Origin of the sequence: Siccirubricoccus deserti, from assembly GCF_014283215.1 — a bacterium.
In the GTDB taxonomy this organism is placed as follows: Bacteria; Pseudomonadota; Alphaproteobacteria; order Acetobacterales; family Acetobacteraceae; genus Siccirubricoccus; species Siccirubricoccus deserti.
Map to the genome: position 1 here is coordinate 166052 of NZ_JACOMF010000003.1, position 55970 is coordinate 222021.

Sequence of the window (55970 nt, forward strand, 5' to 3'; positions counted from 1 at the left end):
CTACCGCAAGCTCGACGATTTCACCGTGGCGATGACCACGACGCGGGTCGCCAGCTACTTCCCCTACATGGCGGTCTACATCCTGTTCACCAGCCCGCAGAGCTTCGAGCGGGCCGGCCGCGACTGGGCCAAGGTGGCGGAGCTGCCGGCGGCCGGCACCGGGCCCTTCCGCCTCGGGCGCTTCACCCCGCGGGTCTCGGCCGAACTGTTGAAGCACGCCGGCTACTGGGACCAGGCGCGGGTGCCGAAGCTCGACCGGGTGCTGTTGCTGCCGATCCCGGAGGCGAATTCGCGCCTCGCCGCGCTGCGTTCCGGCCAGGTGGACTGGATCGAGGTACCGCCGCCGGATGCCATCCCGAGCCTGCGGCAGGCGAATTTCAACGTGGTGACCAACTCATACCCGCATGTCTGGCCCTGGCTGTACCAGATGGGCGGCACCACCTCGCCGTTCCGCGACGTAAGGGTGCGGCAGGCGCTGAACTACTGCGTCGACCGCGCCGGCCTGGTGCAGCTGCTGAACGACACGGCCGAGCCGAGCGTCGGCTGGCTGAAGCCCTCCGACCCGCATTTCGGCGCGCCGCAGCACCGCTACGGCTTCGACCCGGCGCGCGGCAAGGCGCTGCTGGCCGAGGCCGGCTACACCGCGCAGCGGCCGCTGTCCTTCAAGGTGATGATCTCGGCCAGCGGCTCCGGCCAGATGCTGCCGTTGCCGATGAACGAGTACATGCAGCAGAACCTGAAGGAGGCCTGCGGGGTCAACGTCGCCTTCGAGGTGACGGAATGGAACACGTTGCTGACGGCGATCCGGCAGGGGCCGGATGCGCCGATCCTCAACGGCTCGACGGCGACCAACCCCTCCTCGCCCTCCTCCGACCCGGCGGTGGCGGCGCGCTACTTCCTGCAGGCCTTCGTGCCACCGAACGGCTTCAACTGGGGCCAGTACAACGACCCGGAATTCGAGGAAGCCTTTGCCGCGCTGGAGAATGCCCGCGACGAGGCGGCCTATGACGCCGCCTACGCCAGGGCGCATGCGCGGCTGGTGGACAACCCGCCCTGGCTCTACATCGTCCACGACCTCAACCCGCGCGCCATGTCGCGCCGGGTGCGGGGGTTCGTCTCGGCGCAATCCTGGTTCCAGGATCTGGTGACGGTGGATTTGCAGTAGGGGCGTTGGTGCCGGGGGCTAGCCTCGGGCCCTGCTGGGGTGGCGGGCGCCACCCCAGACCCCGGTCTGGGTTCGCGGGGTCTTGTAGGTCGAGCTTGAATCTCAATAAATCAATAACTTGAGAAGTTACCGCTAGGCTGGTCAACGCTTCGGGCCGCCCTGTACCCGAACTCACGCCGGGGCGTGGGCCGGGGCGTGGGGAAGGCTTGTCCCCCCAGCGAGGACACGGGGGCAGCGCTTCCGCCTGTCTGCATCCATAGGTTGTCCACAGAAATTCGCGCTCTGGTTCCGGCCAGAACTTGTGGCAGGTGCCCGCGTTGTCCTACCGTATCTAGTAGGCGGCTAGATCTGGTATTGCCAGGCAGGGGAGCACCACATGGACTGGACGTCTGAGGCGATCGACCAGCTGCGCGCATTCTGGGACGAAGGCCATTCGACCGCCGAAATCGGCCGCCGGATGGGCATTTCGAAGAATGCGGTGGTTGGCAAGGCGCATCGCTTGAACCTGCCGGCCCGGCCGAGCCCGATCCGGCGCGAGGCGGAGCCCAGCCTGCGGATGCCGGCCCAGCCGCGCCAGGCGCCGCCGACGCTGCCAGCACCGACCCACGCCCCGGCCCCGCCGCAGCGCCGGCTGGAGGAGCGGCCGCCGGCCGCCCCGCCCCGCCCCGCCCCGGTCGCGCCGCCTGCCCCCCTGGCGATGGTGCGGCCCTTCCCGCGCGCCGCCTCCCGCACCTGCTGCTGGCCCATCGGCGAGCCCGGGACGAGTGGCTTCCGCTTCTGCAGCGGCGATGCGACGCCCGGGAAGCCCTATTGCGCCGAGCATGCGGCGCTTGCCTATGTGAAGGTGCGCGACCGCCGCGAGGACGCGGCCTGAGCCGAGCCGGATGGGGTGGTCACCCGCCGGTTGCCGCATGCCCCGCCGCCACCCGCGAGGGGTTGCGGCGCGAGCCGCGGCCGATGAAGTTGTGCCATGCCTGATCACCTGCTCGGCCGATGAATGGCCGGCTTGCCGGGGCCGCCCTGATCCTGGCGGCCCTGCTGCTTTTCGTCTGCATGGATACGCTGCTGAAGCTGCTGACGGCGCAATTCGCCGTGCCGCAGCTGATGTGGGCGCGCTTCCTGTTCAGCCTGCTGGCGGTCGCGTTGCTGTTCCGGCTGACGATGGGCCGGCTGCCCTGGCGGACCCGGGCACCCTGGACGCAGATGATCCGCAGCCTGCTGCTGGCCGGCGGGAATTTCCTGTTTTCCTCGGCGCTCGTGCACATTCCCTTGACCGATGCGACGGCCATCGGCTTCGCCTCGCCGCTGCTGACGGTGGCGCTGGCCGCGCTCTGGCTGCGGGAACAGGTGTCGGCGCGCCGCTGGATCGGCGTGTGCATCGGGCTGGCCGGAGTGCTGCTGGCGCTGCGCCCGCCCTTCCTGACCGGCGGCGAGCCGATCCATTGGGCGACCCTGCTGCCGCTCGGCACCGCCGCACTGTTCGCGGTCTACCAGATCCTGACCCGCCGGCTGGCGACGATCGACGACCCGCGCACCACCATCCTCTACACCGGCTTCGCCGCCTCCCTGGCCACCAGCCTGGCGCAGCCCTTCTTCTGGAGCTGGCCGGCACTGTCGGATTGGGCGCTGCTGGTGGCGCTCGGGGTGCTGGGGGCGGCCGGGCACGGGCTGCTGGTGCTGGCCTATGCCCGCGCCCCGGTCAGCCTGCTGGCGCCGCTGTCCTACACCCAGCTGGTCTGGGCAACCCTGGCCGGGGTGCTGGTCTTCGCCGATTGGCCGGATGGCTGGACCCTGGCGGGGGCGGCGGTCATCGCCATCGGCGGGGTGCTGGTGGCGCTGCCGGAACGGCGGCCTGCCGGCGCCGTTGGGCTGTGACGCTCTGCTTGCGTCGCAGCCCCCGTTGGTCTAGCGAGCCGCATTAAGAATTCAGGAGGGGGATCATTTCCCAGGCAAGGCTCCAGCTGGCCGAGCGCACCGGCCACCCGCGCGCCGCGCTGGATGCCGAGGCGGTGCGGGAAGCGTATCGCCGTTGGGCCGGCGTGTACGATGGCGTGTTCGGTGCGATCTCCGGCGCCGGCCGCCGCCGCGCGGTGGAGGCGGTGAACCGCCTGCCCGGCCAGCGGGTGCTGGAGGTCGGCGTCGGCACCGGCCTCGCCCTGCCGCTCTATGCGCCGCAGAAGCGGGTGGTCGGTATCGATTTGTCGCGCGACATGCTGCAACGGGCGCAGCAGCGGGTGCGTGAGGACCGGCTGCGCAACGTCGCCGGGCTGGTCGAGATGGATGCCGAATCCATGGCCTTCGCCGATGACAGCTTCGACATCGCGGTGGCAATGTTCACCGCCACGGTGGTGCCTGACGCCCGCCGGCTGTTCCGCGAGATGCGCCGGGTGGTGCGGCCGGGCGGCGAGCTGCTGTTCGTCAACCACTTCGCCGCCGAGGGCGGGCTGCGCTGGTGGGCCGAGCGCACCCTGGCGCCACTGTCCCGGGTGCTCGGCTGGCACCCCGATTTCGCCCTCGGCGATCTGCTGGACGACCCGCGCCAGGCGGCCGAGATCGATCCCTGCAGGCCCTTCGGCCTGTTCACCCTGGTGCGGGTGCCGAACCTGGAGTTGGCGCCGGCCTGAACCGGCCCGGAGCGGCTTCACGCATTTGACAGAGGGGTGCGTGGCATAACGGCACCGGACATCAGATCCGGCTGCGGCCGCGCTCTGAAAGGTGGTCCCTTGCAGGACCGCCATACTCCTGGAGCGCCATCGCGTCAGGCCAGGCACTCACCGCACGGCGAGGTTGTGCAAAACCAGGCCCGAGCGAGCCGGCGCTTGGCAGGGCAAGGGATGCGGGCTCCGGCACATCCACCACGGACAGGTGCCGCCACTGAAGAAGGATATGTGCGACCAGCCAGGATCCCCGGGAGGAGCGTGGTCAGATTGACCGAGAAGGAGTCGGTGGGGCTCGCATCGCAATAGAGGGCAAAGTCGTTCGTCTGGTTGATCGCGAAGGAATGCAGGACCGGGTCCCCGGGTGGCGCGCGCGTGGATGAAGCCGAACTCGTTGAAGCCCGGATCGTATTGGCGTCCGGCACCCTGAGCAGAGGTTTCCGGAGGTGTCCAGCTGCCCAATCCTCGCAGCCGACGTGTTCGACACAATCGGTGGGGAGCGAGCCTGTGGCTGAGGCTGGCCCGCAACCGACCTGCTGCCCGATCCCTCGGCCTACCGTGATGGCGTTCCTGGCCAGTCCCGCGGCGCCATGCGGAGCAGGGCGTAGCCCAGCAGGCCGGAGAGGAGGGAGCCGCCAAGGATGCCGATCTTCGCTTCCGCCTGAAGAAGCGGGTCACCGGGGAAGGCCAGAAGGGTGATGAAGAGGCTCATCGTGAAGCCGATGCCGCAGAGCAGCGCGGTCCCAGCCATCTGAAGTCGCCCGGCGTAGGCTGGCATGTCCGCCAGCCCGAGGCGGATGGCCAGCATGGAGAAGCCCAGCACGCCGACCACTTTGCCGACCAGCAGCCCCAGCCCGACGCCGAGCGTGACAGGCGCCGCCAAGGCTTCAGCGGGCATGCCGAGGAACGGCACCCCGGCGTTGGCCAGCCCGAAGATCGGCACGATCAGAAAGCCGACGGGCAGGTGCAGGACATGCTCCAGTCGGTGTAGGGGGCTGCTGTGTTCGTTGTCCGGTCGGCCGGGGGTGCCTTGTAAGGGAATCGTGAAGGCGAGGATCACCCCGGCGAGCGTGGCATGGACACCGGAGCGCAGCACCAGCACCCAGAGCACCAGCCCGAGGAGGAGGTAGGGCGTCAGGCGGCGCACACCGAGCCGGTTCATCCCGACCAGGACAGCAATCACTATGGCGGCGCCCGCCAGATCCGGCAGTGAGAGCCCGGCCGTGTAGAACAGGGCGATGATGACGACGGCGCCGAGGTCGTCGATGATGGCCAGCGCCGTCAGGAAGACTCGTAGCGAGGCGGGAACCCGCTTGCCAAGCAGGGAGATGACGCCAAGGGCGAAGGCGATGTCGGTGGCGGCCGGGATAGCCCAGCCATGGGCCGTGGGGCCGGAATTGAATGCCAGGTACACCAATGCGGGCACCGCCATGCCACCGGCGGCCGCGATTCCCGGCAAGGCGCGGCGCGACCAGGTGGAAAGCTGGCCATCCAGCGCCTCGCGTTTGATTTCGAGGCCAACGAGCAGGAAGAATACGGCCATCAGGCCGTCGTTGATCCAGTGTTCGACGGACAGTGGCCCGGCATAGGTGTGTAGGAGGGCTTCATAGCCCGGCCCGAGGGGCGAGTTGGCGATCACCAACGCCAGGACGGCCGTCCCCATCAACACCAATCCTGCGGAGGACTGGCCTGCAAGAAAACGGCGCAGGGCGCTCGGCTCGGCGTGGTGGTGCTGGGCCATGCGGGCGCCTCCGGGCACATGTTTCCACCGCTGGCGGCCCGACCAACGCTAACCCCTGCCCGGCCCATCCAGACACGAACACCCAAGGTCTCTATCGCATCAGATGAAATGGGTCGCAACCACACCCAGGGCTAAGTTATCGTTTCAAAATCTCCACTTTCAGATCAAGGATGACAGCGAGACGTGGGACGGTTCCCGTGCCTCGCACACCCGTCCCGCCAGGGAAGAACTCGCCTGGGGTGGCGGCAGCGACGGTTCGGTGGGCCCCGGGTATCGGTTTCATCCACTGGAACACCTCCAGGCTGGCCGGTACGGCCGTAATGAAGGTGTTCTGGAGGCGCTTGCTTCCAGGGCAGTTTTTCCGCGCCGGCTGTTTCCAGTCCGCGTGGAGCGGCCCTAGCGCCGTGCCGGTCGACAGGCCAGCCGCGGCCTTGGCGCGCCGCGCCGCATGACCAGCACCGGCTGCCGCCCGGCGGCGCAGAGCCCGGCCGCCGCGCGCAGCGGCACCGCTCCCCCGCCTGCGGCCCAGGCGGCGCCGAGCCGGGCCAGCACCACCTTGCGGTGATAGGCGGTGCCGCGCAGCCCGTCGGCCGAATGATAGTCGGCGATCGCCTGCCCCCAGGAGCCGCTGCGGGCGTGGAGGGATTTCAGAAAGCGGATGGCGTAGCGGACGCTGGCCGCCGGGTCGAAGCCTTCCTCCGGCCCGCTGAAGGCATCCGGGTGGTGCAGCAGGTTCACCTGCATGCAGCCGATGTCGACGGAGCGGCGCCCGGCGGCGAGCAGAGCCCGCACCTGCGCCACTGCCGCCTGCCGGGTCGGTGCATGGCCGGGCTCTCCCTCGACGTTCCAGGACCAGGGCCAGGGCTCGTAGCGGCCGGTGCGGGTGTCGCTGCGGCCGGTCTCGACCAGGGCGATCGCCAGCAGCAGGCCGGGCGGGATGCCGGAGCCGGGCTCGGCCGCGGCGATGGCGCGGCGGCAGGCGGTCCAGGCTTCCTCCTGCGCCGCGGCGGGGGTGGCGGCGAGGAGCAGGAGGGGGAGCAGGAACAGGCGGCGCATCCGCCCTAGATGGGGTGGCTCAGCCGGTCAGCACGTCCCACAGCAGCTTGAGGTTCAGCGCCACCACCACCGCCGTGGTCGCCCAGCCCGCGACGAGCTGCCAGCGCGGCGCCGTAAACGCGCCGAGCCGCCGGCGGTCGCTGGCGAAGAGCATCAGCGGCACCACCGCGAAGGGCAGCTGGAGGCAGAGCACCACCTGCGACAGGATCAGCAGCTGCGCCGTGCCCGAGGTGCCGTAGAGCGCGGTGACCACCACCGCCGGCACGATCGCCACCAACCGGGTCACCAGCCGCCGCACCACCGGCGGCAGACGGAGGCCGAGGAAGCCCTCCATCACCACCTGGCCGGCCATGGTGGCCGTCACCGTGGCGTTGATCCCGCAGAGCAGCAGCGCCACGGCGAACAGCGTCGCCGCCGCCGCCGTGCCGACCATGGGCGCCAGCAGCGCATGGGCGTCCTGGATCTCCGCCACCTCGGTTCGGCCGCCGGCGTGGAACACCGCCGCGGCGGTGATCAGGATGGCGGAGTTGATGAGCAGGGCGAGGCAGAGGGCGACGGTGCTGTCGACCGAGGCGAAACGGATCGCTTCCCGCTTCGCCGCCGTCCCGGCCCCATAGGCGCGGGACTGCACCACCGCGGTGTGCAGGTAGAGGTTGTGCGGCATCACCGTGGCGCCGAGGATGCCGATGGCGATGTAGAGCTGGTCCTGGTCGGTCAGGATCGAGGCGGCGGGGATATAGCCGTTCAGCACCGCAGCCCAATCCGGGTTCGCCCAGGCGAGCTGGACCGCGAAGCAGCCGAACACCATGAAGATCAGGCCGGCGACCAGCGCCTCCAGCCAGCGCACCCCGCGGTTCTGCAGCCAGAGGATCAGCAGCGCGTCCAGCGCGGTCAGCACCACTCCGGCCAGCAGGGGGATGCCGAACAGCAATTGCAGGGCGATGGCGGTGCCGATCAGCTCGGCCAGATCGGTGGCGCAGATCGCGATCTCCGCCAGCGCCCAGAGCCCGAGGTTCACCGGGCGGGGAAAGCGGTCGCGGCAGAGCTGGGCGAGGTCACGACCCGTGACGATGCCGATCCGGGCGCAGAGCGCCTGTAGCAGCATGGCCATCAGCGAGGAGACCAGCGCGACCGAGAGGAGGGTGTAGCCAAAGGCCGAGCCGCCGGCGAGCGCCGTCGCCCAGTTCCCCGGGTCCATGTAGCCGACCGCGACCAGATAGCCCGGCCCGACAAAGGCCAGCAGCCGGCGGAGCCAGCCGCCTGCATTGGGAATGCGGACGCTGCGGTGGATTTCCGGCAGGCTGACCGCCGGTTCTGGCGCGGCAGCCTCGGTCAGGTCCGGCCGCGTCAGCATGGCCGCACGCCGGAGGGGACGCGTGAACACGTCTTCAATTGTTCAGATGCCCCTTGTTTTTCAGTTGCTTAGAGTGGATGAGGAGGTGCGCTCGCGCTGCATCCGTGTCAAGCAGTGGGTCGCGGGCCTGGACGGTTGCGCGAGTCCGGGTTGCAAGCAGAAGGGCTGAGGGCATGCGTGGGCGCGTAAGGATCGGCGATGACCAGGTTGTCGAATTGGCCGAGATGTTCCGGTTGATGAGCGACCCGACGCGGCTGAAGATCATCCTCGCCTGTCTCGATGCCCCGGCGGCGGTCGGCGAGATGGCGGAGCGGCTGGGCATCTCGGCCTCCCTGGTCTCGCACCATCTGCGGCTGCTGCGCGCGGCGCGGCTGCTGCAGGCGGACCGCCGCGGTCGGCAGGTGTTCTACGCGGTGCAGGACGACCACGTCCGCTCCATGCTGTCGGACATGGTGGACCACGTCGCCGAGGTGGATGCAGAGACCGAGACCGGCGGCTGAAGCGCCGTATCGGAGGGCTGGCTTCACGGCATTCGCGCCGGGCCTCACTTGTGACCATGCTGCGGCGCGACTATGGTCCGCCCGCACCGCCAACCCCGGGCTCGCCGGGGCAACGCGGCGCGTCGGCCGACCGGTCAGGGATGGCGGGTCGCGGCGGCTGGGCAGGCATCAGGGCAACGCGCGCCGCGCGCGTGCGGGCGGGATACAGGATGCATCGGTTGATCGGTCGGTGGTTCGGTAAGGCATCGGGTCTGGCAGTCGCCGCCCTGATGAGCGTGGGTGAGGCCCTGGCCCAGAGTGCCCCAGACCCGGGCACTTCCGGCGGGATAGTCGGTGAGACGCATTCGAGCATCGGTGCGCCGACCCCCTGGGGGATTGGGCTGCAGCCTGCCGCCGGGCCGGTGAAGGAGGCGATCCACGACTTCAACACGCTGGTGCTGTGGATCATCATCGCCATCACCATCTTCGTGACGCTGCTGCTGGCCTATGCGGTGTGGCGGTTCCGCGAATCCGCCAACCCGACCCCGTCGCGCACCAGCCACCATACCATGCTCGAAGTCGCCTGGACGGTGGTGCCGGTGCTGATCCTGGTGATCATCGCCATCCCCTCGTTCCGGCTGATCTACTACGAGGACCGGGCACGCGAGGCGGATCTGACCATCAACGTCCAGGGCCGGCAGTGGTACTGGCACTACGCCTACCCCGACAGCGGCGATCTGGCCTTCGACAGCCGGCCGATCCCGACCGAAGAGCTGCGCGACGGCCAGCCGCGGAACCTCGCGGTCGACGAGCCGCTGGTGATCCCGGTGGGGGCCAATGTCCGGGTGCTGACGACCGGGCAGGACGTGATCCACAGCTTCTTCGTGCCGGCGCTCGGCGTGCAGAAGTACACCATCCCTGGCCGCACGCTGGAGACCTGGTTCCGCGCCGACCGGCCGGGCACCTTCTACGGCCAGTGCAACCAGATCTGCGGCACCAACCACTGGTTCATGCCGATCGAGGTGCGGGCTGTCCCGCAGGCCGAGTTCCAGGCTTGGCTGGAGCAGGCGAAGACCAAATACGCCGCAGCCCAGCCCGCGGCGCCGGATGCCGCCCGGCAGCTGGCGGCGCTGGCCCCGGCGGACCCGACGGCAGTGGCAACAAGCGAGACGAGGCGGGACTGATCCCATGGACACCGCAACCCACCACGGCGCCGCGCATGGCCACGGCGACCATCACGACCACGTGCCGGGCTTCGTGGACCGCTGGTTCTTCAGCACGAACCACAAGGACATCGGCACCCTCTACCTGATCTTCTCGGTCTTCGCGGCGGTGATCGGCGTCGCCCTGTCGGTGCTGATGCGCATGGAGCTGCAAAGCCCCGGCATGCAGATCTTCGCCGATGGCCAGGTGTGGAATTCCGTGGTCAGCGCGCATGGGCTGATCATGGTGTTCTTCGTGGTCATGCCGGCGCTGATCGGCGGCTTCGGCAACTGGTTCGTGCCGATCATGATCGGCGCGCCGGACATGGCCTTCCCGCGGCTGAACAACATCAGCTTCTGGCTGCTGGTGCCGGCCTTCATGATGATGGGCGCCGCGCTCTTCGTCGGCGAGGGGCCGGGCGCGGGCTGGACCATCTATACCCCGCTGTCGGATGCCCAGTACCACCCGGGGCCGGCGATGGACCTGGCGCTGTTCGGCCTGCACCTGGCCGGCGCCAGCTCGATCCTCAGCGCCTCGAACTTCATCGCCACCATCTTCAACATGCGCGCACCGGGCATGACCCTGCACAAGATGCCGCTGTTCGTGTGGTCGATGCTGGTCACCGCCTTCCTGCTGCTGCTGGCGGTGCCGGTGCTGGCCGGTGCCATCACCATGCTGATCACCGACCGCAACTTCGGCACGGCGTTCTTCCGGCCCGAGGGCGGCGGCGACCCGGTGCTGTTCCAGCACCTGTTCTGGTTCTTCGGCCACCCCGAAGTCTACATCATGATCCTGCCGGGCTTCGGCATCATCAGCCACATCATCTCGACCTTCAGCCGCAAGCCGGTGTTCGGCTACCTCGGCATGGCCTATGCGATGGTCGCCATCGGCGTGGTCGGCTTCATCGTCTGGGCCCACCACATGTTCACCTCGGGCATCGACGTGGACACCCGCGCCTACTTCATGGCGGCGACGATGGTCATTGCGGTGCCGACCGGCATCAAGATCTTTTCCTGGATCGCCACCATGTGGGGCGGCTCGATCAGCCTGAAGACGCCGATGCTTTGGGCGATCGGCTTCATCTTTCTATTCACCGTCGGCGGCGTCACCGGTGTGAAGCTGGCCAATGCCGGCGTCGACGTCATCCTGCACAACACCTACTACGTGGTGGCGCACTTCCACTACGTGCTCAGCCTGGGCGCCGTTTTCTCGATCTTCGCCGGCTTCTACTACTGGATCGGCAAGATGAGCGGCCGGCAGTACCCGGAGTTCTGGGGGAAGGTCCATTTCTGGATGCTGTTCGTCGGCGCCAACCTGATCTTCTTCCCGCAGCACTTCCTGGGCGCCCAGGGCATGCCGCGCCGCTACCCGGACTATCCGGATGCCTTCGCCGGCTGGAACCTGATCTCCTCGCTCGGCTCCTACATCGCCGCGGCGTCCATGCTGGTGTTCTTCTACGTCGTCTGGCGGACCTTCACCTCGAAGGAGCATGTCGCCGACAACTACTGGGGCGAGGGTGCGACCACCCTGGAATGGCAGGTCAGCTCGCCGCCGCCCTTCCACACCTTCGAGGAGCTGCCGCGGATCCGCTGATCCGCGCCGCTTCCGAAACCAAAGGAACGCCATGCCGAAAGGCATGGCGTTTCCGCTGTTGAGGGCCTAAATCCGCTGTCATGAGCGACGTCACCGCAGCCACGCAGCCCGACATCTCCGAAGTCGCCGACTGGGTCGCCCTGCTCAAGCCCCGGGTCATTTCGCTGGTCGTGCTGACCGGCCTTTGCGGGCTGCTGGTGGCGCCCGGGCATCTGCACCTCACCCTGGCGGTGGCGGCGGTGCTCTGCATCGCCCTCGGCGCCGGCGCCGCGGGTGCGATCAACATGTGGTACGACCGCGACATCGACGCGGTGATGCGCCGCACGCAGCGCCGGCCGATCCCGGCCGGGCGCATCACCCCGGGCGGCGCGCTCTCCTACGGTGTTGGCCTCGCCGTCGCCTCCGTCGCGATCATGGGGCTGGCGACCAATTGGGTGGCGGCCGGGGTGCTGGCGCTGTCCATCGCCTTCTACGTCGTCGTCTACACCGTTTGGCTGAAACGCCGGACGTCGCAGAACATCGTCATCGGCGGTGCCGCCGGCGCCTTCCCGCCGGTGATCGGCTGGGCCGCCGTCACCGGCAACGTGACCCTGGAGCCGCTGCTGCTCTTCGCCATCATCTTCTTCTGGACGCCCCCGCATTTCTGGGCGCTGAGCCTCTACGCCCATGCCGACTACGCCAAGGCCGGCGTGCCGATGCTGCCGGTGACCCATGGCGCGCGGGAAACCCGCCGGCAGGTGCTGCTCTACACCATCCTGCTGGTGCCGCTGACCCTGCTGCCCTGGGCCTTCGGCTTCTCCGGCCTGCCTTATGCCGGGGCGGCGGCGGTGCTTGGCGCAGGCTTCCTCTACCATGCGGTGCGGGTCTGGCGCGACCGGCAGGACGAGAGCGGCCGCAGCCTGACCAACGACGCGCCGGCGCGGAAGGCCTTCCGCTATTCGCTCGGCTACCTGGCGCTGCTGTTCCTCGCGCTGGTCGTCGACAAGCTGTTGCTTGGATGACCGCTATGGAAATCACCACCATGACGCCGGAGCAGCGGGCCGCCTTCGAGCGCCGCCGGCGGCAGAAGAACTGGGCGGTGCTCGGCGTGCTGATCGCGCTGGTGGTGCTGTTCTTCTTCATCAGCACCGCCCGCGTGCTGCGGGGCTGAACTTCCCCGCGCCCATCCTCACCTGGACCGAATGATGGAACCGTCCCGCAGCGCCGCCATCCGCCGTCGCAACCGCATGCTGGGGCTTGGCACTGCCGGCTTCGTCGCCGGCATGGTCGGTCTCGCCTTTGCCTCGGTCCCGCTCTACCGCATGTTCTGTCAGGTCACCGGCTACAACGGCACGGTGCAGGTCGGCGGCCCGGCGGCGCCCGGCGCTGGCGACCGGGTGATGACCATCCGCTTCAACGCCAATACCCAGCCCAACCTGCCCTGGCGCTTCGCCCCGGCGCAGGCCGCCACCTCCCTCCGGGTGGGGGAGGAGGGGGTGGGCTTCTACCGCGCCACCAATACCGCCGCGGTGCCGGTGACCGGTGTCGCCACCTACAACGTCACCCCGGAGGTGGTCGGGAAGTACTTCCACAAGACCGCCTGCTTCTGCTTCGAGCAGCAGACCCTGGCGCCGGGCCAGGAGGTGGACATGCCGCTGGCCTTCTGGGTCGATCCGAAGATCGCCGAGGACCCCAACACCCGCGACATCCGCACCATCACCATCAGCTACACCTTCTTCCGCAGCCTGGACGACGCCGAGCGTTCCGGCGCACTGGCCAGCGCCGGGCCGCATGTCGGCGGCGCGCGGCGTGGAACGCCTTGAAAATCGCCGCGTGGGCTTGATCACGGCGGGGTTTTCGGGATTGATGCGCCCCGACCGGCCTGCCCCGCCCGGGGTCGCGGCCGCATCATTCAGGACGTGAGATGGCCAGCACCACCGATCTGACGGCGAACGCGGAACCCGCACCGCTGCACAAGCACCCCTACCATCTGGTCGATCCCTCGCCCTGGCCGCTGGTGGGCGCCTTCGCCGGGGCCGCGCTGCTGCTCGGCATCATCCTGTACGCGCATTACAACATCCATTGGATGCTGGGGCTCGGCTTCGTCGCCACCCTGGCGACGATGTTCTTCTGGTGGCGCGACGTCCTGCGCGAGTCACGGACCCCCGGCCTGCACACCCCGGTGGTGCGGATCGGCCTGCGCTACGGCATGACGCTGTTCATCGCCTCCGAGGTGATGTTCTTCGTCGCCTTCTTCTGGGCCTATTTCCACTTCGCGCTTTACCCGGGCCATGTCTCGGGCGCCGAGGTCGCGGTCTGGCCGCCGCAGGGGACCCTGACCTTCGACCCCTTCGGCCTGCCTTTCCTCAACACCATGATCCTGCTGCTGTCCGGCTGCACCGTCACCTGGGCGCATCACGGCCTGCTGCACGGCGACCGCAAGGCGCTGGTCCAGGGCTTGGCGCTGACCGTGCTGCTCGGCGTCACCTTCACCTTCTTCCAGGTGGTCGAATACGCCGAGGCGCCCTTCGCCTTCACCGGCGGCGTCTATCCCTCCGTCTTCTTTCTCGCCACCGGCTTCCACGGTTTCCACGTGATGGTCGGCACCCTGTTCCTGCTGGTCTGCCTGATCCGCTCGATGCGCGGCGACTTCACGCCGCAGCGGCATTTCGGCTTCGAAGCGGCGGCCTGGTACTGGCACTTCGTCGACGTGGTCTGGCTGTTCCTGTTCATCTGCATCTACTGGTGGGGTGCCGGCGAGATCATGGAGCATTGATCAGGGGGTTCATGGGCCGTTGATCGGGGAGATCATGGGACCTTGACCGAGGCGTCTGCCAGGCCAGCCCCGCTGGTCCGGGCCGCCCTGCTGGGCCGCTGTCCGCGTTGCGGCAGCGGCCCGCTTTTCATCCGGGGGCTGGAGGTGCGGGAGGAATGCCCGCAGTGCGGCCTTGATCTCCGGGCGCATGACGCCGGGGACGGCCCAGCGGTCGCCGGCATCTTCCTGGTCGGCGCGATTGCGGTGATCGCCGCGCTGATGATCGATTCCCGCTTCCAGCCGCCGCTCTGGGTCCATGCGCTGCTCTGGCCGGCGCTGGTGCTGCCGCTCACCCTGCTGGTCATGCGGCTGGCCAAGGCGGCGCTGGTCGGGCTGCACTACCGCCAGCGCTCCGGCGCATGACCCGACGCACCCGCCTGCTGCTGCCGGTGCTGGCGGCGCTGCCGGTCCTCCTGGTCCTCCTCGGCCTCGGCACCTGGCAGGTCCAGCGCCTCACCTGGAAGACCGCGCTGCTGGAGCGCATCGCTGCGGCCGAGGCCGACCCGCCCGCCCTGCTCGGCGCGGCCGTGCCGGAGCCCTATACGAAGCTCCGCGCCACCGGCCGCTTCGACCACGAGCGGGAGGCGCTGCTCGGCATCGAGCTGCGCGGCACTACCCTCGGCGCCCATCTGCTGACGCCGCTGCTGCGGCCGAACGGGGTGCCGCCGCTGCTGGTGGACCGCGGCTGGGTGCCGCTGGAGCGCAGTGCCCCGATCGACCGGCCAGAGGGCGAGGTGGCGGTCACCGGCTATGCTCGCGCCGCCGACAGCCGCGACTGGAACAGCCCGCGTGACGATGCCGCCGGACGGCGCTTCTTCCTGTTCGATCCGGCGGCGATCGGCGCCGCGCTCGGCCTGCCGCCGCCGGCGCCCTTCGGCCTAGTGGCCCTGGCGGAGCCGGGGACGCCACCCGCTGCCCTGCCGGCCGCCGCCCGCAGCATGCCGCGGCCGACCAACCCGCATCTGGGATACGCCATCACCTGGTATGGGCTGGCCGTCGCCCTGCTGGGCGTGCTCATCGCCTTCCTTCGCCGCATCGCCCGGGAGCCCGCGCCATGAACGCCGCCTGCCAGCGCCTCACCGCGCGCTTCGCCCGCATCGCCACCCTGGGCGAGGCCAGCGCCATGCTCCACTGGGACGCCAGCGCCATGATGCCGCCGGGCGGCGGCCCGGCGCGCGGCGAGCAGCTGGCGACCCTCGCCGGCCTGCAGCATGAATTGCTGACCGCGCCGGAGGTGGCGGAGGACCTCGCCGCCGCCACTGCCGAGGGCGAGTGGGGGGTCGCCAACCTGACGCTGATGCGCCGCGCCCATGCCCGCGCCACCACCCTGCCGACCGCGCTGGTGGAGGCGACCGAGCGGGCCAATGCCGCCTGCGAGAAGGTATGGCGGGAGGCCAAGGCGCGTGCCGATTTCGCCCTGGTGCGGCCCTACCTGGCCGAGGTGGTGACGCTGCAGTGGGAAACCGCCCAGGCGCTGTCCGCCGCCCTCGGCCTCTCCCCCTATGATGCGCTGATGGATGGCTACCAGCCCGGCATTGCCGCCGCCGATGTCGAGCCGATCTTCGCTGCCTACGAAGCCTTCCTCGCCACCGCCCTGCCCGAAGCCGAGGCGCGGGAGGCACGCCTCCCGCCGCCGCTGCCGCTGGAAGGCCCCTTCCCGGCGGCGGTGCAGCGCGCCCTCTGCCGCAGCTTGTCGGAGCGCATCGGCCTCGACTACACCCATGCCCGGCTCGACGAGAGCCTGCACCCCTTCTGCGGCGGCACCTCCGCCGATGTGCGCATCACCACCTTCTATTCCGAGGCGGAGGTCGGCAAGGCGCTGCTCGGCGTGCTGCACGAGACCGGCCATGCGCTGTATGAGCGCGGGCTGCCGGCGGAGTGGGCGCGCCAGCCGGTGGGGCAGGCAGCCGGCATGGCAGCGCATGAATCCCAGTCGCTGATCATCGAGATGCAGGCCTGCCGGTCGGATGCCTTCCTCGGCTTCCTCGGCGGCGAACTGCATGCGGCCTTCGGTGGGGCCGCGGCGCCCTATGCGCGGGAGAATCTGGTGCGGCACTGGCGCCGGGTGTCGCGCAGCTTCATTCGCGTCGACGCCGATGAGCTGACCTATCCGGCGCATGTCATCCTGCGGTTCCGGCTGGAACGCGCGCTCATCGCCGGCGAGTTGGAGGTCGCCGATCTGCCTGGCGCCTGGGCGGAGGGGTTCCGGCGGCTGCTCGGCATCACCCCACCGGATGACGCGCAAGGCTGCCTGCAGGATATCCACTGGCACGACGGCGCCTTCGGCTATTTCCCCAGCTACACCCTGGGCGCCATGGCGGCGGCGCAGCTGATGAAGGCGGCGCGGCTGGCGCTGCCGGGGTTGGATTCGGCCATGGCGCGGGGCGATCTGCTGCCGCTGCTCGGATGGCTGCGGGAGAAGGTGCATGCCCAGGGCTCCCGCCTCGGCTTCCAGGAGCTGCTGCGCTTCGCCACCGGCAAGCCGCTCGACCCGCAGGATTTCCTCGATCACCTGCGTGGCCGCTACCTGGGGTGACAGCCACTCTTGCCTTGGCGCGGCGGTAGCGGGAGGCTGGCGGGAAACAGGGGAACGCCGCCATGACCTGGACCCACACGGTCACCGCCCGCAACCTCTCGGCGCAATCCGAGAATCGCATCCACGACGACACCATCGCCCGCCGCTTCGGCTTCCAGGGCGCGCTGGTGCCGGGGGTGGAGGTCTATGCCTATGCCGTCCATCCTGCTTTGGCACGCTGGGGCCAGGAGTGGCTCACCGGCGGCAGCGCCGGGATCCGCTTCCAGCAGCCGGTCTATGACGGCGATGCGGTCCAGGTGGCAGCCGAGGCGGCGGAGGATGGGTTGGCCGTCACCGTCCGGGTCGGCGACCGTCACTGCGCCAGCGGCCGGCTCGGCCCGCCGCGCCCCGGGCCGGCGCCGGACCCGGCCGGCTATGCCTGGCGCACCCCGCCAGCGGAGCGGCCGCCGGCCAGCGAGGCCAGCCTCGCACCTGGCACCATCCTCGGCACCGCGCCCTTCCCGCTGACCGAGGAGGCACTCGGCGCCTATCTCGAGGCTGTGGGGGAGGCGGGCTCCTTCTACGCCGCCGAGGGCATCGCCCATCCCGGACTGATCCTCCGCCAGTGCAACCAGGCGCTGGTGCAGAATGTCGCGCTCGGCCCCTGGATTCACACCGGCAGCACGGTGCGCAGCCTCCGCCCAGCACGACTGGGGGAGGCTCTGACGGTGCGCGCCCGGGTGGTGGCGAATGAGACTCGCAAGGGCCACCGCTTTGTCGAGCTCGATGCGCTGGTGCTGGGTGGCGACGGCATGCCGGTGGCGCAGGTGGCGCATACCGCGATCTGGCGGCCACGGCAGATGGATGCGGCGGCGTAGCAGCGAATCGGCGCGGGTCCCTGGAAAACCGCCATGCCGGATTTGATCTGGCCATAATCCCGTTGTTCTGAGGCGGATGCGCGGATCAAGTCCGCGCATGACGGGGGCGGGGAAAGGGGTGGCGTCGCGTCGGATGCCGCCCGCCGCTGCCCTACCGCCGCCGGAACACCAGCAGGAAATTATTGGCCGGCATCGGCTCGACCAGCGGCACGGTGAAGCCCTCGGCCGCTTCGATCACCGCTTCCAGGTCACGCACGCCCCATTCCGGGTCATGCGCCCGGAGATCCGCGTCGAAGGCGGCGTTGCTCGGCGTGGTATGCTTGCCGCCGCGCCGGAATGGCCCATAGAGGATCAGCGGCCCATCCGGCGGCAGCAGCCGCGCCGCCCCCGCCAGCAGCCCGAGCGTCGCCGCCCAGGGCGCGATATGGATCATATTGGCGACGAAGATCGCGTCCGCGGCGTCGATCGGCCAAGTCTCGGCGGTGGTGTCCAGCGCCAGCGCCGGGCGCAGGTTGGGCAGCCGCGCGGCACGGACCCAGGCGTTGATGCTGGTGCGGGCGCGCTCGTCCCGGTCGCTCGGCTGAAAGAACAGCGCCGGCATGCTGGCGGCGAAATGCACCGCATGCTCGCCGGTGCCCGAGGCGATCTCCAGCACCAGCCCCTCCTGCGGCAGATGCCGCCGAAGCGCTGCAAGGATCGCATCGCGGTTGCGCATCGTTGCTGGCGCATGGCAGCGCGCATCCTGGCGCAGCTTGGCCATAGACGTTTCTCCAATCTGTCGGAAGTGTTGTGCAACCCTTCCCTTGCTCGCAAGTTGAGCAATGCCGCCCGAATGCGCCAGTCCTAATGTTACGCTTGCCAGCTTCGGCCGGGGCCTATGGCCGTCATCGCCGGTCCATGGATGCTGGTGGAATCGACGGCGATCCGCCGATGGCCGCGACATCCGAATTCCGCTCTACCCCCGCCCGACCGAAGACCAGCCCGTGCCGGGCGACGAAGGCCTGCAGCTTGTCCGCCTCCTGCTCGGCCAGGGCCAGGGCGACATGCATGTCGGGCCGCAGGAGATAGGCCGCGTCGCGCCGCAGCCCGGCCTGCCCGGCGGCTTCGGTCCAGGGGAAGGCATCCAGCGGCAGGCCGAGCCGGGACGCCGCCGCGCTCAGCCCCGGCTCAGCCGTGCCATACACATGCAGCCGCCAGTCGAGCCCAGCGAGGGAAGCGAAATTGTCGCCCGCCGCCATCGGCACCCAGGGCAGCCGGTCGCCGCCCGCGACCTCGCCCGCTTTGCCCCCGCTCAGCGCGCTGTCCGCGTAGGCGATGCGGATCTGCGAGACGGTGCGGAACAGCAGCCTTCGCACGGCGGCGAAGCCGGTGAGCGCGGGCAGCAGGTTCGGCACCAGCCAGCCGCGCAGGAAGCGGCTGCCCGGCCCGCTGCCGACCAGCCCCTGGAAGGCCCGGTCGGTGGTGGCGACCAGGCTGCGGGCGAAGGCGATCCGCTCGGTCTCATAGGTGTCGAGGATCGCCGGCGCAGCCCGGCCGCCCAGCACCTCGGCCAGCTTCCAGGACAGGTTCACCGCATCGCCGATGCCGGTGTTCATGCCCTGGCCGCCGGCCGGGCTGTGGATATGCCCGGCGTCGCCGGCAATGAAGGCGCGGCCGATGCGGAAATGGTCGGCTACGCGGTGGTGCACATGGTAGGTTGAGAACCAGTTCACCTCAGTCACGCGGACGCCGAACACCGCCTCCGCCGAGGCCCGCACATCCTCGAACTCGAGCCGGTCGCGGTCGCCGAGCCCCTCCGACACGCTTTTGCCCGCGGCCTCCGGCACGATGCCGATGAGCCGCTGCATGCCGCTGCTGCGCACCGGGAACATCAGCGCCAGCCCGTCGCGGTCGACATTGGCGTAGATGTCGGTCTTGAACCCGCCCTCGACCGCCACGTCGGCGACGTAGAACAGGTGGCGGTAGGTGCCGCCGGGGAAACCGAGGCCGAGGCTCTCCCGCACCTGGCTGTGGGCGCCGTCGCAGCCGCAGATATAGGCGACGCGGCAGCGGGTCTCGCGGCCGCCCTGGACGAGGGTGGCCTCGACCCCCTCGGCATCCTGGGTGAAGCCGCGCAGCTCCACCCCCCATTCGACGACGGCACCGGCGGCTTCCAGCCGGGCGGTGAGGAAGCGCTCGTGGTCGTCCTGCGGGAAGCAGAGGGCGAAAGGGTAGGGACTCAAGGCCGCGCCGAGCTCGGCGAGCGGGATGCTCGCCACCTCCTCCCCATCCTCGCGCAGGTGCACGGCCCGCATCGGGATGCCGAGCGCCACCACCGCGTCGGCGAAGCCGAGCTGGCGGTAGAACTCCAAGGTCCGGGCCTGCACCGCCACGGCGCGGGAGGCCTGGCCGGGGCCGCCGTTGCGGTCGATGATGCGGAAGGGCACGCCATGGCGGGCCAGCCGCAGGGCGAGCACCAGCCCGGTGGGGCCGGCGCCGACGATCAGGACCTTGGTGCTGGTGCTGGACATCGGATTTCCTTCGCTGCTGTCGCCATATCCGGCCACGCGGCCCGCAGAATGCGGCCCGGATGCGCCTTCCCATGCCGCTGCCCCGCCCACCGCTGCCTGGAGCGACCGAGGCCGCCTCCGCTCCCGGCTTCGCGGAACCCGCTCATCGGCGGGCCGCGTCCATGTCTGAAAGTCGCTCCGCCGTAGCCGGTCGTTGTGGAGCGGCTTCGCTCCTGGGCGTTCACGGCCCTCCGAGATCCGCCCTAGCATTCTGATTTTGCGAGAAAATTACGCCGCCCGAGGTGTTCCACCCGGGTGCAGTTTGCTCTAGCCTCCGCGTCATGCGCTATCTCAGCACCCGCGGCCAGGCCGCCCCCCACGACTTTGAAGGCGTCCTGCTGGCCGGCCTCGCCGAAGATGGCGGGCTGTTCATGCCGGAGAGCTGGCCGAGCCTCTCCCCCGCCGAATGGCGCGCCCTGCGCGGCCTGCCCTACCCGGAACTCGCCGCCCGGCTGATCCACCGCTTCGCCGGCGAGACGCTGTCGCTGGAGACGCTGCGCGACATGACCACCGCCGCCTACGCCGGCTTTGGCCACCCCGCCGTGGCGCCGCTGGTGCAGCTGGACAGCCGCAGCTTCGCGCTCGAATTGTTCCACGGCCCGACCCTCGCCTTCAAGGACATGGCGATGCAGCTGCTCGGGCGGCTGTTCGACCATGTGCTGGCCCGGCGCGGCGAGCGTATCACCATTGTCGGCGCCACCAGCGGCGACACCGGCTCGGCGGCGATCGAGGCCTGTCGCGACCGTGGCGCCATCGACATCATCATCCTCCACCCGGATGGAAGGACCTCGGAGGTCCAGCGGCGGCAGATGACCACGGTGCTGTCGCCCAATGTCGCCAACCTGGCGCTGAATGGCACCTTCGACGATTGCCAGGACCTGGTGAAGGCGATGTTCAACGATGCCCCCTTCCGTGCGGAGATGCGGCTGGCGGCGGTGAACTCCATCAACTGGGCCCGGGTGGCGGCGCAGATCCCCTATTACGCCCATGCGGCGCTGGCGCTTGGCGCGCCGGACCGGCCGATGGCCTTCAGCGTGCCGACCGGCAATTTCGGCAATGTGCTGGCGGCCTGGGCGGTGCGGGCGATGGGGCTGCCGGTGGAGCGGCTGATCATCGGCGCCAACCGCAACAACATCCTGGCGCGGTTCCTCGCGGCCAACGACATGTCGATGCGGCCGGTGGAGCCCAGCCTCTCGCCCAGCATGGACATCCAGGTCAGTTCGAACTTCGAGCGGCTGCTGTTCGAGCTGCTGGGTCGCGACGGCGCCGCCACGGCCGAGACCATGCAGCGCTTCCGCGCCGAGGGCAGGATGCCGGTGCCGGACGCCGCCTGGCGGCGGGCGACCGGGCTGTTCCGCGGCTTCACCCTGGACGATGAGGGGACGCTGGCGGAGATCCGCCGGCTGTGGACCGGCCAGGGCTACCTCGCCGACCCGCACACCGCCATCGGCACCGCCGCCGCCCGTGCCCATGCCCCGGAGGACCGCTCCATTCCGGTGGTGGTCGCCGCCACCGCCCATCCGGCGAAATTCCCCGATGCGGTGGAACGCGCAACCGGCAACCGCCCCCCTCTGCCAGCGCGCCTCGCCGACCTATATGAGCGGGAGGAACGCTATGCCGTGCTTGCCCCGGAGCTTGCGGACGTCGAGGCTTTCGTGCGCGCCCATGCCCGCCGCAACACGGCCTGAGGGTTCCGGACGAATGCCTGTTGGCCTGGAGCACGGCGGGAAGGCCCAGCGAGCCTCGCTGGCACCAGGCCGATCGCGTTTCCATCTCTGAGGAAAGACACTCGCAACAATGTCCGATGCCGTCCGCGTCACCCGCCTGCCCAATGGCCTCACGGTCGTCTCGGAGGTCATGCCGCGGGTCGAGACCGTGTCCTTCGGCGCCTATGTCTCGACCGGCACGCGCAACGAGACCGCGGCGGAGAACGGGGTCTCCCATTTCCTTGAGCACATGGCCTTCAAGGGCACCGAGAAGCGCGACGCCGCCGCCATCGCCCGCGAGATCGAGAATGTCGGCGGCCATCTGAACGCCTACACGGCGCGGGAGAGCACCGCCTACTACTGCAAGGTGCTGAAGGAGGACCTTGGCCTCGCCGCCGACATCATCGGCGACATCCTGACCCACAGCACCTTCATCCCGGAGGAGCTGGAGCGGGAGCGGGGCGTCATCCTGCAGGAGATCGGCCAGGCGAACGACACGCCGGACGACATCATCTTCGACCACTTCCAGACCACCGCCTACCCGGACCAGCCGATGGGCCGCCCGACCCTCGGCACCGAGGAGATCATCCGGGGCATGAAGCGGGAGACGCTGACCGACTACATGCGCCACCATTACGGGCCGGAGCGCATGGTGGTGGCCGCCGCCGGCGCGCTGGACCATGACCGGCTGCTCGATCTGGTGCAGACCCATTTCGCCGACCTGCCGCAGGTGGCGCCGCCCGAGCCCGAGCCCGCCCGCTATGCCGGTGGCGAGTTCCGCGAGGAGCAGGATCTGGAGCAGGTCCATATCGTCCTCGGCTTCCCCTCCACCGGCTACCGTGATCCGCTGCACTACCCGACCCTGCTGCTGTCGACCCTGCTCGGCGGCGGCATGTCCTCCCGCCTGTTCCAGGAGATCCGGGAGAAGCGCGGGCTGGTCTATTCGATCTATTCCTTCGCCCATCCCTTCCGCGACGGCGGCGTCTTCGCGATCTACGCCGGCACGGGCGAGAAGGAAGTGGAGGAGCTGGTGCCGGTGACGCTGGCGGAGCTGCGCAAGGTGCAGACCACTGTGACGCAGGATGAGCTGGACCGCGCCAAGGCGCAGTTCCGCGCCAGCCTGCTGATGTCGCTGGAGAGCACCGGCAGCCGCACCGAGCAGCTCGCCCGGCAGATCCAGGTGCATGGCCGCGCCATCCCGGTGGAGGAAACCAAGGCGAAGATCGCCGCCGTCACCATTGAGCAGGTGCAGCAGGCCGCCGCCGCGGCCTTCCGCGGGGCGCCGACCCTGGCCGCGCTCGGCCCCGCCGGCAAGGTGCCGGGGCTGCGGCACATCACCGGGGCGCTGGCGGCATGACCCATCCGGAAACCCTGCAGGCGCTGGTCGCCGCGGCCCGTAAGGCGGGCGCCGATGCGGCGGATGCGCTGCTGGTCAGCAGCGCATCCCTCTCGGTTTCCCGCCGCCTCGGCAAGATCGAGCAGTTGGAACGGTCGGAGGGCTTCGACCTTGGCCTTCGGGTCTTCGTCGGCCAGCGCCAGGCGATCGTCTCCTCCACCGATCCGGCCCCGCGCGGCTTCGCGGCGCTGGCCGAGCGCGCCGTTGCCATGGCCAGGGCGGTGCCGGAGGACCCCTTCGCCGGGCTGCCGGATGCGCCGGACGGGCTGGTGGCGGTGGACCTCGACCTTGCCGATGCCGCCGAGCCGGCGGCCGAGGCGTTGATCGCCCGTGCCGCGGCCGCGGAGGAAGCAGCGCTGGCGGTTGCCGGGGTGAGCAATTCCGAGGGCGCCGAGGCCGGCTACGGTCGCTACACCATCGCTCTCGCCGCCAGCAACGGCTTCGCCGGCCAGTACGTCCGCACCAGCCATTCCATCTCCGCCACGGCGCTCGCCGGGCAGGGGACGGGGATGGAACGCGACTACGATTATTCCAGTGCCGTCCATCTGGCCGATCTGGAGGATGCCGCCGCCATCGGCCGCCGCGCCGGGGAGAAGGCGGTGGCCCGGCTGAACCCGACCAGGCCGAAGACCGCGCGCCTGCCGGTGGTCTACGACCCGCGTGTGGCATCCTCCCTGCTCGGGCACTTGGCCGGGGCGATCAATGGCGCCGCGGTCGCCCGCGGCACCAGCTTCCTGCGGGACAAGCTCGGCCAGCGGGTGATGGCGCCGGGGCTTTCCGTCATCGACGACCCGCTCCGCCGCCGCGGGCTGCGCAGCCGGCCCTTCGATGGCGAGGGCATGCAGGGCACCCGCCGCGCCATCGTCGAGGATGGCGTGCTGACCACCTGGGTGCTTGACCTGCGCAGCGCCCGGCAACTCGGCATGGCCTCCACCGGCCATGCCAGCCGCGGCACCTCCGGCCCGCCCAGCCCCTCGCCGACCAACCTCTACCTGGAGGCCGGCACGCTCACGCCGGCGGCGCTGATGGCGGATATCCGGGAAGGTCTCTACGTCACCGAGCTGATCGGCATGGGGGTGAATGGCGTGACCGGCGACTACAGCCGCGGCGCCGCCGGCTTCATGATCCGCGACGGCGCCCTGGCCGAGCCGGTGAGCGAGCTGACCATTGCCGGCAATGTGCGCGACATGCTGCTCAACCTGACCGCCGCCGACGACCTGCAATTCCGCCGCGGCACCGACAGCCCGACGGTCAGGGTCGAGGGGCTGACCCTGGCGGGCGGCTGATGCCGCCCGTAGCCGCCTGCGACGGGCGCTACAGCGGATTGCGTTCATGTCCGAACGCCAATCCGCTGTGGCCTGTTCCTTGCAGCGCGGAGTCCTGCCCCGGGGTGTTTACGCCCCTCCGCGGTCCGCTCTAGCCATGGCCACCGCCGAATGGCGCAAGCCGCGCGCGACGATGCGGGCCGAGGCCATCACCACCATCGCCGAGCTCACCGTCTTCAAGGGTGGCGACGCGTCGCTGCGCGAGATGGCCGCCCGCATCACCATCACCGCCCACCAGATCCCGGTCCTGGTCGAGATGGGTGCCTTCCGCGAGGGCGACCTGGACGACGAAGCGATGGGGGCCATGGCGATTGTCGTCGACATAGCCGCGGGCTGGGACGACGAGGCGGAGTCGATCGAGGAGTTCGTCGACACCCTCGACGACCATGACCTTGCCCGCCTCGCCGGGGCGGCGCGGCTCTGGGCGCATGGGGTCTGGGAAACCATGGTGCCGCTCAGCCCGGCCGAGAAGCAGGCGACCCTGGCGGCATTGCGGCACTGAACGGCCGCGCCTCGCCGCAGGTCCGCGCTTGCATTGCCTGTAGCCTGTCGTTTGCAAAGCGGCCGAAGACTACGGGGGCGTCATGCCCCTCCACGATCCGTTCCGGCAAGGGATCCCGGATGAGGCCACACTCGATCGCGACAGGGTTTCGGCCCAGATGGTGACGTAACGCACTGTATCACGACGGCCCGCTCGACCAACGTTCCCTTCCGTTGATGGTGGGGGCAGCCATGTGGAGCGGGATTGCATCAGCGGAGAGGCCGAACGTCCCGGTGCTGCGCCGTCTGGCCACCGCGCTCCGCGCCGGCGCACTGACCGCGGCGCTGCTGCCGGGTCTCGGCTTGGCCGGCGAACCGCCCGACACCGAGGTGCTGCCGCGGCCGGAGGCGGTGCAGGCCCCCGGGGTGTCCGGCCTGCTCTCGCTGCCGCCTCCCATGGCCAGGGGTGCGGCCAGGGCGCTGCCGGCGGTGCTGGTACTGCATGACGCGCTCGGGCCCGACAGTCGCAGCGAACCCTATGTCGAACAGTTGCTCGGCGCCGGCATCGCCGTGCTGGACGTCCGGGCCGAGGCGCCGGATGCCTTGGCGCGCATGGCTGCGGTGGAGCTGCTGCTGGCGGATGCGCGGATCGACTCCCGGCGCCTCGGCGTGCTCGGCTTCGGCGCCGGGGCGGTGACGGCGGCGGCTTCGCCCCTGCCTGCTCGGGCGCTGCTCTACCCCGGCTGTGCCAGCCTGCCGCCGGCCGGACCGATCCCGGGCGCGGTGCTGCTGGCGCATGGCGACACCGATGCCGCCAACCCCGGCGCCGCCTGCGCCGCGGCGGCCGAGGCGCTGGCGGCGGGCGGCGCACGGGTGCGGCGGGTGGAATACGCCGGCGCCGGCTATGCCTGGGACCGGCCGGCCTTCGCGATCGGGGAGCGGGCGCTGGTTCCGGCACCTGGCGGCGATGGCCGGGTGCTGGTGCGGCCCTGGCCGGCCCTGGCAGAGATGGCGTCGGCCCAGGTCGCCGGCTTCTTCGCCGCCGCCCTGGCGCCATGACACCTCGTGCCCGGCCTTGACGTGTCAGGCGGGCGCGGTCGCGCCTTTTTCGACACCATGTGGCTGTGCTGGCTGTCGCGCGATCGCAGGTCGCAATTCGTGCGTTGACGCCCTATATACGTGACAACAAGTTCATGTCGGAGAAACTCCACCCATGCGTCGCCCTGGCTTCCTGATCGCGGCCATCGCTGCCGCAGCCCTCGCGCTCGCACCTGCCTTGGCGGAGGCTCGTCCGGGCGGTGGCGGCGGTGCCGGCAGCCGTGGCAGCCGCACCTTCAGCGCGCCGCCCAGCACCAGCACGGCCCCCGGCACCGCCCGGCCGATGGAACGGACGATGCAGCCGAACCAGCCGGCGAGCCCTGGCGTCGGGCAGACCGCCCGGCCGCCGATCGGCCAGCCGAACCCGGCGGGCGGCTTCTTCTCGCGCTCGCCCTTCATGGCGGGGCTGATGGGTGGCCTGATCGGCGTCGGCCTCGGCGGGCTGCTGTTCGGCAACGGGCTGTTCGGTGGCTTCAGCGGCTTCGCCAGCATCCTCGGCCTGCTGCTGCAGATCGGTCTGATCGTGCTGCTGGTGCGCTTCGCCATCGGTTTCTTCCGCCGCCGCCAGGCGCAGCCGGCAATGGCCGGCGTGGCGCCGCAAGGCGGCATGGCGCGGGCGATGGACGGCCATGGCCGTGGCCCAATGAGCGGCGGCGGTGGCGCCCCGGCGACCGCGCCGCTGGAGCTTCGGCCTGAGGATTTCAGCAGCTTCGAGCAACTGCTGAAGGCAGTGAACGATGCCTGGTCGCGCCAGGATGTCGGCACGCTGCGCCACCTGGCGACGCCGGAGATGGTCCGCTACTTCAGCGATGACCTCGCCAATCTCGCCGCCCGCGGCTGGCACAACCAGACCCGGGAGGTGACGCTGGAGCAGGGCGACCTGGCCGAGGCATGGCGCGAGGGCGACCGCGAATACGCTACCGTGGCCATGCGCTTCTCCCTGGTGGATGTCACCCGCCGCCTCGCCGATGGAGTGGTGGTGGAGGGCGACCCCGACCGCCGTACCCAGGCGGTGGAGCTCTGGACCTTCGTGCGGCCCGCGGGCGGCAGCTGGCAGCTCTCGGCGATCCAGCAGACCGAGAAATAGGCTGGCCTGGCGCGCCCGCTGCAGCGGGCGCGGCGCAGTTCAGCGTTCACATTCGCGCCGCCCTGGCCATTCGGCCTGGGCGGCGTTCTCGTAATTGTGGCGGATCGTGACCAGATCGTGGCAGGATGATGGCAAGAATGCCTCATACGAATCCTGCCGGAGGTGTGTTGATGGTCCCGCTGTGCTGCATCGCCGTTATCGCTGCCCTCAGTGGCCTTGCCACCGTGGTGCTTGCGCTGGCGGTGGCCGGCCTCGGCGCCACCGCTCTGCTGGCCGCGCCGGCCTTCGGCGCGGTGTCCCTTGCGGCGGGGCTGGCGGCGGCGGTGGTGGCGATGCGGCGCTACGGCTGAGCCGAGTAGGGCGGCTCAGCCGAGCCGTGGCCCTTCCGGCAGCCAGGCGATATGCGTCACCTTGCGCCGCCCATGGGTGCGGACGGAGAGCGGCGCCGCGGTGTGGCGGTTGTCGTGCACCGTGGCCAGGCCGAAGCCATGGCTGTGCAGCAGCAGGAAGTGGTCGGTTACCCGCAGCAGGTACCAGCCGCGCGGCAGGCCCTCACGCACCAGCCGCAGCAGGCTTGGCCGGTGCTCCGGCAGGTCGCGCTTCACATGCGGAACGCCCAGGCGGTCCAGCACCGCCAGCAGGTCGCGCCAGTAGGCGGTGACGACCGGGCCCTCGGCCGGGTACCAGCCAGGGGCGATGGAGCGCAGCAGGTCGCAGGCCTCGCCATAAGGGCGGCCCGCCGCCAGGGCCAGCGCCGCCGGGCCGCACCAGGGCGTCAGGCCGCCATTCTCGGCGGTGAGGGCCAGATGGCCGCGAGTTTGGGAGAGGCGGAGGTCGGGGGCCATGGCGCGATCCCTTCGGCGCCGAGAGAAGAGCCCGGCCGTACTCACAGGATCGCGATAAATCACATTGTAGTCAATCTACAAAATGTGAAACTAGGCGTAACGCTTGCGCCGTGGCCGCATCCGCCGGCAAGAAAGCCTCAATCGCCAGCTCTGCCAAGGTGACATCCACGGGCGTACCGAACACCGTGGTGGTGCTGAGGAAGCTCAGCACGCCATCGGCGCTTCGCAGTCGGAACGGCACCGCGATGGCCGTTGCCTCCACCGCCGGCGGCGGCACCCGTGGGGCGGGGTAGCGGCGCAGCTCCTCCAGCAGCGCCGCCAGCACGGGGTCGGCCGAAAGCTCCACCTCGCGCCGGAGCCGCGCCAGCAGATGCGCCCGCCACTCCGCCAGGTTGTCGATCCGCGGCGCCAGCCCTTCCGGATGCAGCGACAGCCGCAGCACGTTCACCGGCGGCGCCAGCAGCGCCGCGCTGGCGCCGGTGAGCAGCGGCGCCACCGCCGCATTGGCCGAGACCAGTTGCCAGTGCCGGTCCACCGCCAGCGCCGGGTTTGGCGCATGCGCCGCCAGCACCCGCTCGATCGCCTCCCGTGCCGGGGCCAGGGCGGGGTCGTCCAGCCTGCGCTGCGGGAAGACCGGGGCGTAGCCGGCGGCCAGCAGCAGCCGGTTGCGCTCGCGCAGCGGCAGCTCCAGCGGCTCGGCCAGGCGCAGCACCATCTCCCGGCTCGGCACCGCCCGGCCGGTCTCGACAAAGCTGAGATGACGGGTGGAGATCTCGGCCTCCAGCGCCAGCGCCATCTGGCTCAGCCGCCGCCGCTGGCGCCATTCGCGGAGCAGCTCGCCGAAGCCGGTGGTTTCGGATTGCATGCAGCCGAAACTAGCCTTGCTGCGGCGCGACGGCCATGACCTCCGGGGTCGTGGGATCATACCAGCGGCCCCAGGCTCTGATACGTTCAGGATTCCTCGAACGTTGGGCATCGCGCCGTAAGGCGCGCCTTACGGCGCGACGCTCCAGCTTGCCTGGCTTCGCCGCATTGGCGGCAGGCCGCGTTCCGGGACCCCGTGGAGGTTGCGCGGCGACGCCCATGGCCACCCGTCGCGGCCTCGGGCGGGTCAAGAAGCCGATCCGGGGGGATCAGTCGCGCGGGACCTTGGCCTGCTCCACCACCTCGGCCCACATCGCCATCTCGCGCTCCACCACCGCCCGCAGCGCCTCCGGCTCCGATCCCACCGGCTCGAAGCCCAGCTCATCCAGCCGGCTGCGCAGGGAGGGGTCATGCATCGCCCGGGCGATCGCCCGTTGCAGCCAGGCGATCCGGTCCGGCGGGGTGCCGCCGGGGGTGAAGTAGCCGAGCCAGGCCACTGTCTCCAGGCCCTGCACCAGCCCGGTCTCGGCCATGGTCGGGACGTCGGGCAGGCCGGCCATCCGATTCGGGCCGGTGGTTGCCAGCGCCCGCACCGTGCCGGCATCGATGAAGGGCTTGGTGCTGCCGGAGACGGCGATGGTCCAATGCGCCTCGCCCTGCGCCACCGCCTGCACCGCCGCGCCGTCCCCGCGGTAGGAGACATGGGTGCCGGGTGGGATGCCGGCGCGCAGCCGGAACAACTCCCCCAGCAGATGCACCGTGGCGCCGACGCCGGAGCTGGCGACATTCCACGCGTTGGGGTTCTCCTTCAGCCAGGCGATGAACTCCTCCAGCGTCTCCGCCGGCACCTTCGGGTTGGCGACCAGCAGGAAGGGGCCGCTGCCGGCGATGGTCACCGGGTCGAAGGCGGTGCGGACGTTGATGTCGCGGGAGAAGGCCCGGCTCATTACCGGCAGGATCACGAAATTCGGTCCGCCGTAGAACACCGAATAGCCATCCGCTGGCTGGGCCGCGGCATGTCGGGCGCCGATGGCGCCGGCGGCGCCCGGCCGGTTCTCGACGACGAAGGTGGCGTTGGTTTGCCGGGCCATCAGATCGGCCAGCAGCCGGGTCAGGATATCGACGCCGGAGCCCGGCCCGGCCGGCAGCAGCAGGCGGATCGGGCGATTGGGGAAGGGCGCGGCCTGGGCACGGGGCGCGGCAAGCGGCAGGGTGGACAGGGGCGGGGCAAGCAAGGCAGCGCCGAGCAGCCGCCGCCGCGTAGCGTCAGGCATGGCCATTTCCTCCAGACCCGGCCGTCTCCGCGACCGGTTCCCCGAAGGCTAGGACAGCTTCGGCCCGAGCGGGAACCGCTTTGACGTGAATGCTGCGGGCCGTGGCCCTGGAGCGAAACTCATGCGACCAACCAACAAGGCTGGAGCCTGAACGTGCTCTGAGAGGCTGCGGAAAAGCACAAGAGGGGGTGGGGAGAGCCGCTTCTCCGTCATGGCCGGATTTGATCCCGCCTCTCTAGCCTATGATTTTGCTGGGTATCCGGGTGCGCAGGCCAAGCCCGCGCCGATGGGGAAGCAAGGGCGCATCGCCCTTCTCCGCACCCTGCTAGCGGCGGCCGCCAGCGACCTCGCCAACCACCGGCCGCGGTTCGGCCGGCTCGCTATCCGCCAGGATGATAACGCCAAGGCAGACCATCAGCAGCCCGATGACCTTCAGCATCGTCAGGGCTTCCTGGAACAGCGCGATCCCGAACACCGTCGCCGCGATGTAGGAGACGGCGGTACAGGGCAGCGCCACCGACATCGGGATCCGCCGCAGTGCCACCACATAGAACAGCGTGCCGCTGGCATAGAAGCCCAGGCCGACCAGGGTTTCCCAGCGCAGTATCTGTGCCAGAAGGCTATCCAGGACCGCGGTCGTCGGCGGCAATCCGGTGGCGCCCAGCTTCAGCAGAACCTGACCGATTTGGGACGCGACTATAGCCACTCCGAGTGACACCCAATGTGCGCGTTCAGGCCGCGCGCCACCGAACCCTGCCAACCGCAACTCCTGTGCGAATTACTGAGATGTGGTGAAATTTTATTTACGAAGCCAGTAGACAAACTTGTGTGATAAATATTTAGTCAAATCTTGCTAAATCCGATAGCGAAGTTTTCGTGAGTTACAACCGCACCGTCACGGCAGCGGTTGCGACTTCGCCGTTTCGTGTATTTGCCGCACCGGCGAAATCCCTGACATCTCGCAATGTTCCAGCAAGCGGGAGACCCGATGCCGCGCCGTCCAGCCATTGCCCTGCCAGGATGGCACCCTGCCGACTGTGTTCCGGCGTGGAATCGCCGGTCATGGAAATGCTGACGGTGAATGGCCCGGCTGGCCAGGCCGGCGCCCTCCCGCCAGCCCCGGCTGTGGCCTTCAGCCTGTCCTCCCGCCGCATCCTGGCCGGGCTTGGCCTGGTGACTCTCGCCGCCATCGCCCTCCGGCTCTGGCGGATCGACGCCGCCGGCTACTGGAGCGACGAGCTGTTCAGCATCTTCTGGGTGCGGCAGGGCCTGGATGTGCTGTGGGGCGTCGGGCTGCATGTCGAGACCACGCCGCCGCTCTACTATACCCTGCTGAAACCCTGGACCGCCGCCTTCGGCGAGACCGAACTGGCTGGCCGCGGCTTCTCCGCCCTGTTCTCCGCCCTGGCGGTGCCGCTGACCTACCGGCTGGCGCGGGAATTCGCCCCGCCCGGCGCGGCGCTGCTGGCCGCCGCGCTGCTCGCCCTGTCGCCGCTGCAACTGCTCTATGCGCAGGAGGCGCGGGCCTATGCCATGCTGCCGGCGCTCTATGCGCTGGCGCTGCTCGGGCTGGTACGGTTCTGCCGGTCGGGCGGCGCCGGCGCGCTGGCGCTCTACGGCGTCATGGCGCTGCTGCTGGTCTATACCCATGCGACCTCCGCCTTCACCCTGGCGGCGCTGAACCTCGTGGGCTTCGGCTGGCTGCTGCTCAGCCGCCCGGCCGGCTGGGCGGCAGCGTTCCGGCTCGCCGCCGTGAATGTGGTGGTGGTGGCGCTGTCGGTGCCGCAGATCCTGGCGATGATCGGGCAGCAGGGCCGCTTCGACCTGGCCTGGATCCCGAAGCCGGACCTGGTCGGGCTGTTCGGCCTGGCCGGTGCGCTGCTGGCCGACCCGACCCCGGCGCTGCGGCTGCGCCATACCGCGCTGCTGGCGCTGGCCATCGCCGGGCTGCTGGCGGTGCTGCTGTGGCGGGTCTGGCCGGGCCGCCGGGCGATGCTGTTCCTGGCGGCGCCGCCGGCGATCTTCCTGGCGGTGACCCTGCTGCTGAGCCTCTGGTCCCCCTTCTTCCTGCCGCGCATCGCGGTCTGGGTGACGGTGCCGCTGGCGGTGCTGCTGGCGATGGTGCTGACCTCGCCCGCGGCGCCGGGCTGGGCGCGCGGCGGCCTTGCCGTGGTGCTGGCACTCGGCATCGGCTTCGGGCTGCGCGGCGTGCTGGTGACGGCGCCGGCGATGAAGGAGGATTTTCGCGGCCTTGCCGCCGCCATGGCGCCGCAGGTGGCGCCGGCGGATACCATCGCGCTCGGCCCGCGCACTAATCTGCTGGGCCTCGCCTTCTACCTGGAGGAGAGCCGGCAGCAGGCGCGCTGGCAGCCGGCAGGTGCGCCGGAGATCCAGCTCGCGCCCTTCTCACCTGAAGGTGTACCGGATGCCGTGCCGCTGCCGAGCGCGGCGTTGGCGGCGCGGGTGCGGGCGGGACAGCGGGTCTGGCTGGTGCTGAACCCGCGCGATGCCGAAGAATTCCTGGAGGCCGCCCTGGTCGTGGTGCCGGAGGTCCCGCCATCGGTCGACCGCCGCTGGCCCCTGCTGACGGTGCTGTTCTGGGATCCGGCCGGGGCACGATGAGCCCCGGCCGCCCGTAAGGCGCTGGCCGCCCGCAACTGCGAAGGCTATAGGCCGCCCATGCTGGATCAGACCCAGGCCCAGGTGGCGCCGTCGCCGCTCTACATTTGCGACGCCGCCCAGCCTCGGCGCCGCGCCGCGGCGATCGAAGATCTCGCCACCGGCCTCAGCCGCTGGCGACTGCCGGCGGCGCTCGCCCGGCTCGACATCCGCAACCGCTATCGCGGCTCGGTGCTCGGGCCATTCTGGCTGACGCTCTCGACCGCTGTCATGGTGGGCGGGCTGGGGCTGCTCTACTCCTCGCTGTTCAAGCTGCCGCTGGCCGATTACCTGCCTTTCCTCGCGGTCAGCCTGATCGTCTGGAACATGATCGCGCAGATCGTGGCCGACGCCTGCATCAGCCTGACCAGCGCCGAGGGCATCATCCGCCAGCTGGCACTGCCCTACAGCGTCCACATCACCCGTTGCGTCATGCGCAACGCGCTGATCGCGGCGCACAGCCTGCCGCTGATCCTCGTGGTCTTCCTTGCCTGCGGCGTGCTGCCGGGGCCGGAGGCGCTGCTGGCGCTGCCGGGGCTGGCGCTGGTGGCGGTGAACGCCTTCGCCGTGGCGTTGTTCCTCGGCATGCTCTGCGCCAGGTTCCGCGACATCGCGCCGATCGTCGCCTCCGCCATGCAGCTGGCGTTCTTCCTCTCGCCGGTGCTGTGGAAGCCGGAACTGCTGGGGGAGCGCCAGGTCTGGCTGCCGCTGAACCCCTTCTACGTGGTGATGGAGACGGTGCGCGGGCCGCTGGTGGAGGGGGGCGCCTCGGCGCTGGTGTGGCTGTCGGCGGTGCTTTACACCGCGCTGGCCTGCGCCGTGGCCTTCGCCTTCTTCGTCCGCTTCCGCGGCCGCATCGCCTTCTGGGTGTAGCCGCCCGATCGCGTCGCCCGGCGGCGTGAATCGGCCGGCTGGAGAAGCCTATGCCCTATGTTTCGGTGCAGAACCTCACCATCGAATTTCCGCTGTACCACCTCGGTGCGCGGTCGCTGAAGAAGCGCATCCTGGCGCGCTCGCCGTTGCGGCTGCGGCAGGATGCCTCGAACCGTGTGGTGGTTTCGGCGCTGCGCGAGCTCGACTTCCGCATCGGCCCCGGGGAGCGCGTGGCGCTGATCGGCGGCAACGGCGCCGGCAAGACCACGCTGCTGCGCACCTTGGCCGGGATCTATCAGCCGGTCAGCGGCCGGCTGGAGGTGCAGGGGCTGATCGGCGCGCTGATCGACCCGGCGGCAGGCATGGACCAGGAATCGACGGGTCGGGAGAACATCATCCTGCGCGGGCTGTTCCGCGGCCTGGACGAGGCGACCAGCGAGAGCATGGCGGAGGAGATCGGCGCGTTCAGCGGGCTTGGTGAATTCCTCGACGTGCCAGTGCGCAGCTATTCCGCCGGCATGCAGGTGCGGCTGTCCTTCGCCATCGCCACGGTGATGGAGCCGGAAGTGCTGCTGATGGATGAGTGGTTCCTGGCCGGCGACGCCGACTTCCGCCAGCGCGCGCGGGAGAAGCTGGAACGGCTGGTCGAACACGCCGACATACTGGTTCTGGCCTCGCACGACATGGGCGTGGTGCGCGAATGGTGCACCCGGGCAATCCGGCTGGAGGCCGGGCGGATCGTGGCGGACGGGCCGGTGGAGGCGGTGCTGGCGGCCTGAGGGAAGGGGCTGCCCTTCCGTCCAATGCCATGCGCGGGCTTGACCCGCGCATCCCGCCTCCGCTGCAAAAAAAACGAGGCGTTGGATGGCGGGTCAAGCCCGGCCATAACAGGAGGCGGTGCCGAGGCACCGCTTGCGCCGCGCCCGCCTAAAGCGCCCGGTGAGCGATGTCCCGCCGGCAGAAGCCCTCCGGCCAGTCGATTGCCTCCACCGCCCGGTAGGCTGCGGCGCGCGCCGAGGCCACCGTCTCCGCCATCGCGGTCACGCCCAGCACGCGGCCGCCATTCGCCACCACCGCGCCATCCTCCCGCCGCGCCGTGCCGGCGTGGAACACCTCCACCCCCGGCACTGAGGCGGCGCGCTCCAGCCCGCGGATCACCGTGCCCTTGGCGTAGGCGCCGGGGTAGCCGCGCGCCGCCATCACCACCGTCAGGCTCGGCCGCGGGTCCCAGCGCAGGTCGAATTGCGCGAGCGCGCCGTCGCAGGCGGCCAGCAGCGCGGTCAGCAGGTCGGAGCGCAGCCGGAGCATCAGCGCCTGGCATTCCGGGTCGCCGAAGCGAACGTTGAATTCGATCAGCTTGGGTCCGGCATCGGTGATCATCAGCCCGGCGAAGAGCACGCCGCGGAAGGGCGCGCCGCGCCGCGCCATCTCGGCCAGGGTCGGGCGGATGATCTCCGCCATCACCTGGTCCTGCAGCGCCGGGGTGAAGATGGGCGGCGGCGAATAGGCGCCCATGCCGCCGGTATTGGGGCCGAGGTCGCCGTCATAGGCCCGCTTGTGGTCCTGCGCCGCACCCAGCGGCAGGGCGGTGGTGCCATCGCAGAGGGCGAAGAAGGAGACCTCCTGCCCCAGCAGGCATTCCTCGATGACGACACTGGCGCCAGCCGCGCCATGCACCCGGCTTTCCATGATGTCGGCGATGGCGGCCTCGGCCTCCTCGACCGTGGCGGCGACCACCACGCCCTTGCCGGCCGCCAGCCCATCCGCCTTCACCACGATGGGCGCGCCCTGGGCCCGGATATAGGCGCGGGCCGCATCCGCCTCCTCGAAGCGCGCCCAGCGGGCGCCGGGGACGCCGGCGGCATCCGCCACCTCGCGGGTGAAGCTCTTGCTGCCTTCCAGCCGGGCGGCGGCGGCGCTCGGGCCGAAGCAGCGCAGCCCGGCCGCGGCGCAGGCGTCGGCTAGGCCGAGGGTCAGCGGCGCCTCCGGCCCCACCACCACCAGATCCACCGCCTGCGCCTGGGCGAAGGCGACCAGCGCGGGGATGTCCTCGGCGCCGATCGGCACGCATTCGGCGACCTCGGCGATGCCGGCATTGCCCGGCGCGCACCACAGCTTCGTCAGCAGCGGCGAGGCCGCCAGCGCCCAGCACAGAGCGTGTTCCCGCCCGCCGCCGCCGACCACCAGGAGTTTCATGCTTCCGGCCTCCAAACCGGCGGCGGCCTAGCATATCCTGCGGCGATGGACAGCACTCCGCCCAGAGCCGCCACCGCCAACATCCCCGAATTCGCCGTCTCGGAGCTTGCCGGCGCCATCCGCCGGACCCTGGAAGGCGCCTTCGGCCGGGTCCGGGTGCGCGGCGAGATCACCGAGCTGCGGCGCTACCCGTCAGGCCATATCTACCTGGCGCTGAAGGATGAGAACGCCAAGCTCAAGGGCGTGATCTGGAAAGGGACCGTCGCCCGCCTCGGACTGAAGCCGGAGGAAGGCGTCGAGGTCATCGCCACCGGCAAGATCACCACCTATGGTGACCGGTCCGAGTACCAGCTCGTCATCGACCGGCTGGAATACGCCGGCGCCGGGGCGCTGCTGGCGCGAATTGAGACCCTGCGGCTGAAGCTGCTGGAGGAGGGGCTGTTCGCGCCCGAGCGCAAGCGCCGGCTGCCGCTGCTGCCGCGGGTCATCGGCGTGGTCACCAGCGAGCGTGGTGCGGTGATCCAGGACATCCGCACCACCATTGCACGGCGCTTCCCGCGAAGGCTGATCCTCTGGCCCGTCGCGGTGCAGGGGGCAGGGGCGGCGGAGCAGATCGCCGCCGCCATCCGCGGCTTCGGCGCGCTGCCGGCGGGTGGGGCCGTGCCACGGCCCGACGTGATCATCGTGGCGCGCGGCGGCGGCAGCCTGGAAGACCTGATGGCCTTCAACGAGGAGATCGTCGTCCGCGCCGCCGCCGAAAGCCCGATCCCGCTGATCAGCGCGGTGGGGCATGAAACCGACACCACGCTGATCGACTTCGCCTCGGACCGCCGCGCCCCGACGCCGACCGCCGCGGCGGAGATCGCCATCCCGGCCCGGGCCGATCTGCTGGCCGATCTGGCGCAGCGCCAGGCCCGGCTGCTGCAGCTCGGCCGCGCCATCACTGAACGCGCCCGCCGCCGGCTGATGATGGCGGAGCGCGGCCTGCCGGACCTGCCCAACATCCTCGGCGCGCTGCGGCAGCGGCTGGAGGACCGCGGCGAAAGGCTCGGCATCGCCATGCCGGCGCTGCTGGAGCGCAGGCGCGCCGCGCTCGGCCGGATCGCCCCGAAGCTGCCGCATCCGCGCGAGCAGATCGCCGCCAGGCGGGCGGCTCTGGCGATGCTGGCGGCGCGGGCGGAGACGGCATGGCATCGTGCCCAGGCCCGGCGCAAGGCCGCGGCCCCGCTGGCGCGCTTCTCGGCGACGCCGGTGCAGGCGCTGCTGCGGGAGAAGCGGGTGCGGCTGGAAGGTCTGGCGGCGCGGCTCGGCAGCGTCTCCTACCAGGCGGTGCTGGCGCGCGGCTTCGCGCTGGTGCAGGACGCGGAGGGCGCGCCGCTGACCACTGCCGCCGCGGTGCCGCCGGGTGGGCACCTGACCCTGACCTTCGCCGACGGCCAGATCGGCGCCACTGCGGATGGGGCGAAGCCGACGCGCCGCAAGCGGGATATGCCGAGCCAGGGGGCGCTGCTGTGATGCGCCGCCGTGCCGCCCTCGCCCTGCCGGCCCTGCTGCTGGCCCGGCCCGCCGGGGCGGTGGCGCTGCCGACATCCGGGCTGACCCAGGGCGGCTTCGTCACCGGCCGGGTCGCCCCCGGCACAAAGCTGGCGTTGGATGGTCGCGCCCTGCGGATCGGTCCGGGCGGCGAGTACGCCTTCGGCTTCGGCCGCGACCATGGGCCGGAGGCGGTACTGAGCGTCACCCCGCCCGGCGGCCACCCGGCGGCGCAGCGGCTGGCGATCACCAAGCGGCGCTGGAACATCCAGCGGCTGGAGGGCCTGCCCGGCGCCATGGTGACGCCGCCGCCCGAGATCATGGCGCGGATCACCCGGGAGCGGGAGCAGCTGGCCGCGCTGCGCCGCCAGGACACCGCGGAGACCTTCTTCGCCGCGGGGCTGATCTGGCCGGCGCACGGCCGGATCAGCGGGGTCTACGGCAGTCAGCGGATCCTGAACGGCGAGCCGCGGGCGCCGCACCTCGGCCTCGACGTGGCGGTGCCGGTCGGCACGCCGCTGCGGGCGGCGGCGGCGGGGCATGTCGTACTGGCGGAGGAGCTGTATTTCACCGGCGATACCATCATCCTTGACCATGGGCATGGGGTGCAGACGCTCTATGCGCATATGTCGCGGCTGGATGTGGCGCCGGGCCAGCGGATCGCGGCCGGCGCGCACCTCGGCGCCAGCGGCGCCACCGGACGGGTCACCGGGCCGCATCTGCACTTCGGCCTGACCTGGTTCGCCACCAGGCTGGACCCGCAGCCGGTGCTGCCGGCGGTGCAAGGATAGCAGCGCGCCGCGCGGGGGGTGAAACCGCCGCTCCCCCCGGCGGGTTGAGAAAGCCACCCGATGGAGAGCACGCGATGAGCGGCACGGACAACTTCGCCCGCTACCCCAGCCTGAAGGATCGCGTGGTGATCATCACCGGCGGCGCCAGCGGCATCGGCGCCTCCATGGTCGCGCATTTCGCCGCCCAGGGTGCCCGCCCCGTCTTTCTCGACTTCGACCGCGAGCACGGCGCCCGGGTCTCGGCCGAGACCGGCGCGCTGTTCCTGCCCTGCGACCTGCGCGACATCGCCGCCCTGCGCGCCGTCCTGGCCGAGGTCCATGCGAAGCTCGGCCCCGCCAGCGTGCTGGTGAACAACGCCGCGCGCGACGACCGCCACGGCTGGGAAACCGTGGAGCCCGAATACTGGGACGAGCGCATGCACACCAACCTGCGCCACCAGTTCTTCTGTGCCCAGGCGGTGGCGCCGCAGATGAAGGCGGCCGGCGCCGGCTCCATCATCTGCATGGGCAGCGTGTCCTGGTTCAAGGCACAGGGCGGCATGCCGGCCTACACCACGGCGAAGGCGGCGGTGCATGGGCTGTCGCGTGGGCTGGCGCGCGACCTCGGGCCCTTCGGCATCCGCTGCAACGTGGTGGTGCCCGGCTGGATCTTCACCGAGCGGCAGCAGCAGCTCTGGGCGACGCCGGAGTCGGTGGCGGCCAATCTGGAACGGCAGTGCCTGAAGGAGAAGCTCTACCCGCCCGATGTCGCCCGCATGGTGCTGTGGCTGGCCGCCGATGACAGCCGGATGGTGACGGCGCAGAGCTTCGTGGTGGATGGGGGGAGCATCTGACGGCGGAACGCCGGGTGCGGAGCCCCCGGCCCGCCCCGATCAAAGCGTCGCCGCCAGGGTGAAGCGCACGGCAAACGGCTCCGCCGGGTGGAAATGCCGGTCCTCCACCCCCGCCGCCGGCTCGCCCGGCAGGCGGGAGGCGTAGAAGTAGTCGATCTGGCTGGCGCGGGTGTTGAACAGGTTGAAGACGTCCAGCGAGGCCTGCATGCCGTTTGCGAAGCGGTAGCCGATACGGGCGTTCACCAGCGTGGTCGGGTGGGAGCGGGCGCTGTTGTCTTCGGCCAGCGGCCGGGCGCCGAAATGCCGCAGCCGGGCGGTGCCGAACCAGCCGAGACCCTCGTCCAGCGTCACCCCGGCGCTCATCACCAGGTTCGGCGCGCCGGGGATGTGGCGGCCCTCGCCGTCGGAGTCGGTGAAGCGCGCCCGCGTCGCCGCCATGTCGAGGTCGAAGCCGAGCCAGGGCTTTGGCCGCCAATGGTTGGTCCATTCGATGCCGATGCGGCGGCTCGGCCGCCCGGCTTCCGTGGTGCCGGCGTCGCCGACGAAGAGGATCTCCGAACCAAGCGTCAGCACGAAGACAGCCAGCCGGGAGTCGAGCCCCGGCACCGCGCTGGTGGCGATGCCGACCTCCGCCCCCTTCGCCCGCACCAGCAACGGCACGCGGGACAGCGGCGTCAGCCGGTCGGTCGGGTCCACGCGGATGGTGGCGCCGCGCAGGTCGTTGCTGTGGAAGCCGGTGCCGGCGTTGAGGAAGACCTCCGTCGCCCACCAGGGCCCGAACACGATGCCGGCCTTGGGGCTGGCGATCCATTCGCCGGCACTGCCGGAATTCGCCGCTGTGCCGCTGTTCACCCGCCCGCCCATCCAATCGGCGCGGAGCCCGCCGGTCAGCCGCATCCAGCCGATGGGGCGGATCACCGTGTCGGTGAAGAAGCCGACGCTGTCCTGCCGCAGTGCATCCTCCCGCACCGGGGAGAGCAGCGCCCGGCTGGCGGTGCGGAACAGGCCGAGGCGGATGTCGTCATGCCGGATCTGCACCCCGAAGCGGGTCTCGGCGGCGCGGCCGAAGGCGGTCCAGGGGATGGCATGCGCCACCTCCCCGCCCAGCACCCAGCGGCGGTCGCGCTGGAGGAACTGGTCGCCGTTCACCGGGTCGTCGAGGACGTAGGTGAAGTTGCTGTAGAGATCGAGCGTCGAGCGGATGGCATAGGCGCTGACGCTGGTGGTCCCGAAATCCCCGGTCGTCGCCCAGCGGCCGGAGAGGCTGAATCGCTGCGACCGGCCGCCATCGGTCGGGTCGAGGGTGCCAAAGCGGTCCAGATTCCCGGCGGAGACGGCGCGCGCCGGCACCTGGTCCGTCGCGCGCCAGTGGCCGTTGTAGGCCATGCCGGTCAGGGTGAAGCCATCCCGCGCTGTGCCCTGGCTGTAGCGCAGCAGGCCGTTCAGCCGGACCAGCGCCTCGGGCCGCTGCCAGGGGCCGTCATAGCTGGCGGCCTCGCCAGCGCCGAGCAGCGTGCCGGCGCCGAGCGCCATGGAACCGGCGGCAAGGCCACGCCAATAGCCGAAGCTGCCGACCGTGCCCTGCACCAGCGGCCGGTCCAGCCGGTTGATCAGGTCGAGCCGCAGTGCGCCGGCGGTGGCGAAATCCCCCTCATCGGCGAAGTAGGGACCCTTGCGGACATGGATGCCGTCCAGCAGCTCGGGGATCAGGAAGTTCAGGTCGGCATAGCCCTGGCCATGCGCGTGGCTGCGCATGTTCAGCGGCATGCCGTCGAGGCGGATGGCGAGGTCGGTGCCGTGGTCAAGGTTGAAGCCGCGCAAGAAATACTGGTTCGCCTTGCCCTCGCCGCTGTGCTGGGTGACCACCAGCCCGGGGGCGGCTTCCAGCACCTCTCCGGTGCGGGCGATGGGGCGGGCGGCGATTTCCTCGCGCGGGACCTGGTGCTCGCTGGCGCTGGCCTCGGCGGCGGGGGGCGGCGCGGTGACCAGCAGCGGCGGCAGGGTCGCTGTCTGCGCCATTGCCGGGCCCGCCAGCGCCATGCCCAGAATTACCGCCGCTGCCCGCATGCCTGCCTCATACCAATTGGTAGAAACATCACACGCAGATTGCGCCGGGGCAAGGTGGCGGGCAGGATGGGCGGCCGCAGTCGTCCGGGTTCAGGAATCACGCTTCGGCATCCCAGGGGAGCCCCGCCATGCAGCGCATCACCATCACCATCGACGATGATCTGCTGGAGACGGTGGACGCGCTGGTGGCCCGCCACGGCTACGCCAGCCGGTCGGAGGCGATGCGCGACCTGGTGCGGGAAGCGGCGAAGCGCGAGGCGGCGGCGGAGACGCCCTGCATCGCCACCCTAAGCTATGTCTATGACCATGCGGTGCGGGAACTGCCGCGTCGGCTGGCGCAGGCGCAGCACGCCCACCACGATCTCAGCGTCGCCAGCCTGCATGTGCACCTGGACCATGACACATGCCTGGAGGTGGCGGTGCTGCGCGGCCCCTCGGGCGCGGTGCGGCGCTTCGCCGATGAAGTCACCAGCCAGCGCGGGGTGCGCCACCATGGCCTGCATCTGGTGCCGGCGCGGGTGGAGGAGGCGCGGCATGACCATGGCGCGGGTGCCCACCGGCACCCGCATGTTCATGTGTGAACTGGCCGCTTACCGCAGCGGCAGGGCGTAGAGCAGCCCGCCCGGCTTCGTCCACAGCTCGTTCGGCCCGCGCTCCAGCCCCACCGGCGTGTCGGGGCCCATGGTGCGGTTGTACAGCTCCCCGTAATTTCCGATGGCGCGGATGACGTTGTAGGCCCAGGCGCGGTCGAGCTTCAGCGCCTCGCCCAGCTCCGGCGTCACACCCAGCAGACGCCGGGTATTCGGGTTGGTGCTGGTGCGGCGCTGCTCCTCGGCGTTGGTCGAGGTCACGCCCTGCTCCTCCGCCTCGATCACCGCGTAGGTGTACCAGCGGACGATGTCGAACCATTGCGCATCGTCGCGCCGGACATAGGCGCCGTAGGGCTCCTTGCTGAAGCGCTCCGGCAGGATGGTCCAGTCGCGTGGGCTCGGCATGGCGGCGCGGACGCCGGCGAGCTGCGAGGCGTCGGTGCCGAAGGCGTCGCAGCGCCCGGCCTGCAGCGCGGCGGAGGCCTGATCGGTGCGCTCGAACAGCACCGGCCGGAAGGGCGTGTTGATGCTGCGAAAATAATCCGCCGTCACCTGCTCGTTCGTCGTGCCCTGGATCAGGCAGATGGTGGCGTCGCGCATCTCGGCCACCTTGGTCACGCCGGAGTTGGCGCGCAGCATGAAGCCGTGGCCATCGTAGAAATAGGTGACGGCGTGCCGCAGCCCGAGGGTGACGTCGCGCAGCATGGTCATGGTGCTGGTGCGGAACAGCACATCCACCTCACCGGAGCCGAGGGCGGTGAAGCGGGTGGAGGAAGAGAGCGGCATGAACCGCACCTTGGAGGGATCATTGAAGATCGCCACCGCCAGGCCGCGGCAGAGATCCACGTCCAGCCCCTGCCAGACGCCACGGCTGTCCGGCAGGGCGAAACCGGCGACGCCGGTGTGGATGCCGCAGACCAGCTGTCCGCGGGCCCTGATCGCCTCCAGCGTCTGCTGTGCAGAGGCGGTGGCGGAGGTCAGCAGTGTGCAGGCGAGTGCCGCCGCGGCAACAATGCCTCGTCCCAGCATGATGATGTGCCTTCCTGTTGAGCCCGCATCGATCCTCCTTGTGCGGTGGGACGGCTGTCAACGACGGTCTGGCGCCGCTTCAGCCCGCCCGGACCGGTTCTGCCTGCGAAGCGGGCACAATGCGCCCATCTTCCATCGCGACGATGCGGTCGGCGATGTCGAGGATACGCGGATCATGCGTGACCAGCAGGATCGGCACGCCGCGTTGCCGCGCCAGGTCGCGCAGCAGCCGCACCACCTCGCCGCCGCTCTGGCGGTCGAGCGCCGCGGTGGGTTCGTCGGCCAGGATCAGCCCGGGGTTGCCGGCCAGGGCGCGGGCCACCGCCACCCGCTGGCGCTGGCCGCCGGAAAGCTGGTCCGGCCGGCTCTCGCCGCGGTCACCGAGGCCGACCTGGGCCAGGATGGCGTCGGCGCGCTCCAGCCGCTCCGCCTCGGAGGTCGTGCGGTCCAGTTCCAGCGCCATCGCCACATTCTGCCGGGCGGAGAGGAAGCCGAGCAGGTTGTGCTGCTGGAAGATGAAGCCGATGCGGCGGCGGAGCGCGACGCGCTGCGCCTCGCTCGCCCCCGCCAGCTCCTGGCCGAGCACCTGGGCGCTGCCCTGCTGCATGGCGCGCAGCGCGCCGATCAGGGTCAGCAGCGTGGTCTTGCCGCTGCCGGAGGGGCCGGTGAGCAGCACGATCTCGCCGGGCGCGACGGCAAGCTCGACATCGCGCAGCACCGGCCGCGCCAGCGCGCCGCTGCCGAAGGCGTAGGTGACGCCGCGCAGCTGCACCGGTGGCGGCGGACGGCTGACCCGGGATCCGTCCATCAGAACATATCCGCCGGATTGGCGTCCCGCAGCTTGCGCATCGCCAGCAGTCCGGCGAGCGCGCACATGGTGAAGATCATGGCGAAGACGCCGAGGGCGCGGCCCGTCTCCATGCCGAGTGGCAGGAAGGTGCCCTTGCCCACCACGTCGTACAGCACGGCAGAGATGGCGAAGCCCGGCAGGAAGCCCAGCACCGCCAGCAGCAGCGCCGCGCTCAGCACGACGCGGCCGAGGTAGAGGTTGGAATAGCCCATCGCCTTCAGCGTGGCGTATTCTCTCAGATGGCTGGCGATGTCGCTGAACAGGATCTGGTAGACGATCACCATGCCGACGATCAGCCCCATCAGGCTGCCGAAGGCGAAGATGAAGCCGATCGGCGTCGCGGTTTCCCAGTAGTTCCGCTCATGCGCGACGAGCTGCGGCTGGCTCAGCACCATCACATCATCCGGCAGGAGCTGGCGCAGCCGGGCCATCGCCGCGTCGCGGTCGGCGCCGGGCACCAGCCGGATGGCGACGAGATCCACCGCCGAGACCTGCCGTTCCTTCACCACGCGGCGGAAATTCAGCTCCGACATGACGATGTTGCCGTCGGCGCCGAAGGAGGGGCCGATCTCGACCAGCCCGGCCACCTCCATCATCCGGTTGCCGACCTGCACCGGCAACGGCCCGCGCTCCCGCAGCAGCCGGCCGATATCACCGAATTCGGGACGGGAGCGCAGGTCGAAGGCAATGGTGTCGGGGCGCTTCAGCGTGTCGATCAGCGGCGCCAGGCCGGGGAAGTCCATCACCCCGGATTCGGTGTCGAACCCCACCAGCTGCACCGCGCGGCGGGTGCCGTTCTCCGGGTTCCGCCAGGTCGCCTGGGCCAGGTAGACCGGCACCGCCGCCTGCACCTCGGGCAGCGCCATCGCCTGGCTGGCGCGCACCCGCGGCAGGGTTTCCGGCTTGAAGCTGACCAGGGTCATCGGGTGCATCAGGAAGATGTCGGCCCGCATGGCGGAGAGCAGCGCGGTCGCGCTGTCGAACAGCGCCGCGCGGAAGCCGAGCTGCATGAACACGAGCACGCAGGCGAACATCACCCCGGCGATGGCGGAGGCCAGCCGCGCCTTCTCCCACCGCAGCTGCCGCCAGGCGAGGCGCAGCGGCAGCCACAGCGCGGCCAGCGGCGAGCCGCGGCGGACGGGTGGTCGAGTAGGGGGCGGCGCCTCATCACCCGCGTCATCGCCGGTCCGCTCCGGCGCCCAGGGCAGCAGCGTCTGGCTCAGCAGGCCTTCGCGGCGAAGGATCAGGGTCATGGCCGGATCGCCACCTGCACCTGCATGTTGGTCCGCCGCCGCAGCGCCTCCCGCGCTTCATCCGCAAGGGTCAGCCGCACCTCCACCGTGCGGGCATCGACGGCGGCGACAGGGTCGGTGCCGGCCTGGGTGGTGCGGCGGACCAGCCAGCCGATCTCGCGCACCGTCGCCGCGTAGCGGTGCGGCTCGCCGGGCACCACCACCTCGGCCGGCGCGCCGGGGCGCAGCCGCGGCAGGTCGGTCTCGTAGACATCGGCGACCACATCCATGCGGTCGAGGTCGGCGAGGTCGAGCAGCCCGTCGCTGCCCACCTGGTCGCCCGGCCGGGCGTAGATCTTGAGGATGGTGCCGGCGATCGGCGCCACCACGCGCGACAGCACCGCATCGGCGCGGGCCCTCAGCAGCGCCGCCTCCGCCGCCGCCAGCTCGGCCTCGGCCACCGCAAGATCCTGCGGCCAGGGCTGCAACAGCCGCTGCAGCGTGGCTTCCGCCTCGGCCCGCTCGGCCGTGGTGCGGCTGGCGGTGAAGCGGGCGCGCTCGGCGGCGGCGCGGCCGCCGGCGCCGGAGGGTACCAGTGCCTCCGCCCGTTCGGCATCGCGCCGGGCACTGGCCTCGGCGGCGCGCAGCGCCTCGATCCGGGCGCGCTGGGCCGCCACCTCCTCCGGCCGACCAGCGGCCCGGATGCGGGCGAGGGCAGCGCGCGACTGGGCGGCGGCGGCCTCGGCCTGGGCGATGGCGGCGTCCTTCTGTGCCGCATCACCGAAGACGGCGAGCAGCTGGCCGGCCTCGACGCGGTCGCCTTCCTGCACCAGCAGCCGGTCCAGCCGCGCGACGGCGAAGCCGCCCGGCTGGTTCAGCCGGCGGATGCGCGAGGCCGGCTCCACCCGGCCGAGGGCGCCGACGCCGATCGGCCCGGCGTCGGCCGTTGGTTCCGGCGCGCGGTCGGCGGCGCCGTGGCGGGTCAGCAGCATGGCGCCGCCGGCGATGCCGGCGACCAGCAGCAGGATCAGCAGCAGGCCACGGTTGTTCATGGTGGCGGCTCCGCGACATCCTCGAGCATCGCCAGATCATCCGCGTCGAAGAGCGGGATCGGCGCGGCGCCGGCTATCTCCGGGCAGCCGAGCAGCAGGCCCAGCACGCCGAACAGCTGGGGCGTCGCCGGGGTGAAATGGGTGGCGGCGCCGGCGCCGGCGGCCCCGGCCAGCAACAGCATGGCGGCACCGAACAGTGCGGCGCCGAGCCCGCTGCCCGTGGCGCGCCGGTTCAGCGCGTCGCGCCCCTTGGCGTTGCAGCCGGCTTCGGCGTCCGGGTCGCTGGACCGACTCATGTCGCCGGCTCCAGCAGATGGCAGAGCGCGGCATGCATCTCGGCCCGCTCCACCTCGGTCGGGGTATAGAGGCCGAAGACGCGGGCCATGAACAGTCCGTCGCCGGCGGCCATGATAGCGCCGCCATGGCCCGGCTTCAGGCCATCCGCCGCCACCGCCGCCCGCATCCGGGCGATCACCGCGCGAATCGGGCCGAGCAGCGCCGGATCATGGTGGAAGGCGGCGAGGAACACCGCGGCGGCGCGGTCGCAGCGCTCGTTCACCGCCTCCGGCGTCAGCTCGAAGGCCCAGGCCAGCATGGCGCGGGCGACGCGGCCGGGGCCTTCCGGCTGGCTGGCGACGCAAGCCTCGAAATCCTGCCCGATCCATTCGGCCAGGCGGGCGAGCAGCCCGGTCAGCAGCGCCTCCTTGGACGCGAAATGGTAGAGCAGCCCGCCCTTGGAGACCCCCGCCGCCTTCGCCGCCGCATCCAGGGTGAGGCCAGCGACGCCGCGAGCGCGGACGATGGCCTCGGTCGCGTCGAGGATGCGGGTGCGGGCGTCGGGCTGCGGGGCCGTTGCGGCAACGGTGGACATGTTCCAAAGCTATACCGTCTGGACGGTCAGTCAACCGTCCGGACGGTACAGCACGTATAGTTCACCACGGACGCGGCGGATCGAGACCCCGCAAAGCTACCGCGGCACCCGCACGGTCACCAGGATCGCCGCCCCCACCGCCAGGAACACCACCACCGTCGCCATGCCGGCGCGCTGGCTTGCCGTCAGCGCGGTGACCCCGGTCAGCACCAATGGGCCGAGGAAGCTGGTCGCCCGGCCGGAGAGGGCGAACAGCCCGAAATACGCCGTCACCTCCGCCGGCGGGGCGAGCCGGGCCATCAGCGTCCGGCTGGCGGCCTGGGCCGGTCCGGTGAAGACGCCGAGGCACAGCGCCAGCACCCAGAAGGTCGGCTTGCCCACCGCCACCAGAAGCCCGCTGCTGAGCAGGATCAGCGCCAGCAGCGCCAGTAGCACTGTGCGCTGCGAGCCCATCCGGTCCTCCAGCAGCCCGAAGCCGGCGGCGCCGAGGCCGGCGGTCACATTCAGGGCGATGCCGAAGACCAGGATCTCCTCGAATCCCATGCCGAAGACGCCGGCGGCGTAGATGGCGCCGAAGGCGAACAAGGTGTTCAGCCCATCGGTGTAGAACAGTCGGGCGAGCAGGAAGCGCGCCATTACCGGGTTGCGCGGCAGCAGCCGCAGCACGCTGAATATCTCCGCCAGCCCGGCCCGCATCGCCACCCCCCAGCCCAGCTTCGGGCCCGGCGGATCGGGCAGCGCCAGCAGCACCGGCCAGGCAAACAGCGCCACCCACAGCGCCACCAGCAACGCCGTCGCCCGCACATGCTCGGCGCTGTCGCGATCGAGGCCGAGCGGCGAGGGGTCCGGCCGCACCAGCAGCAGCAGCGCCACGACAAGGCAGGCGAGGCCGCCGGCATAGCCGAGCCCCCATGCAAGGCCGGAGACGCGGCCGATCTCACCCGGTCGCGCCACCTGCGGCAGCATCGCATTGTAGAACACCGTCCCCAGCTCGAACGCCACCGTCGCCACGCCGACGCAGAGCAGCGCCCAGAGGGTGAAGCCGGGGTCCGGTCGGGCGAACCAGATCCCCGCCGTTGCCACCACCATCACCCCGGTGCAGGCGCCGAGCATCCGTCGCCGCCGCCCGCCGACATCCGCCACCGCGCCGAGCAGCGGAGAGAGCAGCGCGATCGCCAGCCCTGCCACGGTCTGCATCCATCCCCATTGCGCCTGGCCGGTGGCTGGGTCCGGGGCGATGCCCTGGGTGAAATAGGCGGCAATGACGAAGCTGGAGACGAGGGTGGGGAAGGCGCTGTTCGCCCAGTCGTAAAGGGCCCAGGCCCAGGCCTTGCGGCTCATGCCGGCAGCGCCGCCGCGAAATCCGCCCAGGCCTGCCGCTGCCGCCGCCAATGGCCATTGGCCGCCGAGGGCGAGGGCAGCACATGCACCGGCGGGAAATCGGCAATCACCGCCGGGCCGAAGCTGATGGCGCCAAGCGGCCGGCCGAGCGCAAGGCTGGCGGCGCGCTTGCTGGTGAAGGCGACGGCGCCGGGCCGGCAGGCGCGGATGGCGGCGAAGAAGCGGGGCAGGTCGAAATCCTCCGGCGTCAGCCCCTTGTCCATCCCATGGGCGAATTTGGCCAGATCGGTGAAGCCGATCCCATGCCTCGCGGCCTCCAGGAATCGCTCCGGCGGCAGCGGCGCTGGGATGAGGCCGAGTTCCGCCAGGGTCGGCCAAAAGCGGTTGCCCGGCCCGGCGTAATAGGCGCCGATCCGGGCGGAGCGGGTCCCCGCGGCGGTGCCGCAGAACACCACGCGCAGGCCGGGAGGCAGCACATCGGGCAGCACCTCCCGCCGCCCTGCCGTGCCACGGTCCGGGGCGCCGCTCATCCGAGTGCGCGCAATCCCCGCACCGCGACGCCGATGGCGGCGAGGTCGCCGGCCAGCACCGCCTCCTGCGCCAGCGGGGCGAAGCCGCCGGCGGGCGGTGCGGCGCCGCGCAGCCGTGCCGCCGCCAGCCGCGCCTGGGCGGCGCCGAGGTCCTCCAGCAGCGCCGCCCGTACCCGCGGGCCGAAGCTGCCCGGCGCCGGCGCGGCCAGCGCCGCCTGGCGCAGCGCCTCGATGTGAAAAGCCTCGCCAACCGCGCCCCAGGCGGCGGCGGCCTCCTCCGCCGCGGTGCCGGTCGCCGCGGCCAGGCGCAGGATGATCGGCGCCGCCGCCAGCCGGGGCGCGGCGGCCGCCAGCGCCACCGCCTCCTCCGGCAGCCCGGCGGCGCGCCAGGTCGCGGCCTGCGGGGCTGCCGCCGCACCCGCGAGCAGGGCGGCGATGCCGGGGCGCAGCGCGGCGAGGCTCGCCTCAAGCCCCGCCTCGGCATCGTCCAGCAGCGCCAGCGCCGCATCCTCCTGCAGCCGCCGCAGCGCCAGCAGCAGATCGAGCCGCGCCGCGGGCGGGGCGGTGCTGGCGTCGGCGGCATCCGCCGCCTGCGGCAGGCCATAGGCCTCGGCGGCCAACCAGGCGGCGCGCGCCGCCCGCACCGGGTCGGCCGCCGCCACCAGCCGCGCCAGCCCGGCGCAGCCGAGGCGGTTGACCACGGCATTGGCCAGCGCCGTCGCCACCAGCTCCCGCCGCAGCTGGTGGCGGGCGATCAGCTCGGGGAAGCGCTGCTGCAAGGGCTTCGGGAAATAGCCCAGCAGCAGCGGCATGAAGGCCGGGTCTTCCGGCAGGCTGCTTGCCGCGATCGCCTCGGTCAGCCAGAGCTTGGCCAGCGGCAGCAGCGCGGCGATGGCCGGGCGGGCCAGCGCGTCGCCGGCGGCGATGCGGGCGGTGAGGGAGGCGGCATCGGGCAGGCCGGCCACCGCGCGGTCCAGCACGCCGGCCGCTTCCAGCCGGTCCATCAGCGCCGCCTGGGCCGGCAGCGCCGCGGCGCCGGCACGCTCCTCCAGGCTGACCGCCAGGGACTGCGCCGCATTGTCGCGCAGCACCAGCGTGCCGACCTCCTGCGTCATCTCGCGCAGCAGCGTGTCGCGCTGGCTGCGGGTCAGCCCGCCGCCGCGCTCGGCATCGGCGAGCAGGATCTTGATGTTGACCTCATGGTCGCTGGTCGAGACGCCGGCCGAATTGTCCAGCGCATCGGTGTTGATCCGGCCGCCGGTGCGGGCGAACTCCACCCGCCCCGCCTGGGTCACGGCAAGGTTCGCACCCTCTCCCACCACTCGCGCCCGCAAGGTGCCGCCGTCGACGCGGATCGGGTCGTTGGCGCGGTCGCCGGCCTCGGCATGGGTCTCGCCGGTCGCCTTCACATAGGTGCCGATGCCGCCGAAGTAGAGCAGATCCACCGGCGCCCGCAGGATGGCGCGCATCACCTCCGCCGGCTCGGCCCGCTCGGCCTCCAGCCCCAGCATCGCCCGCACCTGGGGCGACAGCGGGATGGTCTTCTGCGTGCGCGGGAAGACGCCGCCGCCGGCCGAGATCAGCGACTGGTCGTAATCCGCCCAGGAGGACGCCGGACGCCCGAACAGCCGGGCCCGCTCGGCATAGCTGGTATCCGGGTCGGGGTCGGGGTCGAGGAAGATGTGGCGGTGATCGAAGGCGGCGACGAGCCGCGTCTTCCGGCTGATCAGCAACCCATTGCCGAAGACGTCGCCGGACATGTCGCCGACGCCGGCGCAGGTGAACTCCCGCGTGAAAATGTCGTGGCCCGCCTCCGCGAAGTGCCGCGCCACCATCACCCAGGCGCCGCGCGCGGTGATGCCCATGCCCTTGTGGTCGTAGCCGGCGGAGCCGCCGCTGGCGAAGGCATCATCCAGCCAGAAGCCGTATTCCGCGGCCAGGCCATTGGCGATGTCGCTGAAGCGGGCGGTGCCCTTGTCGGCGGCGACGACCAGATAGGGGTCGTCGCCGTCGCGCCGCACCACCTGCGGCGGCGGTACCACCCGGCCCTCGACGAGGTTGTCGGTGATGTCGAGCATGCCGCGCACCAGGATGCGGTAGCATTCGGTGCCCTCCGCCTGGAACGCTTCGCGCTCCGTCGGGATGTGCTTCAGGATGAAGCCGCCCTTGGCGCCGGTTGGCACGATGACGACGTTCTTCACCCGCTGGGCCTTCATCAGCCCGAGGATCTCGGTGCGGTAATCCTCCCGCCGGTCGGACCAGCGGATGCCGCCGCGCGCCACCGGGCCGGCGCGGAGATGCGTGCCCTCCATGCGCGGCGAATGGACAAAGATCTCCCGCCATGGCCGCGGCGCCGGCATCTCCCCCGCCGCGGCGCTGTCGATCTTCAGCGACAGCCACGCCTTGTCCTGGAACCAATTGGTTCGCAGCACCGCATCCAGCAGCAGCCGCAGGCGGGAGAGGATGCGGTCCTCGTCCGGGTTGGCCACGCCATCCAGCAGCGCCGCCCATTCTTCCCGCAGCGCCGCCTCGTCGCGCCCGGCGGCATCCGGGGCGAAGCGGGCATGGAACAGCGCCACCAGCAGCCGCGCCGCTTCGGGATGCGCGGTCAGCGCCGCCTCCACCGCCTCCTGCGCGAAGCCGAAGCCCACCTGCTTCAGCCAGCGGAACATCGCCCGCAGCAGCCAGCATTCGCGCCAGGAGAGGCCGGCGCGCAGCACCAGCCGGTTGAACCCATCCGCTTCCGCCCGGCCTTCCAGCAGCGCCGCCAGCGCCTCCAGCAGCAGCGGGAAGCGCGCCTCCTCGGCCGGGACGCGCGGCTGCAGGGCGAAGACATGCAGCACCAGCGGTTCCGCATCGGCCGGCGTCAGCCGGTGCGGCACCTCCTCGATGGCGCGCAGGTCGAGGCTTTCGAACAGCGGCAGGGCATCGGCCAGCGGCAGCGGCTCGCGCGGGCTGGCGAGGCGCAGCACCAGCCCGGAACTGCCCGGCGGTCGGTCCAGCGCGGCGGCGGGGCGGCCCTCGGCCAGGGCGCGTTCGGCCAGCGCCAGGTCGGCGACGCCCTGCTGGCCGGTGGCGGTGTCGCGGTAGGCTGGCGGGAAGGCGTCGCGCCAGCGGGAAAGCGCCGGCGCGGCGCCACTCTCGCCGCGCTCGGCCGCCAGCGCCTCGCCCAGGCGGTCGGGGAAGCTGCGGGCCGCCTGGGCGATGGCGGATTCCAGCGCCGCGTCGTCCACCACCGGCGTCACCGCCGGGTCGGTGCCGATGATGTAGTGGATGCGGGCCAGAGGCGCGTCGCCGAGGGCGATGTAGAAGGCGCTGAGATGGCCGCCGAAGGCCCGCGCCAGCATCCCCCCCACCCGCTCCCGCAGCCTGGTGTCGAAGGTGTCCCGCGGCAGCCAGGCGATGGCCGAGACGAAGCGGCCGAAGGGGTCGCGCCGCAGCACCAGCGCCGGGCGCGGCCGGATCTGCAAATCGAGGGCGCGGCGTGCGGCGGCCAGGATTTCCGCCTCCGAAGCCTGGAACAGCTCGTCGCGCGGCCAGGTGTCGAGGATGTTGCGCAGCGCGCGGCCGTCATGCGCCTCCGGGTCCAGGCCGGCGGCGGCCAGGATGCGGGCGACCTTGCCGGCGAGCATCGGGATGCTGCGCGGGTTGCGGTTGTAGGCCGCGGCGGCGAAGAGGCCGAGGAAGATCCGCACGCCGGCGACCCGCCCATCGGCGCCGAAGGTCCGCGTCGCCACCACATCGGCATGCTGCGGCCGGTGCACGGTGCTGCGCATATTGGCCTTGGCGACGGTGACCGGCACCGGATCGGTCAGCGCCGCCCGCACCGCGGCGGAGGGCGAGGCCGGGTTGCGCAGCGCATCGAACACCGGCAGCGCCGGGTCGCGCAGCAGGCCGAGGTTCTCCGCCGCCACCGCGGTGACACCGCCCTCCGGCGCCAGCGCGAGCCGGCGGTGGCCGAGCAGCACGTAGTTGTCCTCGGCCAGCCAACGCAGGAAGGCGGCGGCCTCCGGTTCGGCGCCGGGCGGGGCGGCGGCGATCTCCCGCTCCGCCTCGTGCAGCAGCGTCGCCATGGCGGGGAAGTCGGCGACCGCCTGGCGGGTGTCGGCCATGGCGCGGGCCAGCGCCGCCTCCAGCGCCGACCAGTCGCCGGCGGCCTGGCCGGGCAGCAGCGCCGCTGGTACCGCACCGAGGGTGATGCGCATCAGGCTCTCGGGCGGAGCGCCTGGGGCCTCCAGCGCCAGCAGCCTGCCTTGGGCGTCGCGCTGCGCCGGCAGCACCGGGTGCAGCAGCTGCCGCACCACCCGCCCCTGCCGTGCCAGGGCGCCAAGGGCGCTGTCCACCAGGAAGGGCATGTCGTCGGTGACGATCTCGGCGACCGCATGCGGGCCCTGCGCCGGGCCGGGCGGCAACACCCGCACCCGGGCGGTGCCCGGCGGCCGTTCGCGGGCGAAGGCGAAGAGGCTGGCGGCGGCGCCGGCCACCGCCTCGGCCGGCAGGGTGGCCAGCTCGGCGGTCGGCACCCCCTCATGGAGGGCGTGCAGCAGCCGGACCGTATCGGGCGGAAGGTCCGGCGCCAGGCGGTGCAGCGCCTCCTCCGCCACCCGGAGCAGCTCGCGCCGGGCGGTGTCGCCCGCCATTTCCGCATTGGCGGCAAGATCGGTCATCGGTGTTCCTCCGCTGCGAGGCCATCTGCGGTGGCGGGGCGGCCGTCTCAAGCCCGGATGTTGCGGAGGGGAGGCGCGACATGCTGGCCACACCTCCGCTGCACTTTCGCCACAGCCGTTGCTGAAGTGACTAAAGGCCGCGGAATCCGCTACCCTCGCGCCATGACAATGACGCTCGCCGAGCTGCTCGCGCCGGTCACGCCCGAGCAATTCTTTACCGAATACCATGACCGCAAGCCGCTCTGCATTCGCGGCGGGCTGGCGAAATTCGCCCATGTGCTGTCCTGGCGGCAGATCAACCGGCTGCTGGACATGACGCATATCTGGTCCAGCCAGTCGTTGCAGCTGGTGCTGGACGGCACGCCGGTGCTGGCCGAGCAGTATTGCGGCCGCGCCACCAGCCGCGACAACACCCCGGTGCTGCAGCCTGAGGCCGCGCGGGTGCAGGACTGGGTGAAGCGCGGCGCCAGCCTGGTGCTGAACGACGTGGACAGCCTGACCCCGGGCCTCGCCGCCGTCTCCGCCGCGCTGGAGAACGCCGGGCTCGGCAAGGCGCAGGCGAATGTCTACGTCTCCTGGCAGAGCCACAAGGCCTTCCCGGCGCATTACGACACCCATGAGGTCTGGGCGGTGCAGGTGGAAGGCGAGAAGAGCTGGAATATCTGGGACGGCCGCGCCGAATGGCCGATCCCGCACCCGGCCTTCCGCAGCCAGAGCCAGGCCCATCATGAACAGGCCAAGGGCCGGCTGCGGGAGAAGCTTCTGCTGAAGGCCGGCGACCTGCTCTACCTGCCGCGCGGCTGGTATCATGACGCGCTGGCCGAGGCGCCGGCCTCGGTCCATGTCACCTATGGCGTGCATGCGCCGCTCGGGATCGACCTGCTGACCATCCTGATGGACCGGGCGCTGGGCGATGCCGAATTCCGCAAGGCGCTGCCGCGGCAGGATGGCAGCGCCGCCGCCCGCTTCGCCCTGACCTCCCGCGCCGGCCAACTCGGCCAGCGGCTGGCGGAGCTCTGCCGGGAGCCGAAGGTGATGGCGGTGCTGGAGCAATTCGTCGCCGATTACCGCTTCCGGCGGGGCGGCAACGACCTGCTGGCGGCGCGTGGGCTGGCGCCGGCCACCGTGGCGGCGGATGCCGAGGCGCCCGCCTTCCGGGTGCTGGCGCCCGGGGCGAAGCCGGTGCGGCGCGGCGCCGATTGGGTGCTGAAGACCGCCGCCGGAAGCCTGCCGCTGGCGCCGCAGGAGGCCGAGGCGGCGGGCTGGATCCTCGCCCGGCCGGATGTGGCGGAGCCGGAGCTGCGGGCGGCCCATCCGGCAGTGGATGCCCCGGCGCTGCTGGCCCGGCTGCGCGACGCCGGCCTGCTGGTGGGGGCATGATCCCGGCGCTGGTCCTTGCCGCCCTGCTGCTGCCAGGCGTGGCCGCGGCGCAGCCGCGCCCCTTCACCTGCGTCGGCGCCGAGCAGCTGGAGGAGGATGTCTTCGCCATCCCTTTTCCGCGCGGCGCCGCGGCGCCGAATGAGAGCGCCCGCGCCAATCTCGACGCCGCCGCGGCGCGGGCGAAGCAGGAGCCGGACCGGATGCTCTGCGTGCTCGGCCATGCCGGGCCGCAGGAGGGCGGGGCGCAGAGCGGCTTGCAGCTCGCGGCGCGGCGGGCCGGCGCGGTGGCCGAGCGGCTGGCGAAGCTGGGCGTGGAGCGCGACCGCATCCGCGCCGAGGCCCGCCGCGCCGCCTTCGCCCGCGGCGCGGTGCCGGAGGAGCGCAGCGTGACGGTGGTGCTGCTGCCGGCGGCGCCGTCCCAGCCGGGGCAGTAGGCTGGCCACCTTTGCTGTGGGACTGGGATAAAAACCAATCAACAGTGGCTGCTGTAGGTGGGCAGCGGTGCGCGAGTCAGCGGCTTGCTGTTGCCTGCCATGCATCGATTTGAGCAGGAAGATCCTTGAGCGTTGGCACCACGCGGCTAGCATAGCGCGGCACAGCGTTCTTCAGTAATGCTGCAAACCGACGGTCACCACGCCAAAAATCGACATGCGGCAAGTAGAGAGCATGCATGAGATCGCCACCAAAGCTGTGCTCAATCTTTGCTTCGGCCCCACCGATTAGTCCGGTGATCTGGCTTACATATGCTTCGCATACTGCGCCGACGATCTCGCACGTCTGTACTTCCGATGCGAGCAACGGTTCCGTCGAGAACCGCTCGGCCAGGGCCGCATCGACGCCAAACTCTGCTGTGTCGTCTAGGGCAAGGCTGATCATTGTTTGGCCCAATTTCCTTGCAGTTTCAATGAGCATCGCTTGGATGAGCGTTCTTGAGGTATCTATACCCATGGAGGGCTGCAGCTTGCCGCGAAAATCAAGCAGAGCGACTTGCAAGTCCTCCCCCGATTTGCTCATCCATTGGGGCAGCGCTCGGTCGGACTCGATTATTTCGAAATAGGTTCTTACGAAGCTTACCGGCTCTGCAATGCAGGCGAACAGCTGTCGACTTGCCTCGGCCGATGAAATTGTTCCGCGAAGTAGTGCCGTGATGGGTCCGATGATTGCCTCGACGGAAATTCCATAATTCGCCGCAATCGCTTGCGCCGCGTCGCGCGCAGTCTTGTTCAAGTCTAGCTGGCGCGCTTGTCTGGCTGCGCGGCGGCGGAGCGCTCGCGAAGGAAGCGCTGCAACCTCTGTTTCCAAAGCTTCCTTTATCGTAGCACCCAGGTCACCGAAGGTGCTGGCGGCATTCGGGTACCAGTAGCGGTCAGCCCATAACACATTTGGCTTCACTGAAGTCGACAAAAGTCCCAAGCGAT

52 protein-coding genes (2 of these 52 running past the window's edge) are annotated in these 55970 nt (G+C 71.0%); 31 read left to right on the plus strand and 21 right to left on the minus strand.

Going from position 1 to position 55970, the window contains the following annotated elements:
* From H7965_RS04010 to H7965_RS04025, 4 genes are all read left to right on the plus strand, one after another.
* A protein-coding gene (locus H7965_RS04010) for an ABC transporter substrate-binding protein (RefSeq protein WP_186769249.1) crosses the window boundary here: on the plus strand, positions 1-1165 show its 3' portion. 443 nt of this gene lie to the left of the window's left edge; only the last 1165 of its 1608 coding nucleotides appear in the window; its start codon lies off the left edge, out of view; it ends in the stop codon at positions 1163-1165.
* 376 nt (positions 1166-1541) lie between these two features.
* On the plus strand, positions 1542-2039 hold the full coding sequence (locus H7965_RS04015; protein WP_186769250.1) for a GcrA family cell cycle regulator: 498 nt from the start codon (positions 1542-1544) through the stop codon (positions 2037-2039).
* A 119-nt stretch (positions 2040-2158) separates the two neighbouring features.
* Complete coding sequence (locus tag H7965_RS04020; protein WP_186769251.1) at positions 2159-3040, plus strand: DMT family transporter; 882 nt, start codon at positions 2159-2161, stop codon at positions 3038-3040.
* 134 nt (positions 3041-3174) lie between these two features.
* On the plus strand, positions 3175-3789 hold the full coding sequence (locus H7965_RS04025; protein WP_390624550.1) for a class I SAM-dependent methyltransferase: 615 nt from the start codon (positions 3175-3177) through the stop codon (positions 3787-3789).
* Between the two features lie 586 nt (positions 3790-4375).
* Here H7965_RS04025 and nhaA read toward each other — a convergent pair.
* The 3 genes from nhaA to H7965_RS04040 form a co-directional block, all read right to left on the minus strand.
* Entirely contained in the window at positions 4376-5563 is a 1188-nt protein-coding gene (nhaA, locus tag H7965_RS04030) for a Na+/H+ antiporter NhaA (RefSeq protein WP_186769252.1), read from the minus strand.
* Positions 5564-5959: 396 nt separating this feature from the next.
* On the minus strand, positions 5960-6619 hold the full coding sequence (locus tag H7965_RS04035) for a transglycosylase SLT domain-containing protein (RefSeq protein ID WP_186769253.1): 660 nt from the start codon (positions 6617-6619) through the stop codon (positions 5960-5962).
* Positions 6620-6638: 19 nt separating this feature from the next.
* The gene (locus tag H7965_RS04040) at positions 6639-7973 is read right to left on the minus strand and encodes an Nramp family divalent metal transporter (RefSeq protein WP_186769254.1); all 1335 of its coding nucleotides are present in this window, start codon (positions 7971-7973) and stop codon (positions 6639-6641) included.
* 173 nt (positions 7974-8146) lie between these two features.
* Here H7965_RS04040 and H7965_RS04045 point away from each other — a divergent pair, with 173 nt between their 5' ends.
* The 11 genes from H7965_RS04045 to H7965_RS04095 all read left to right on the plus strand — a co-directional run bounded on the left by H7965_RS04045 (position 8147) and on the right by H7965_RS04095 (position 17435).
* Entirely contained in the window at positions 8147-8473 is a 327-nt protein-coding gene (locus H7965_RS04045) for an ArsR/SmtB family transcription factor (protein WP_186769255.1), read from the plus strand.
* A 269-nt stretch (positions 8474-8742) separates the two neighbouring features.
* Positions 8743-9636 carry a cytochrome c oxidase subunit II gene (gene coxB / locus H7965_RS04050; RefSeq protein WP_229682444.1) on the plus strand — a complete coding sequence of 298 codons (894 nt, stop codon included), beginning with the start codon at positions 8743-8745 and terminating at the stop codon, positions 9634-9636.
* A 4-nt stretch (positions 9637-9640) separates the two neighbouring features.
* The gene (gene ctaD, locus H7965_RS04055; protein ID WP_186769257.1) at positions 9641-11248 is read left to right on the plus strand and encodes a cytochrome c oxidase subunit I; all 1608 of its coding nucleotides are present in this window, start codon (positions 9641-9643) and stop codon (positions 11246-11248) included.
* Between the two features lie 80 nt (positions 11249-11328).
* The gene (locus H7965_RS04060; RefSeq protein ID WP_186769258.1) at positions 11329-12249 is read left to right on the plus strand and encodes a heme o synthase; all 921 of its coding nucleotides are present in this window, start codon (positions 11329-11331) and stop codon (positions 12247-12249) included.
* Positions 12250-12254: 5 nt separating this feature from the next.
* Positions 12255-12398, plus strand: coding sequence for a hypothetical protein (locus H7965_RS04065; protein WP_186769406.1), 144 nt, complete (start codon positions 12255-12257; stop codon positions 12396-12398).
* A 34-nt stretch (positions 12399-12432) separates the two neighbouring features.
* Entirely contained in the window at positions 12433-13050 is a 618-nt protein-coding gene (locus H7965_RS04070; protein WP_186769259.1) for a cytochrome c oxidase assembly protein, read from the plus strand.
* Between the two features lie 101 nt (positions 13051-13151).
* Positions 13152-14003, plus strand: a complete 852-nt coding sequence (locus tag H7965_RS04075; protein ID WP_186769260.1) for a cytochrome c oxidase subunit 3 — start codon at positions 13152-13154, stop codon at positions 14001-14003.
* 42 nt (positions 14004-14045) lie between these two features.
* Positions 14046-14405, plus strand: a complete 360-nt coding sequence (locus H7965_RS04080) for a DUF983 domain-containing protein (protein ID WP_186769261.1) — start codon at positions 14046-14048, stop codon at positions 14403-14405.
* On the plus strand, positions 14402-15100 hold the full coding sequence (locus H7965_RS04085) for an SURF1 family protein (protein ID WP_186769262.1): 699 nt from the start codon (positions 14402-14404) through the stop codon (positions 15098-15100). Before H7965_RS04080 ends, H7965_RS04085 begins: the two co-directional genes overlap by 4 nt.
* Positions 15097-16578 (plus strand): carboxypeptidase M32, encoded by a 1482-nt coding sequence (locus H7965_RS04090; RefSeq protein WP_186769263.1) that lies wholly within the window; start codon positions 15097-15099, stop codon positions 16576-16578. Before H7965_RS04085 ends, H7965_RS04090 begins: the two co-directional genes overlap by 4 nt.
* A gap of 62 nt (positions 16579-16640) precedes the next feature.
* Positions 16641-17435 (plus strand): hotdog fold domain-containing protein, encoded by a 795-nt coding sequence (locus H7965_RS04095; RefSeq protein WP_186769264.1) that lies wholly within the window; start codon positions 16641-16643, stop codon positions 17433-17435.
* A 151-nt stretch (positions 17436-17586) separates the two neighbouring features.
* Here H7965_RS04095 and H7965_RS04100 read toward each other — a convergent pair whose 3' ends face one another.
* The gene (locus H7965_RS04100; protein WP_186769265.1) at positions 17587-18195 is read right to left on the minus strand and encodes a DUF938 domain-containing protein; all 609 of its coding nucleotides are present in this window, start codon (positions 18193-18195) and stop codon (positions 17587-17589) included.
* Between the two features lie 124 nt (positions 18196-18319).
* Complete coding sequence (locus tag H7965_RS04105; protein WP_186769266.1) at positions 18320-19945, minus strand: FAD-dependent monooxygenase; 1626 nt, start codon at positions 19943-19945, stop codon at positions 18320-18322.
* 320 nt (positions 19946-20265) lie between these two features.
* Here H7965_RS04105 and thrC point away from each other — a divergent pair, with 320 nt between their 5' ends.
* The 7 genes from thrC (at position 20266) to H7965_RS04140 (ending at position 27426) form a co-directional block, all read left to right on the plus strand.
* Positions 20266-21672, plus strand: a complete 1407-nt coding sequence (thrC, locus tag H7965_RS04110; protein WP_186769267.1) for a threonine synthase — start codon at positions 20266-20268, stop codon at positions 21670-21672.
* Between the two features lie 109 nt (positions 21673-21781).
* Positions 21782-23047 carry a M16 family metallopeptidase gene (locus H7965_RS04115; protein ID WP_186769268.1) on the plus strand — a complete coding sequence of 422 codons (1266 nt, stop codon included), beginning with the start codon at positions 21782-21784 and terminating at the stop codon, positions 23045-23047.
* Positions 23044-24372, plus strand: coding sequence for a TldD/PmbA family protein (locus H7965_RS04120; RefSeq protein ID WP_186769269.1), 1329 nt, complete (start codon positions 23044-23046; stop codon positions 24370-24372). The genes H7965_RS04115 and H7965_RS04120 overlap by 4 nt, the downstream gene beginning before the upstream one ends.
* A 136-nt stretch (positions 24373-24508) precedes the next feature.
* Complete coding sequence (locus H7965_RS04125; RefSeq protein WP_186769270.1) at positions 24509-24913, plus strand: hypothetical protein; 405 nt, start codon at positions 24509-24511, stop codon at positions 24911-24913.
* 272 nt (positions 24914-25185) lie between these two features.
* Entirely contained in the window at positions 25186-25950 is a 765-nt protein-coding gene (locus H7965_RS04130) for a dienelactone hydrolase family protein (protein ID WP_186769271.1), read from the plus strand.
* Positions 25951-26104: 154 nt separating this feature from the next.
* Positions 26105-27076 carry a Tim44 domain-containing protein gene (locus H7965_RS04135; RefSeq protein ID WP_186769272.1) on the plus strand — a complete coding sequence of 324 codons (972 nt, stop codon included), beginning with the start codon at positions 26105-26107 and terminating at the stop codon, positions 27074-27076.
* 170 nt (positions 27077-27246) lie between these two features.
* The gene (locus H7965_RS04140; RefSeq protein WP_186769273.1) at positions 27247-27426 is read left to right on the plus strand and encodes a hypothetical protein; all 180 of its coding nucleotides are present in this window, start codon (positions 27247-27249) and stop codon (positions 27424-27426) included.
* 15 nt (positions 27427-27441) lie between these two features.
* Here the strand turns inward: H7965_RS04140 and H7965_RS04145 are convergent, their stop codons facing one another.
* The 4 genes from H7965_RS04145 to H7965_RS04160 form a co-directional block, all read right to left on the minus strand.
* Positions 27442-27921 (minus strand): hypothetical protein, encoded by a 480-nt coding sequence (locus tag H7965_RS04145; RefSeq protein WP_186769274.1) that lies wholly within the window; start codon positions 27919-27921, stop codon positions 27442-27444.
* A gap of 70 nt (positions 27922-27991) precedes the next feature.
* Positions 27992-28786, minus strand: a complete 795-nt coding sequence (locus H7965_RS04150) for a helix-turn-helix domain-containing protein (RefSeq protein ID WP_186769275.1) — start codon at positions 28784-28786, stop codon at positions 27992-27994.
* 268 nt (positions 28787-29054) lie between these two features.
* Entirely contained in the window at positions 29055-30059 is a 1005-nt protein-coding gene (locus H7965_RS04155; RefSeq protein WP_186769276.1) for a Bug family tripartite tricarboxylate transporter substrate binding protein, read from the minus strand.
* 325 nt (positions 30060-30384) lie between these two features.
* On the minus strand, positions 30385-30777 hold the full coding sequence (locus H7965_RS04160; RefSeq protein ID WP_390624551.1) for a DMT family transporter: 393 nt from the start codon (positions 30775-30777) through the stop codon (positions 30385-30387).
* A 344-nt stretch (positions 30778-31121) separates the two neighbouring features.
* Between H7965_RS04160 and H7965_RS04165 the strand changes: the two genes are divergently transcribed.
* The 3 genes from H7965_RS04165 to H7965_RS04175 are packed head-to-tail and all read left to right on the plus strand — an operon-like array spanning position 31122 to position 34369.
* A complete protein-coding gene (locus tag H7965_RS04165; protein ID WP_186769278.1) occupies positions 31122-32681 on the plus strand; it encodes a glycosyltransferase family 39 protein in 1560 nt (519 codons plus the stop codon).
* A gap of 57 nt (positions 32682-32738) precedes the next feature.
* Positions 32739-33590: an ABC transporter permease gene (locus H7965_RS04170; RefSeq protein ID WP_186769279.1), complete on the plus strand. Its 852-nt coding sequence runs from the start codon at positions 32739-32741 to the stop codon at positions 33588-33590.
* Between the two features lie 50 nt (positions 33591-33640).
* Entirely contained in the window at positions 33641-34369 is a 729-nt protein-coding gene (locus H7965_RS04175) for an ABC transporter ATP-binding protein (protein WP_186769280.1), read from the plus strand.
* Positions 34370-34517: 148 nt separating this feature from the next.
* On the opposite strand, the gene purD is transcribed toward H7965_RS04175, so the two are convergent.
* Positions 34518-35786: a phosphoribosylamine--glycine ligase gene (gene purD, locus H7965_RS04180; RefSeq protein ID WP_186769281.1), complete on the minus strand. Its 1269-nt coding sequence runs from the start codon at positions 35784-35786 to the stop codon at positions 34518-34520.
* 45 nt (positions 35787-35831) lie between these two features.
* Between purD and xseA the strand changes: the two genes are divergently transcribed.
* The 3 genes from xseA to H7965_RS04195 all read left to right on the plus strand — a co-directional run bounded on the left by xseA (position 35832) and on the right by H7965_RS04195 (position 38943).
* Positions 35832-37301, plus strand: a complete 1470-nt coding sequence (gene xseA / locus H7965_RS04185) for an exodeoxyribonuclease VII large subunit (protein WP_186769282.1) — start codon at positions 35832-35834, stop codon at positions 37299-37301.
* Positions 37301-38110, plus strand: coding sequence for a M23 family metallopeptidase (locus H7965_RS04190; RefSeq protein WP_222440457.1), 810 nt, complete (start codon positions 37301-37303; stop codon positions 38108-38110). The genes xseA and H7965_RS04190 overlap by 1 nt, the downstream gene beginning before the upstream one ends.
* A gap of 74 nt (positions 38111-38184) precedes the next feature.
* Entirely contained in the window at positions 38185-38943 is a 759-nt protein-coding gene (locus H7965_RS04195) for an SDR family NAD(P)-dependent oxidoreductase (protein ID WP_186769284.1), read from the plus strand.
* A gap of 39 nt (positions 38944-38982) precedes the next feature.
* On the opposite strand, the gene H7965_RS04200 is transcribed toward H7965_RS04195, so the two are convergent.
* Positions 38983-41010, minus strand: a complete 2028-nt coding sequence (locus tag H7965_RS04200) for a TonB-dependent receptor (protein ID WP_186769285.1) — start codon at positions 41008-41010, stop codon at positions 38983-38985.
* 128 nt (positions 41011-41138) lie between these two features.
* Here H7965_RS04200 and nikR point away from each other — a divergent pair, with 128 nt between their 5' ends.
* Positions 41139-41591: a nickel-responsive transcriptional regulator NikR gene (nikR, locus tag H7965_RS04205; protein ID WP_186769286.1), complete on the plus strand. Its 453-nt coding sequence runs from the start codon at positions 41139-41141 to the stop codon at positions 41589-41591.
* 9 nt (positions 41592-41600) lie between these two features.
* Here the strand turns inward: nikR and H7965_RS04210 are convergent, their stop codons facing one another.
* The 9 genes from H7965_RS04210 to H7965_RS04250 form a co-directional block, all read right to left on the minus strand.
* Entirely contained in the window at positions 41601-42629 is a 1029-nt protein-coding gene (locus tag H7965_RS04210) for an amino acid ABC transporter substrate-binding protein (RefSeq protein WP_186769287.1), read from the minus strand.
* Positions 42630-42708: 79 nt separating this feature from the next.
* A complete protein-coding gene (locus H7965_RS04215) occupies positions 42709-43437 on the minus strand; it encodes an ATP-binding cassette domain-containing protein (RefSeq protein ID WP_186769288.1) in 729 nt (242 codons plus the stop codon).
* Positions 43437-44732, minus strand: coding sequence for an ABC transporter permease DevC (gene devC, locus H7965_RS04220; RefSeq protein WP_186769289.1), 1296 nt, complete (start codon positions 44730-44732; stop codon positions 43437-43439). Before devC ends, H7965_RS04215 begins: the two co-directional genes overlap by 1 nt.
* Positions 44729-45763, minus strand: coding sequence for an HlyD family efflux transporter periplasmic adaptor subunit (locus tag H7965_RS04225; RefSeq protein WP_186769290.1), 1035 nt, complete (start codon positions 45761-45763; stop codon positions 44729-44731). Before H7965_RS04225 ends, devC begins: the two co-directional genes overlap by 4 nt.
* Positions 45760-46059, minus strand: coding sequence for a hypothetical protein (locus H7965_RS04230; protein WP_186769291.1), 300 nt, complete (start codon positions 46057-46059; stop codon positions 45760-45762). The genes H7965_RS04225 and H7965_RS04230 overlap by 4 nt, the downstream gene beginning before the upstream one ends.
* Complete coding sequence (locus tag H7965_RS04235; RefSeq protein WP_186769292.1) at positions 46056-46634, minus strand: TetR/AcrR family transcriptional regulator; 579 nt, start codon at positions 46632-46634, stop codon at positions 46056-46058. The genes H7965_RS04230 and H7965_RS04235 overlap by 4 nt, the downstream gene beginning before the upstream one ends.
* A 96-nt stretch (positions 46635-46730) precedes the next feature.
* Positions 46731-47975 carry an MFS transporter gene (locus H7965_RS04240; RefSeq protein WP_186769293.1) on the minus strand — a complete coding sequence of 415 codons (1245 nt, stop codon included), beginning with the start codon at positions 47973-47975 and terminating at the stop codon, positions 46731-46733.
* A complete protein-coding gene (locus H7965_RS04245; RefSeq protein ID WP_186769294.1) occupies positions 47972-48505 on the minus strand; it encodes a mismatch-specific DNA-glycosylase in 534 nt (177 codons plus the stop codon). Before H7965_RS04245 ends, H7965_RS04240 begins: the two co-directional genes overlap by 4 nt.
* Entirely contained in the window at positions 48502-53172 is a 4671-nt protein-coding gene (locus tag H7965_RS04250) for an NAD-glutamate dehydrogenase (protein ID WP_229682442.1), read from the minus strand. Before H7965_RS04250 ends, H7965_RS04245 begins: the two co-directional genes overlap by 4 nt.
* Positions 53173-53334: 162 nt before the next feature.
* On the opposite strand from H7965_RS04250, the gene H7965_RS04255 reads away from it, so the two are divergent.
* Together H7965_RS04255 and H7965_RS04260 are read left to right on the plus strand one after the other, a co-directional pair.
* Positions 53335-54552 (plus strand): cupin domain-containing protein, encoded by a 1218-nt coding sequence (locus H7965_RS04255; protein ID WP_186769295.1) that lies wholly within the window; start codon positions 53335-53337, stop codon positions 54550-54552.
* Positions 54549-54986, plus strand: coding sequence for an OmpA family protein (locus H7965_RS04260; RefSeq protein WP_186769296.1), 438 nt, complete (start codon positions 54549-54551; stop codon positions 54984-54986). Before H7965_RS04255 ends, H7965_RS04260 begins: the two co-directional genes overlap by 4 nt.
* A gap of 76 nt (positions 54987-55062) precedes the next feature.
* Here the strand turns inward: H7965_RS04260 and H7965_RS04265 are convergent, their stop codons facing one another.
* Positions 55063-55970, minus strand: partial view of a hypothetical protein gene (locus H7965_RS04265; protein WP_186769297.1) — the 3' portion only. It continues 400 nt past the right edge of the window; 908 of the gene's 1308 nt are visible here — the last part of the coding sequence; its start codon lies off the right edge, out of view; its stop codon occupies positions 55063-55065.

Bases quoted from the DNA above. Each gene is read 5' to 3' on its own strand.
- H7965_RS04015 (WP_186769250.1), top strand. From the start codon at position 1,542: ATGGACTGGACGTCTGAGGCGATCGACCAGCTGCGCGCATTCTGGGAC.
- H7965_RS04020 (WP_186769251.1), top strand. From the start codon at position 2,159: ATGAATGGCCGGCTTGCCGGGGCCGCCCTGATCCTGGCGGCCCTGCTG.
- nhaA (WP_186769252.1), bottom strand. From the start codon at position 5,563: ATGGCCCAGCACCACCACGCCGAGCCGAGCGCCCTGCGCCGTTTTCTT.
- H7965_RS04035 (WP_186769253.1), bottom strand. From the start codon at position 6,619: ATGCGCCGCCTGTTCCTGCTCCCCCTCCTGCTCCTCGCCGCCACCCCC.
- H7965_RS04040 (WP_186769254.1), bottom strand. From the start codon at position 7,973: ATGCTGACGCGGCCGGACCTGACCGAGGCTGCCGCGCCAGAACCGGCG.
- H7965_RS04045 (WP_186769255.1), top strand. From the start codon at position 8,147: ATGCGTGGGCGCGTAAGGATCGGCGATGACCAGGTTGTCGAATTGGCC.
- coxB (WP_229682444.1), top strand. From the start codon at position 8,743: ATGAGCGTGGGTGAGGCCCTGGCCCAGAGTGCCCCAGACCCGGGCACT.
- ctaD (WP_186769257.1), top strand. From the start codon at position 9,641: ATGGACACCGCAACCCACCACGGCGCCGCGCATGGCCACGGCGACCAT.
- H7965_RS04060 (WP_186769258.1), top strand. From the start codon at position 11,329: ATGAGCGACGTCACCGCAGCCACGCAGCCCGACATCTCCGAAGTCGCC.
- H7965_RS04065 (WP_186769406.1), top strand. From the start codon at position 12,255: ATGGAAATCACCACCATGACGCCGGAGCAGCGGGCCGCCTTCGAGCGC.
- H7965_RS04070 (WP_186769259.1), top strand. From the start codon at position 12,433: ATGGAACCGTCCCGCAGCGCCGCCATCCGCCGTCGCAACCGCATGCTG.
- H7965_RS04075 (WP_186769260.1), top strand. From the start codon at position 13,152: ATGGCCAGCACCACCGATCTGACGGCGAACGCGGAACCCGCACCGCTG.
- H7965_RS04085 (WP_186769262.1), top strand. From the start codon at position 14,402: ATGACCCGACGCACCCGCCTGCTGCTGCCGGTGCTGGCGGCGCTGCCG.
- H7965_RS04090 (WP_186769263.1), top strand. From the start codon at position 15,097: ATGAACGCCGCCTGCCAGCGCCTCACCGCGCGCTTCGCCCGCATCGCC.
- H7965_RS04095 (WP_186769264.1), top strand. From the start codon at position 16,641: ATGACCTGGACCCACACGGTCACCGCCCGCAACCTCTCGGCGCAATCC.
- H7965_RS04100 (WP_186769265.1), bottom strand. From the start codon at position 18,195: ATGGCCAAGCTGCGCCAGGATGCGCGCTGCCATGCGCCAGCAACGATG.
- H7965_RS04105 (WP_186769266.1), bottom strand. From the start codon at position 19,945: ATGTCCAGCACCAGCACCAAGGTCCTGATCGTCGGCGCCGGCCCCACC.
- thrC (WP_186769267.1), top strand. From the start codon at position 20,266: ATGCGCTATCTCAGCACCCGCGGCCAGGCCGCCCCCCACGACTTTGAA.
- H7965_RS04115 (WP_186769268.1), top strand. From the start codon at position 21,782: ATGTCCGATGCCGTCCGCGTCACCCGCCTGCCCAATGGCCTCACGGTC.
- H7965_RS04120 (WP_186769269.1), top strand. From the start codon at position 23,044: ATGACCCATCCGGAAACCCTGCAGGCGCTGGTCGCCGCGGCCCGTAAG.
- H7965_RS04125 (WP_186769270.1), top strand. From the start codon at position 24,509: ATGGCCACCGCCGAATGGCGCAAGCCGCGCGCGACGATGCGGGCCGAG.
- H7965_RS04135 (WP_186769272.1), top strand. From the start codon at position 26,105: ATGCGTCGCCCTGGCTTCCTGATCGCGGCCATCGCTGCCGCAGCCCTC.
- H7965_RS04140 (WP_186769273.1), top strand. From the start codon at position 27,247: ATGGTCCCGCTGTGCTGCATCGCCGTTATCGCTGCCCTCAGTGGCCTT.
- H7965_RS04145 (WP_186769274.1), bottom strand. From the start codon at position 27,921: ATGGCCCCCGACCTCCGCCTCTCCCAAACTCGCGGCCATCTGGCCCTC.
- H7965_RS04150 (WP_186769275.1), bottom strand. From the start codon at position 28,786: ATGCAATCCGAAACCACCGGCTTCGGCGAGCTGCTCCGCGAATGGCGC.
- H7965_RS04155 (WP_186769276.1), bottom strand. From the start codon at position 30,059: ATGCCTGACGCTACGCGGCGGCGGCTGCTCGGCGCTGCCTTGCTTGCC.
- H7965_RS04165 (WP_186769278.1), top strand. From the start codon at position 31,122: ATGGAAATGCTGACGGTGAATGGCCCGGCTGGCCAGGCCGGCGCCCTC.
- H7965_RS04170 (WP_186769279.1), top strand. From the start codon at position 32,739: ATGCTGGATCAGACCCAGGCCCAGGTGGCGCCGTCGCCGCTCTACATT.
- H7965_RS04175 (WP_186769280.1), top strand. From the start codon at position 33,641: ATGCCCTATGTTTCGGTGCAGAACCTCACCATCGAATTTCCGCTGTAC.
- purD (WP_186769281.1), bottom strand. From the start codon at position 35,786: ATGAAACTCCTGGTGGTCGGCGGCGGCGGGCGGGAACACGCTCTGTGC.
- xseA (WP_186769282.1), top strand. From the start codon at position 35,832: ATGGACAGCACTCCGCCCAGAGCCGCCACCGCCAACATCCCCGAATTC.
- H7965_RS04190 (WP_222440457.1), top strand. From the start codon at position 37,301: ATGCGCCGCCGTGCCGCCCTCGCCCTGCCGGCCCTGCTGCTGGCCCGG.
- H7965_RS04195 (WP_186769284.1), top strand. From the start codon at position 38,185: ATGAGCGGCACGGACAACTTCGCCCGCTACCCCAGCCTGAAGGATCGC.
- H7965_RS04200 (WP_186769285.1), bottom strand. From the start codon at position 41,010: ATGCGGGCAGCGGCGGTAATTCTGGGCATGGCGCTGGCGGGCCCGGCA.
- nikR (WP_186769286.1), top strand. From the start codon at position 41,139: ATGCAGCGCATCACCATCACCATCGACGATGATCTGCTGGAGACGGTG.
- H7965_RS04210 (WP_186769287.1), bottom strand. From the start codon at position 42,629: ATGCTGGGACGAGGCATTGTTGCCGCGGCGGCACTCGCCTGCACACTG.
- H7965_RS04215 (WP_186769288.1), bottom strand. From the start codon at position 43,437: ATGGACGGATCCCGGGTCAGCCGTCCGCCGCCACCGGTGCAGCTGCGC.
- devC (WP_186769289.1), bottom strand. From the start codon at position 44,732: ATGACCCTGATCCTTCGCCGCGAAGGCCTGCTGAGCCAGACGCTGCTG.
- H7965_RS04225 (WP_186769290.1), bottom strand. From the start codon at position 45,763: ATGAACAACCGTGGCCTGCTGCTGATCCTGCTGCTGGTCGCCGGCATC.
- H7965_RS04230 (WP_186769291.1), bottom strand. From the start codon at position 46,059: ATGAGTCGGTCCAGCGACCCGGACGCCGAAGCCGGCTGCAACGCCAAG.
- H7965_RS04235 (WP_186769292.1), bottom strand. From the start codon at position 46,634: ATGTCCACCGTTGCCGCAACGGCCCCGCAGCCCGACGCCCGCACCCGC.
- H7965_RS04240 (WP_186769293.1), bottom strand. From the start codon at position 47,975: ATGAGCCGCAAGGCCTGGGCCTGGGCCCTTTACGACTGGGCGAACAGC.
- H7965_RS04245 (WP_186769294.1), bottom strand. From the start codon at position 48,505: ATGAGCGGCGCCCCGGACCGTGGCACGGCAGGGCGGCGGGAGGTGCTG.
- H7965_RS04250 (WP_229682442.1), bottom strand. From the start codon at position 53,172: ATGACCGATCTTGCCGCCAATGCGGAAATGGCGGGCGACACCGCCCGG.
- H7965_RS04255 (WP_186769295.1), top strand. From the start codon at position 53,335: ATGACAATGACGCTCGCCGAGCTGCTCGCGCCGGTCACGCCCGAGCAA.
- H7965_RS04260 (WP_186769296.1), top strand. From the start codon at position 54,549: ATGATCCCGGCGCTGGTCCTTGCCGCCCTGCTGCTGCCAGGCGTGGCC.